The organism is Saccharothrix sp. HUAS TT1, assembly GCF_040744945.1.
Classification (GTDB): domain Bacteria; phylum Actinomycetota; class Actinomycetes; order Mycobacteriales; family Pseudonocardiaceae; genus Actinosynnema.
The window spans coordinates 8,384,294-8,441,048 of the sequence record NZ_CP160453.1 but is presented as its reverse complement, the minus strand read 5'-3'; the positions used below and the strand labels follow the sequence as shown (position 1 = coordinate 8,441,048).

Genomic DNA, 56,755 nt, shown 5'->3' with positions numbered 1-56,755 from the left:
GTGCAGCGCCACCGCCGTCTTGCCCGTGCCCGGACCGCCCTGCACGACGACGACGCCGTTCAGCTCGGTGCGGATGATCCTGTCCTGCTCGGCCTGGATGGTCGCGACGATGTCGCCCATCTGGCCGGTGCGGCTCGCGTTGACCGCGGCCAGCAGGGTGGCCTCACCGGTCAGGCCCTCGGACCGGCGGTCCGGGTCGACCGAGTTGATGTCCAGCACCTCGTCGTCGAACCCGACGACCTTGCGCTGCTTGGTGCGCAGGTGCCTGCGCCGCCGGACGCCTTCCGGGGCGGCCGCGGTGGCCAGGTAGAACGGGCGGGCGGCGGGCGCGCGCCAGTCCATCAGCAGCGGCTCGTACTCCTTGTCCTCGTCGAACAAGCCGATCCGGCCGATGTAGAACCGGTCGTCGGTGTCGAAGTCGAGCCGGCCGAAGCACAACCCGTTCTCCACCGCGCTGTACTGCGCCAACTGGTCGGAGTACATCGCGACCGAGGTGTCCCGCTCGGAGCGCATCTGGTGCGTCCCGCCGGTTTCCCGCAGCGCCCCGGCCAGGCGCTTCGAGCTCTGCTCGCGGAGGTCGTCCAGCCGGCCGTACAGCATCGACACGTATTCCTGCTCTGCCTCGGTTTCCGCGAGCCGGAGGTCATCGGAGGGGCTTGACAACGTGCCTCATTTCTGGATAGCGTGGTTTATCAGCCTGTGTCGCATTGCGGCTGACAGTTCCCTGCGCCCATCCTGCGCAGAACGTCTAATCTACTACACGTTCTTCGCGCTGGTAGCGGACAACTCCGCGCCCGCGGCCCGACCCCGTGACGTGCGAAGGCCGCCGACGAGCGGGGTGCTCGCCGACGGCCGGTCCAGCGGTCAGAGCCGATCGGCCACCCAGCGGCCGATGGCGTCCATGCCCCGGGCGTTCGGGTGCAGCGGCGCGGCGGGCCCGGTCGGCGAGAAGCCCTCGAACCACCTGGTCCGCGCGGGCGCGCACGCGTCGTGGCCGACGCTCGGGGGCGCGATGTCGACGAACGTCGCGCCGTGCGCGGCCGACTCGCGGGCCAGCACCTCGTTCAGCCGGTGGATGCTCGCCTGGAGGTAGTCCGAGTCGCGGCCCCAGATCGGCTGGTCGGGGTAGCAGCCGCCAGGTTGGATGTAGGTGCCGTAGCCGACGACGACGACCCGCGCCTCGGGCGACTTGGTCGCGATGAGGTCGAGCGCATCGGCGAACTCGGTCGCGTAGGCGTCGACCTCCTCCGCCAGCCGGTCCCGGCCGTTGGCGGTGAGCCGGTCGCGGCACGACGTGCCGAGCGGTTCGGGCAGCAGGTTGACGCAGTCGAGCGCCGTGCCGACCAGGTCGACGTCGTTGCCGCCGATCGTGATCGTGACCAGGTCCGCCTCCGGGGTCAGCGCGTCGGCCTGCGGCGCCTGCCTGCCGTCGAAGGTCTCCTGCGAGCCGGCCAGGTCGTCGGTGACGGCGCCGGAGCACGTCACGTCGGTGAGCTCGGCGCCGAGCTGCGCGGCCAGCACGGCTGGCCAGTTGCGGGTGGAGCGCAGGCAGCCGGGGGCGCTCGTGTCCTGCTGGGGGATGAGCGGGCCCGCCGCGGCCGAGTCGCCCAGGGCGACGTAGGTGAAGGTGTCGGCCTGGTCGACGTGGTCGGCGAGGACGACCTCGTCGACGTGGTCGACGGGGTCCGGCTCGGCGGTCGCCGCGGCGGTGGTCGAGATGATCGAGAACGTCGCCAACAGCGCCGGTAGCAGCCTGCGCACGAACGCCTCCTCTGCGTGATCGGGTGGTTTCGCCCGCCATGATGTGGGTTGGGCGACCCGAGCGGGCCGCGGAGCGCGGGTGGTTCACCCGGGAGAGTTGGTCCACCGGGTGAAGGTCGCGGCTCACGCGCGGTGACGGTCGGGCCACCCGATGAGCGGCTGTGCCGAGGCACGCGGGTGAAACCGGATTCCGGTCCACGACCACTCCGGCACGCTGGGAGGGGTGAGGGAGAAGCGCCAGGAGCTGGTCCGGCTGTGCCGCGTCGCGGTGGACCGGCCGCGGTGGCAGCTCGGCTTCGCGGTGGTCGTGTCGGTGTGGTCGCTGGCGTGGGTGGTCGGCCAGGCGTTCGGCGGGCCGAGCCCGCTGGAGGTGCTGCCGGTGCGCTGGGCGGGCCTGCCGACGGACTGGCTGGACGCGACCCGCGGCTGGTTCGACGGCCGCACGGGGTTCCTGGCCGTGGTCGGCGGGCTGCTGTGGGCGATGACGAGCGCGCGTCGGCAGGCGTCGGCGCTGGTGGGCTGGCTCGCGGTGATGGCGGCGGCCGAGGACGTCGGCTACGTCGCGGTCCGGTGGGCGCTGCTGTCGCTCGCGGTGTTCCTGGTCGTGATGGGCCTGGTGTCGATCACCGGGCGGCGGGCGTTCGTGGTGGACCGGATCGCGGTCATCCCGCGGGACGTGGCGCGGGCCGGCGCGACGGCGGTGGCGCTGTCGGCGGTGGTGCCGCTGGTCGCGCCGGGGCTGGCGCTGGCCCGGCTGGTCGGCCCCTACGTGACTCGGCCACCGCGCCGCCGGGCCGGGACGCCGATCGTCCGCGCGGCTTCCACCGAACGGCGGCCGGTCGCCGACACACCCGGTGAACTGGCAAAACCGGTTCCGGCGCAGCGCGGACCGCGCTGAGGCGGCCCCTGGTTTACCGATCTCGGAGTGATGTCCGGGGTGATGTCCGAGGCGCGGCCGGGCAAATAGTTTTGGCCCCCAACAATTCCTGCGCGGGCGAATCCGAGCCCACCTCACATCACATTCCGGAATCGTCTGTTTGGGCTTACCGGTCCGTATCCATCAAGATGTGCCCGTGCCAGAAAATCCCGCCGAAAACCGCTTAGCCAGGGTGATGCGTCGTCAGCCCGTTCAGCAGCGCGGGGCCGCCACGGTGGCCGCGATTGTCGATGCCTGCGCGTCGCTGCTCAACGACTACGACTACGACGACATCACCACCGCCCGGATCGTCGAGCTGGCCGGCGTGCCAATTGGATCGTTCTACCAATACTTCCCGGACAAGCGTTCTGTGGTGCACGCCTTGGCGTTGCGCGGTATGGAGGAGTACCTGGGCCGGGTCGAGGTGCTGTTCACCGAGGGTCGGCTCGCCGCCGACTGGCGGGACGCGGTGCAGCAGGTCGTCGGCGTCTACCTGCGGATGCTGGTCGAGGTGCCCGGCTTCGGGAGGGTGCGGTTCAGCGACCTGCTCGACGGCCACCGGCTCGACGCCTCCGTCGACCAGTACGAGCTGATGGCCGAACGGTTGCGCGACCTGTTCCTGGGTCGCTTCGCGGTGCGCGGCGCCGCGCCCGTCACGTTGACGTTCCGGATGGCCGCCCAGACCGCCGACGCGATGTACAAGCTGGCCGAACGGGTCGAGCCCGACGAGCGCCCGGTGGTCCTCCGCACCGCCGACGGCGTGATCTTGAAGATGCTCTCCGGGGTGTTCGACCCGGCGTGACTTGCCGCGCCGGTCCGGGTGGTGTGGGGTGGACCGGTGAGCGACGACTTCGACGTGATCGTGATCGGCGGCGGACCGGTGGGCGAGAACGCCGCCGCCCGGACCGCCGCCGGCGGGCTGCGCACCGCCCTGGTGGAGGCCGAACGCCTCGGCGGCGAGTGCTCGTACTGGGCCTGCATGCCGAGCAAGGCGCTGCTGCGCCCGGGCCACGCGCTCGCCGCCGCCCGCCGGGTGCCCGGCGTGCCGGTCGGCGACCGGCTCGACCCGGCGGAGGTGCTGAAGCGGCGCAACGGCTTCACCTCCGACTGGGACGACGCGGGCCAGGTCGAGTGGGCCGAGGGCGCCGGGCTGGTGGTGGTGCGCGGTCGGGGTCGACTGGCGGGTGAGCGCCGGGTCGACGTCGACGGGCGCGTGCTGACCGCGTCCAAGGCGGTCGTGGTGTGCACCGGCAGCGTGCCGCGCGTCCCGTCGCTGCCCGGCCTGTCCGACGTGCCGTACTGGACGTCCCGCGAGGCCACCTCGGCGCAGGAGGCGCCCTCGTCGTTGGTGGTGCTCGGCGGTGGCGTGGTCGGCGTCGAGATGGCCCAGGCGTGGGCCCGGCTCGGCTCCGACGTGACGCTGGTCGTGTCCGGCGACCGGCCGCTGCCGAAGTTCGAGGCGTTCGCCGGCGACCTGGTCGCCGACGGGCTGCGCGAGGACGGCGTGCGGATCGTCTCCGGCGTCAAGGCGACCGGTGTGTCCCAAGCGGACGGGCGCGTGTCGTTGCGGCTGTCCGACGGGACGTCGGTGTCGGGCGCGCACCTGCTGGTCGCGACCGGCCGGCAGCCGGCGACGTTCGACCTCGGGGTGGAGCGGTTCGGGTTCACCGCGGGCGAGGCGCTGGAGGTGGCCGACACCGGCCGGGTGTCCGGAGTGGACTGGCTGTACGCGGCGGGCGACGTCACCGGGCGCGCGCTGCTGACGCACCAGGGCAAGTACGCGGCGCGCGCGGTCGGCACGGCGATCGTGAGCGGCGCCGTCGACCCGGAGCCGTGGACGGTGGCCGTGGCCACCGCCGACCACACGGCGGTGCCGCAGGTCGTGTTCACCGACCCCGAGGTGGCGTCGGTGGGGTGGACCGAGGCGCAGGCGCGCGAGGCCGGGCTGGAGATTCGGGTCGTCGACCTGGACATCGCGGTGGCCGGGTCGTCGCTGCACGCCGACGGGTACCGGGGCAAGGCGCGGATGATCGTGGACGAGCGGAAGCGGACCCTCGTCGGCGTCACCTTCGCCGGGCCGGACGTCGCCGAGATGATCCACGCGGCGACGATCGCGATCGTGGGCGGGGTGACGGTCGACCGGCTGTGGCACGCGGTGCCGGCGTACCCGACGATCAGCGAGGTGTGGCTGCGCCTGCTGGAGGCGTACGGGCTCTGAGGTGCATGTGCGCCAACGGTTTTTGACGCTGCGTATACGTGGTGTCAGCGGACCGTGTGCCGGTTGCGCCGACTGAACCATCGGGCGCGGGGCCATAGGGCGTCTTAACCCAGAAGTGCGGCTTCAGCTGTTTACACTGCGGGATGTGACCAGGACAACGGTGGTACTGGCGAGTGGCGCGGTGCTCTGGTGCGCCTTCGTCATCGCCACCACGTTCGTGCCGACCGGACCGTCCTGGCCGCCTGCCGCGGTGCACCTGCCGGGGTTCCTGGTCCTCCCCGTGGTGCTGCACACCCTGTTCCGCGCGCGGTCGAGCGCGTTGCTGTGCCTGGCCCACGTGCCGAAGCCGGTGCTGTTCACCGGGTTCGGGATCGCGGTGGGCGGGTGGTTGTTCTCGTTCGGCGTGATCACCGGGAAACCGGGCACGGAGATGTTGTGCGCGGTGGCCGGGTTGGTGATCGTGCTGCACGTGGCGTTCGGGTTGATCGGGGTGGGGATGGTGCGGACCGGGCGTTGACCCGGGGCCCGATGGCCCAGGGGTTGGACGGCCCGGGGGTACGGTCACTGCTGGGAAGCGGGGAGCCTCGCGGCCTGCTCGGCGATCTTGGCGAGGATCGGGTCGGCCGGGTCGGACTCGCCGTCGGCCCACACGACCTGGGTGATCCGCAGTTGGGCCGCCTTCGGCGCGACGCGGATGACCGAGCGGTCGAACGACGCGGGGCCGCCCTCCCAGTTCCGGCCCTCCTTGACCAGCGTGGTGATGCCGCCCGCGCCCGCCTTCGACGCGATCGCGTGCAACTCGGCGGCGCGGGTGGCGTCGGGCAGGTTCAGCTCGGCGATCGCCACCCCGGCCCGGCGACCGTCCACTGTGGTCTCGTACTGCGCGCGGCGCAGCTGCATGCACACGTGCCCGGACAGCCACGCCTGGACGTCGCCGAACGCGTGCCCGTCGCAGTCGTCGGTCCGGTCCGCGCCGCGCGGCGAGAAGCTGCGGCCGTCCACGACGACGGTGGTCGGCTGCGGGGTCGGGGTGGTGGAGGTGGAGCTGTCGGCGGTGTCCCCGGAGGACAGCGAGGCGATCAGGGCGATGATCAGCAGCACGGCCACGACGACACCGGCGACGTAGGGCAGCAGCCTGCGGGCGGTCGAAGGCCGGGCGGTGGTGACCTTCGGCAGCAGCATGGTGCTGGCCGACGCCAGGTCGGCCGCCGCGTCGGAGAAGCCCTCGGCGATCAGGTGCTGGCGGGCGGGTGGCGCGCCGGTCGGCGCGAGCACGGCGACCAGCTTGGCGGCGTGGTCGGCCGAGCAGGGCCGGTCGCTGGTGGCCAGTTCCCGCGCGGCGGCCAGGAGGGTCGTCGGCTTGGGGTGCAGGACGCGGACGCCGCGGTTCAGGTCGACGGTCGGCTGCACGACCTGGCCGACGTACGGGCCGACGGCCACGACGGTGGTCACCGGCAGCGGCTCGCCGCGCATGTCCTGGATGCGGCGGGCGACGGCGGTGGTGGCTTCGAGCGCTTCGGCGGCCGGGCTCGTCGCGCCGTCGGCGCTGCTGAGCGGCCAGCCGTCGATCCGCCACTGGCCGTTGAGCGGGGCTTCCAGCCGCATCGCCGGGTCCGGCAGGTCGACGCCGACGACCACGAGCACGCCGCGGGGCAGGACGATCACGGCGTCGAGGTCGCGCGGGGAGTCCGGCGGTCGCACGCCGAGCAGCGCGACGCCGCCGAGCACGGAGTCGCCGATGCCCCACGTGCTCAGCGCGGCGCGCACGTCGGCGCCCACCGCCGAGGGTTCGGTCCCGAGTCGGATCAGCCGCACGATCGGACACGTTAGCGTTGCGGGGGTTCGGCCGGTCGGGCGCACCGGGGGAGGCGGCGGAGCGGTGACCACCGTCACCCGAGGGGGCGGTGCGGGGGATGACGATGTTATTGATCACGTGACCGTGTCCGGGTGATCTCGGAAAGTCACCTGGCGGCGCGGTAGCCGGTGGTCGGGTCGTCGTTTTGGGGTCGAAAGTCCTGTATCTGACCCGCCTGGGTGAGGAACGCGATGGTTCTTATGGCGGACCGGTGCGACAACGGGCAGAATGACCATGTCGGGAATTCACAAGATCACCGCATCCTCGAGAGGTCGTAGGGGAAGACGTCCCTCGTCGAGTAGCGGAGGTCAGCTGTGAGCACCCGTGGCAGCACCAGTGGCGTGGTCTACGTCCACTCGTCGCCGTCTGCGGTCTGTCCGCACGTCGAGTGGGCGATCTCGGGCACCCTCGGCGAGCGAGCGGACCTCAAGTGGGCGGCCCAGCCAGCGGCGCCGGGGCAGTTGCGCGCCGAGTGCAACTGGACCGGCGAAGCCGGCACCGGGGCCAGACTCGTGTCCGCGCTCAGGGCGTGGCCGATGCTCAGGTTCGAGGTGACGGAGGACCCGAGCCCTGGCGTGGACGGCACGCGGTACTGCTTCGCGCCCGTGCTGGGTTTGTGGCACGCGCGGACCAGCGCCAACGGCGACATCGTCGTGTCGGAGGACCAGCTGCGCGCGTTGGCAGCGCGCAGTCGGGGCGGTGAGTCGTTCGCGCACGGCGTGGACGAGATCCTGGGCGCGGCCTGGGACGACGCCCTGGAGCCGTTCCGACGAGCCGGTGACGGCGCCCCCGTCACCTGGCTCCACCGCGTCGGCTGACCGCGAGCCGCCCCCTCCCCTCCCGCGTGTCGAACCCTCACGTCCCGCGTGTCCTACGTTCGGGACGCGAGAGTCCTACGTTCAGGGTGCGAGAGTCCTACGTTCGGGAGTCCTGAGTTCTACGTTCAGGGCGGTGGTTGGGTCCGGTTCGATTTGACATGGGGCCCTTACGGGCACCCTATGCAGGCCAAAGCCGGCAGGCCCGGCGGGGAAGAGCGTCCCGCCAGGCCTGCCGGCTTCGTCCAGCCTATGGCACCCGAACCCATGTCAAATCGAACCTCGGTGGGTGGGCGGCGGGTCCGATGTGGTGAGGGTTGGTCAGGTGGTGGAGGTTGGTGCGGGTTGCCAGGCGGCCATGAGGTCTTTGTAGAGCGGTGAGGTGGCAAGTAGGTCGGTGTGGTTGCCCAGGAGGGGTGGGCCGCCGTCCATCAGCAGGACGAGGTCTGCTCGCAGGGCTGAGGAGAGGCGGTGGGCGATGACGATCAGGGTGCCGCCGCGGGCGGCGAAGGCTTGTTCGACAGTGGCTTCGGCGGCGGGGTCCAGGGCGGAGGCGGCTTCGTCGAGGATCACGACGGTGGCTTGCGAGGCGTAGACGCGGGCGGCGGCCAGTAGTTGGGATTCGCCGCCTGAGAGGCCGTTGCCGGAGTGGCCCACGGTGCCCGCGAGGCCGCCCAGTCTGGTGACGAGGTCGGAGGCACCGACCGCTTCGACGGCGCGCAGGAGGGTGGCGTCGGAGGCGGTGGGGGCGAAGAGGGCCAGGTTTTCCCTGACCGTGCCGGTGAAGAGGTAGGTCTCCTGGGGCACCAGGGCGATCTGGTCGTGGCGGATCTCCGGCTTGAGCGATCGCACGGGGACGCCGCCGAAGCGGACGGTTCCGGTCTGGGGTTCCACCATGCCGGTCACCAGGCCGGCCAGGGTGGACTTGCCGATGCCGCTGGGGCCGATGACGGCCAGGTGGGTGCCCGCCGGGAGGGTCAGGTCGAGCGATCGCACCACGGGTTCGGCGGTGGGGCTCCAGCCGAACGTCACGTCGCGCAGTTCCAGCTCGGCGCCCTCGGGGGTTCCGTCGCCGGTCGGCGGTTCGATCGGTGGCGCGGCTTCCGCGAGCCGGCGCAGGGCCACGACCAGGCGCAGGACGACGGTGCTGGTCGTGTCGGCGAGGCGGCGCAGGGCGGGTTGGACGCTGGTGCTCAGGTAGACGATGGCGCCGAGGACTTCGCCGACGGTCAACGTGCCCGCGCGCACCATCGCCGGCGCGAGCAAGAGCAGCAGGACGATGGGGGCGAACCCGCCCAGGGCGATGACGACGCCGCGCAGCGCGGTGGCGTAGGCCATCCGCACGGTGGCGGACGCCTGGCGCTCCACCTGTGCCATCACGTCGTGCAGCGCGTGGTCCGCACCGCCGGCGGCCGTTACGTCGCGCACGCCCAGGAAGACGGTGCCGGCCACGGCGGCGGCGTCCTCGTCGGCCATGACCAGGTGGCGTTGGCGGCGGGCCAGGGAGGGGAGGAGGAGGCCGAAGAGGACCAACGCGGCGATCACCGGCAGGACCACGAGCCAGGCCAGCGAGGAGACCGTGGTGGCGAGGCCGATGAGGGCGGCGGTGGTGGTGACCAGCAGGGCGCGGGCCTGCACCAGGACGCCGGCGGTGGCGTCGCGGACGACTTCGACGTGGCGGGTGATCCTGGCGACGGCGCTGGCGTCCGGTTGGCGGGTTTGGGAGCCGGCGTGCAGGACGCCGCGCACGACTTCGCGCACCAAGGAGTCGCGCAGCGGCTCCACTACGGCTCCCAGGCGCATGAAGACCTGGCGCAGGCCGAAGCCGCCGAGGACCGCTACAGCCGCGAAGACCAGCAGCCAGGTGATGCCGACGCCGGGCCTGCCGGCGGCGAAGCCCTGGTCGACGGCCATCCCCACCAGCCGTCCCGACAGCAGGGCCGGGATGCCCTCCAGGACCGACCAGCCGAGCAGGACCACGATGCCGCGTCGCTGCTCGCGCAAGGCGCGCAGGTAGGTCATCAGCCGAACACCGCCCGGTACTCGTCGTCGTCCCACAGCTCGGCGTGCGGCCCCACTTTCCGCACCCGCCCGTCGTCCAACCAGACGACGACGTCCGCACGTCGGGCGGTGGCGGCGCGGTGGGTCACCACGACCCTCGTCCGGCCCGGCAGGGCGGACTCCACCGCACGCTCCACAGTGGACTCGGTGACCATGTCGAGGCTCGCGGTGGCGTCGTCCAGCACCAGGACGGCCGGGTCGCGGACGAACGCGCGGGCCAGGCCGAGGCGTTGGGCCTCGCCGCCGGACATCGGGGCGGTCGCCATGGGCGTGTCGTAGCCCTGCGGCAACCGCACGACGACGTCGTGCACCTGGGCGGCCCGGCAGGCGGCTTCCACGTCGGCGCGGTCGAGGGTGGTGCCGTAGCGGACGGCGTCGGCGACGGTGGTGCCCACCAGCGCCGGGCGTTCGAACGCGTACCCGACGGAGCCGCCCCGGCGGACCTCGCCGGTGGTCGGTCGGACCAGGCCGCCGATCACGGAGGCCAGCGCGGACTTGCCCGAGCCGGACCGGCCGACGACGGCCACGAAGGTCCCGGTCGGCACGGTGAGGTCGACGTCGTGGAGGGCGCCGGGGACGTTCACGGCGGCCAGCACGACTTCGCCGGACTTCGCGTAGCCCGGCCGCTCCTGCGGCGGCACGGGGGTCGCGAGCACTTCCTCGAGGCGTCGGGCGGACGCGCGGGCGCGTTGGAGGGCGGTCAGCAGGGTCGTCTGCCCGACCACCGACATGCCCAGCGCCGCGTAACCGAGGGCGGCGAGGACGTCGCCGACGCTCAACCGGCCCGCCATCACGCCGAAACCGGCGGCGGTGAGCACGGCCAGTTCCACGGCGGGCAGCAGCAGGCCGGCCCGCCAGATCATCCTGGCCTGCGTGGTCCACATGCCGACGCCGGCGGCGGTGAGGCGGGACAGCGGGCGCAGGACCCGGTCCGCCTCCTGGTCCGCTCGGCCGGACGCGGCGATCGTGCGCAGCCCGCCGACCGCGTCCACCAGTCGCGCGGACAACTCGCCGGACACCTCCTGGTAGGTCGCCACGTCGGCGGCGGTGAGGCGCAGGTGCGAGCGCACCAGCAGCGCGGCCAGGGGGACGCTCACCAGGAACACCGCGGCGAGCCGCCAGTCCAGCAGGGCCAGCGCGGTGATCGCGCCGACGGCGGTGAGCGCGGAGATCCCGAGGTTCACCGCGAGGACGGTGATGCCGCCGGCGATCGCGCTGTCGCCGGTCAGCCTGCTCACCGCGTCACCGGGCTCGAACCTGGCCGGGTGGCCCAGCTCCAGCAGGTGCGAGGTCAGCTTGCGCCGCAGGAACACGGCGCCGCGGGCGGTGATCGCCGCGGCGAGGATGACGCCGATCGCGTCACCGAGGACTTCCACGCCCGCCAGGCCGACCAGCCACAGCACGGTGCCGCTGTCCAGCCGGCCGTTCAGCGCCATGTCGACCGCCGAGGCGAGCGCGGTGGGCAGCAGCAGCCCGGCCAGGGTGGCGGGCAGGGCGTTCAACGCCAGCAGCACCCACCTGAGGTCGTGCCGCACCACGGCCAGCAACATGGTCCCGGGCTCCTATGCGATTGCCGTGGTCGGGCGCATCATGTGTGCGGGGGTCCGACGGCGTGCCGTCGGACCCCCGCTTGGCCGGGTGAGCGGCGCACTTCGCCTGCGCCGCTCACCCGGACCGCGTGAAGACCTGTCAGCAGAGGACCAGGCTGACGGTCGAGTGGCTGCAGGGGAGCAGCAGGGAGGCGTTGGAGGCCGTGGTGCTGCCGCCGCCGCCGCTGCTGCCGCCGCTCGCCATGGCGTTGGACTGGGCCTCGGGGGTCTCGAGGTCCTGGAGGTCGAGGATGAAGTCCATGGTGACTCCTCATTCGGGGGATTGGAAAGGGTTACTGCTACCGGCCGGTGAGGGCCGGGGCTGTGAGGAACGGCAGCACGGGTGTGCCGTTCAGCGAGCCGAGCGCCAGCAGCACGCCCGCGCTGCCGGTGTCGACGTCCATCGAGAGCCGCCGCAACTGGATGCCGGGGAACGCCAGGCCCTCCTGGTAGGGCACGGCGTGCCAGGCCAGCGCGGCGAGGTGCCGGTCGATCGCCTCCGGTGACCCGCCCGCGTGGACGAGGGTCGCCAGCAGACCTGCCCGACCGAGCATGAGCGCCGGTTGGATCACGAACTCGCCGGTCGCGCTGCCGACCAGTTCCGGCAGCCGTTCGACGACCGGCAGGTCCGGCGCGGCGAGGCGGAACTCGTTGAGCACCAGGGCGATGCCCGCGCTGCCCACGCCGACGTACGGCAGGGTGCGGAAGTTGCCGTCCCGGACCTGGGTCGAGCCGTCCAGCGCGGTCATCGTCTCGGCCAGGTCCCGCTCCAGCGCCCGGGCGCCGAGGTCGAGCCAGCGGCGGTCGTCGGTGTGCTGGAACAGCCGCAGGAACAGCAGCGCCGGGCCGGACCAGCCGTGCTCGAAGCCGGCCCGCGCCTTCGGTCCGGGCGGCTCGGCCTCGGCGAGCGCGGTGTCCAGCCGCTCGCCCAGCGCCAGCGCCTGGTCGGCGTAGGTCTCGTCGTCGCGGGTGCCCGCGAAGTGCAGCAGGTTCAGGCCGATGCCGGCCAGGCCCGCCTTGAGGCTGTGGTCCTGCGTGTCGGGCACCATCTGCCCGTAGGAGCGGACCAGCTCCTCGGCCAGGTCGTGGTGGCCGAAGTTCTCCAGCACGTGGGCGATGCCGTGACCGCCGGTGTAGAAGCCGGGCTCCTTCGGTGGGTCGCGGCGCACCGCGTCCAGCAGCCACTGCTCGTGGTCGGGGAACCGGCCCATGCCGGTGACGTCCAACGCGTGCAGCACGCCCGCGGCGCCGTAGCCGAACCCCGCGCCGCCGATCTCGAACTGCTCCACGTCGCCGGGGAACAGCCGGTCCGCGCGCTGGGGCGTGGCGCTGGCCAGGATGCCCGCCGCGATCGACTTGCGCACCACGTCCCAGTCCGGCTCCGGCACGTCCAGCGCGGTCGTCGTCGGGCCGGTCGGCACGTCGACGCGCGAGGTCAGGACGTCGAGGATCCTGGCGCAGTACTCGTCGGACAGGCCGAACCGCCGCTGGATGAAGTCGACGTGGGCGCGCAGCTTCACCGGCGCCAGCTCGATCACCGCGTTGAGCGGCAGGAAGACGTAGAGGCGCAGCGCGGCCATCGCGTGCTCGTCGATCTCGAACCCGGAGCGGTCCGGCGGCGCCTGGAAACCGGGCGCGCCGAGCGTGGGCCTGCGGTTCTCCTCGATGCCGAACGCCAGCTCGAAGTCGATCAGCGACACCGCGTCGTCGTCGTCCACCAGGACGTTGAGCGGGTGCAGGTCGGTGAAGACGACACCGCGCTCGTGCACCGCGGCCATGATCCGCTCGACGTCGGCGATCAGCTTCAGCGCGCGCTCGGTGTAGGCGGTGATGTCGTCGTCGGTGACCACGTGGTGGGTCAGCGGGTAGTTGTGGCCGAGCCACTGGCCGAGCGGGCGGCCGGGCACCCGCTCCATGGCCATGAACTCGTGCTCCCACGCGGTGAAGTGCTCGTGCACCTCGGGCACGCCGGGCACCCCGGCCACCCTGGTCAGCATCTCGTGCTCGCGGCGCAGGCGGGCCACGGCGTCGACGTTCTCCCGGTCCAGGCCCGCGTGCGGCCTGGCCTCCTTGAGCACGACCTCGCGGCCGTCGGACTTGCGCACGGCCTCGTACACGCCGCCGCCGTTGGAGAAGTGCAGCGACTGGACCACGCGGTAGGGGAACTCGTCGGCGGAGCCGGCGCGGCGCGCGGCCAGGTGCTCGTCCAGGCACGCGGGCAGCTTCACCCAGTCCGGCACCCAGAACGTCGGCTTGCGCTGGTCGGGCACGAGCGCGCCGTCCGGGCCCTCGATGGCCAGCACGCGCTTGCCGTCCCGCTCCAGCCACTGCTCGACGAATCCGCCGTAGCGGACGAACAGGGGACCGGCGCCATAGCGGAGGTCGCTGAGGATGTACGCGCCCGATTGGCCTTTCAAGACCTCGGACAACTCGGTCAGCGTCGATTCGAGTTCGGCGTCGTCGGCCGGGTAGATCGTGATGAGCTTGCCGCTGCCCTCGCGTGGCGCGTACTTCGAGTTGCGGGCCAGCACGATCGACCGGGTGCGCAGGTACTTGAACGGGATGCGGCGCGCGATCAGGTACTCGTAGGACTTGAGCAGCACGTCGCCCGCGTTCAGCACGGTCGCCGAAACGTGCACCTTCCAGCCCTGGCGGGGCAGTTCCACCCCGTCGGGGTGGAGGTGCCGCCAGATGTTGCGGTCGCCTTGCCGCCAACCGTCCGGCAACGGGGGAAGCACCTGCGAGAAATCGTCTTCGGCGGTTTCCGCGTGGCTTTGCACGTCGTAGAACAGACGGTCCGCGAAGCAGTAGGCCTCATAGCGGAGGTCCACGGGTTTTCGCCTCCTCGCGATTTTTCCGACCGGAATATTTCCGCACGGCAACCTCTGAGAAGCCAATCCACCATTTCGGGGGCGCTCTGCGTCCGTTCGTGCGAGTAGCTGTTCGTCGGATCTGCACTGCACGTACCTATAGGACCAAGAGAGTCACCCGAACGCGAGGTTTGAGCGCGCCGGTGAGGGGAAACCGACCACTCGGTCAGCCTAAACGAAACGCGATCGTTCTTCGCATTCTAGCGGCTCGACCTGCGGTTATATCGGGAGACCGCTGTATTGCGGGTTACATCACTGACGGTGTCCCACCAGGTGGTCGGACGGACTGGTCGCAATTCGGGACGCGGTTGACCCGCAATATGGTGGGAATGGGGTGGTTGCTTCACAACGGAACTATTGGCAGTGGCTATGCCGCCCGGTCAAACCGCAAAGTGCGGGTGATCTGCTACACCGTCCGGGTGATTACCCGCGCGTAGTGGCGCTGTGGCACGCTCCAGGTGTGTCCGCACGTCTGCTGCTGCCCGTCGTGCTCGTGGTCGCCGCCGCCACGGCGGGTGTCGGCGTGCTGGCTCGCGAGGTCTACCAGCGACCGGCGCTGGCCCAGGGCGACCAGATCGCCGGACCCGATTCGGGGCCGTCCAGCTCCGTGCCGCGCAGCGCGCAGCCGGGTGGCGGGACGGTGCAGCTGAGCATCGACGCGTCGCAGCACCCCGACAACCAGCGCGTGCGGGACGTGTTCCAGCAGTTCTTCGACGCGATCAACAGCCACGACTACGAGGCGTGGGCCAGGACGGTGACCGCGCACCGGGTCGGCCAGACGCCGAGGTCGCGGTGGCTGTCGGACTACGAGAGCAGCCGCGACGGGTCGATCGTGGTGCACCGGATCGAGTCGGTCACGCCGACCAGGCTGCGGGTGCTGATGACGTTCACCAGCACGCAGGACGTGGCCAAGGCGCCCGCCGAGCTCCAGGCCGACTGCATCCACTGGCGCGTCGTCTACCCGTTGCAGGAGGAGCGCGGGGCGCTCCGGGTTGACCTGGGCACCGAGGGCTCGACCTCCCAGTTCACCGCCTGCTGAACGTAGGACACGCGTGGGCTGGAGGTACGACTCTCGCGAGAGTCCTACGTTCAGGACGCGAGAGTCCTGCGTTCAGGAGGGGTGAGTTGAACGTTCGGACATGGCGGTGGGGTCGCCCCCCGACAGAGCGACCCCACCGAAGACTCGGCCGCTACAGCGGGATGTTGCCGTGCGCGCCGCGGCCGGCGGGGGCCGCGGCGAGGGCCCGGGCCAGTGCCCGGCGGGTTCGGGTGGGGTCGACGACCTCGTCCACGACGCCGATCGCGATCGCCCGGTCCACGCCGCCGGCGATCCGCTCGTGCTCCCGCACCAACTCGGCGTGCAGCGCCTCGCGCTCCTCGTCGGGCACGGCCGCGAGCTTCCTGCGGTGCAGGATGCCCACCGCGGCCCCCGCACCCATCACGGCCACCTCCGCCTCCGGCCACGCGAACACCGCCGTGGCGCCCAGCGACCGCGAGTTCATCGCGATGTAGGCCCCGCCGTAGGACTTGCGCGTCACCAGCGTCACCCGCGGCACGACGGCCTCGCCGAAGGCGTGCAGCAGCTTCGCGCCCCGCCGCACCACCCCGTCCCACTCCTGCCCCACCCCGGGCAGATACCCCGGCACGTCCACCAGCACCAGCAACGGCACCCCGAACGCGTCGCACATCCGCACGAACCGCGCCGCCTTCTCCGCCGACAACGAGTCCAGGCAGCCGCCCTTGCGGATCGGGTTGTTCGCGATCACCCCCACCGCGCGCCCGCCCAACCGGCCCAGGCCGACCACGACGTTGGGCGCCCACCGCGCCTGCAACTCCTCCAACGAGTCCTCGTCCAGGATCGCCCGCACCAGCGGCTTGACGTCGTAGGCCCGCCGCGGCCGGTCCGGCAGCAACGCCCGCAGGTCCTCCCCGTCGGGCACCGACTGCAGGTCGAACACCCCCGGCCGGGCGAACAGCCCGGTGATCCGCCGCGCCCGCAGGTAGGCGTCGGGCTCGTCCTCGGCCACCACGTGCACCACACCGGACCTGCGCCCGTGCGCCTCCGCCCCGCCCAGACCGTCCATGTCGATCCGCTCGCCGGTCACCGACCGCACCACGTCCGGCCCGGTCACGAACACCTTCCCGGCCGGGGCCATCACGACCACGTCGGTCAACGCCGGCCCGTACGCGCCGCCGCCGGCGGCGGGGCCGACCACGACCGAGACCTGCGGCACCCGCCCCGAGGCCCGGATCATCGCCGCGAACATCCGGCCCATGCCGTCCAGCGACTCCACCCCCTCCGGCAGCCTCGCGCCGCCGGAGTGCCACACCCCGATCACCGGGACGCGCTCACGCACCGCGGTGTCGATCGCCTCCACGATGTGCCCACACCCCTGTGACCCCAACGCGCCACCCATCCGCGTGGCATCACTGCAGTAGGCCACGACCCTCGCGCCGTCGATGCGTCCCCGCACCGCGAACATGCCGCTGTCATCACGCGGACGCAGCGGCACGATCGAACCGGGGTCGAGCAGCTGCGCCAACCGGAACTCCGGATCGCGCGGATCGGTCTCGCCGTCCGCCTCCGGGCTCACCGGTGGGGACGCCAGGGCAGTCATCGCGAAGCTCCTCGTGTGGACGTTCGGGGGTGGTCAGGCTTGGGTGAAGACGAGCGAGACGTTGTGCCCGCCGAACCCGAACGAGTTGTTGACCGCCGCGATCAGGTCGATCTTGCGCGGCTCACCCGTGACGACCTCCAGCTGCACCCTCGGGTCCTGCTCCTGCAGGTTCAGCGTCGGCGGCACGATGCCGTCGCGGACCGACAGCAGCGTGGTGATCGCCTCCACCGCGCCCGAGGCGCCCAGCAGGTGCCCGTGGTTGCCCTTGGGCGCGGTCAGCACGGCGTGCTCACCGATCGCCCGGCGCACGGCCTGCGGCTCGATCACGTCGCCCACCGGGGTGGACGTCGCGTGGCAGTTGACGTGGCCGACGTCGGCCGGGTCGACGCCCGCGGTGCGGATCGCCTTCGTGATGGCCCGGGACTGGCCGATGCCCTCCGGGTCGGCCGCGGTGATGTGGTGGCCGTCGGAGGTGGTGCCGATGCCCGCGAGCTTGCCGTAGATCCGCGCGCCGCGGGCGCGGGCGAAGTCCTCGCGCTCCAGCACCAGGATGCCGGCGCCCTCGCCGAGCACGAACCCGTCCCGGTGGACGTCGAACGGCCGCGAGGCGGCTTCCGGGTCGTCGTTGCGGGTGCTCATGGTCCGGGCCTGGATGAAGCCGGCCATGGTGATGGTGGTGATGCACGCCTCCGCGCCACCGGCCACGACCACGTCCGCCTCGCCCGACTTCAGCATCCGGTACGCCCAGGCCAGCGCCTCGGCGCCGGACGCGCAGGCCGACACCGGCGCGTGCACGCCCGCGCGCGCCTTCAGGTCCAGGCCGACGTGCGCGGCCGGGCCGTTCGGCATGAGCATCGGCACGGTCAGCGGCGACACCTTGCGCAGGCCGGACGCCTCGATCAGGTCGTCCTGGTCCAGCAGCGTCATCGCGCCGCCGATGCCGGTGCCCACCACGACACCGAGCCGTTCGGGGTCGACGTCGTCCTCGCCGAACCCGGCGTCCGCCCACGCCTGGCGCGCGGCGACCACGGCGACCTGCTCGCAGCGGTCCAGCCGGCGGGCCTCGACGCGCGGCAGCACCTCGGTCGGCTCGACCGCGAGCGGCGCGCCGATCTTGACCGGCAGTTCGAAGCGCTCGACGAAGTCGGCCGTCAGGGTGCGCACACCGCTGCGGCCGGCCAGGAGCGCGTCCCAGGTGGAGGCGACATCGCCACCGAGCGGGGTGGTGGCACCCAGCCCGGTGACGACGACGTCGTTGCTACTGGTCATGCGTTGCTGGCGATGTAGTTGACCGCATCGCCCACGGTCTTGAGGTTGGCCAGCTCGTCGTCCGGGATCTTCACGCCGAACTTGTCCTCGGCCTGCACGGCGATCTCCACCATGGACAGCGAGTCGATGTCCAGGTCGTCCACAAAGGACTTGTCAACCGTCACGTCGGCCGCCTCGACACCGGCGACCTCCTCGACGATCTCGGCGAGCCCCTTCTGGATGTCCTCGTTGCTCACTGAAAATCCCTTCCTTCTTCTTGCTCAACCGGCTGGTTGGTCCCACCGGGGTCTGGGGTTGCGGTCACGGCAGCCGGACGACCTGTCCCGCGTAGGACAGGCCGGCGCCGAAGCCGACGAGCAGCGCCACGTCGCCGCTGCGCACCTCTCCCGCCGCGCGCATGTGGTCCAGCGCGAGCGGGATCGAAGCGGACGAGGTGTTGCCGGATTCCACGATGTCACGCGCGATCACCAGGTCTTCACGGGCGCCCTTGGCGCGCAACCGCTTCGCGATGGCCTCGATGATCCGCAGGTTCGCCTGGTGCGGCACGAAGACGTCCACGTCGGACACCTGCAGACCGGCCAGCTCGATCGCCTTGAGCGCGATCGGGGCGATCTGCGTGGTCGCCCAGCGGAAGACCGACTGGCCCTCCTGGAAGATGGACGAGTGCCGGTCGGCGACGTGGATCATGTCCACCAGGTCGCCCGCGCTGCCCCACGACACCGGGCCGATGCCCGGCTCGTCGGCCGGTCCGACGACCGCCGCGCCCGCGCCGTCGGCGAAGATGATCGCGGTGGACCGGTCGTCGGGGTCGACCCAGTCGGTCAGCTTCTCCGCGCCGATGACCAGCACGTGCTCCGCGGTGCCGCCGCGGACCAGGTCGGACGCGGTGCCCAGGGCGTAGCAGAAGCCCGCGCACGCGGCGTTGAGGTCGAACGCGGCCGCGGCCTTGATCCCGATCCGGTGGGCGACCTGCGCCGCCGCGTTGGGGATCTGGGACGGCATGGTGCAGGTGGCCACGATGACCGCGCCGATGTCCGACGGGGTGAGCCCGGCGTCGGCGACGGCCTTGGCGCCCGCCTCGATCGCCATGTCGACCAACCGCTCGTCCGGCTTGGCCACCCGGCGGTTGGCGATGCCGACCCGGTCGCGGATCCACTCGTCGGAGGTGTCCATCCGCAGGCTGAGGTCGTGGTTGCTGACGATGGTCTCGGGCTGGTAGCTGCCCAGGCCGAGGATGCGGGTGCCCGCCGCGCTCGCGGGGACCGAGAAGGTGCTCACTCGGCCACCCCCGCGGGTGTCGCGGCGATCTTCTCGACGGCCTGGTCGAGCTGGTCCGGGGTCTTGAGGCCCAAGGTGGGTGTGCCCTTCAGTTCGCGCTTGGCCAGGCCGGTCAGCGCGCCCGCGGGCGGCAGTTCCACCACCGCGGTCACGGCGTGGCCGGCCAGGGTTGCCTGGCAGGCGTCCCACCGCACGGGGCGGGTCACCTGGGAGATCAGTCGGCCCAGCACCTCGGCGCCGTCGGTCACCACCGCGCCGTCGGCGTTGGACAGCAGCGGCAGCGCGGGGTCCGAGACCGCGATCCCGGCGGCACGGGCGCGCAGCGCCTCTTCGGCGGGCGCCATGAACCTGGTGTGGAAGGCGCCCGCGACCTGCAGCTTGCGGATCTTGGCCCGGGACGGCGGGGCCTCGACCAGTTCGTCCAGCGCGTCCAGCGGGCCCGCGGCCACGATCTGGCCCGCGCCGTTGCGGTTCGCGCCGACCAGGCCGAGGTCGTCCAGCCGGGCCAGCACCTCGTCCTCCTCGCCGCCGAGCACCGCGGCCATGCCGGTCGGCGCCAGCGCGCAGGCGGCGGCCATCTCGGCGCCGCGCACGGCGGCGAGCGCCACGGCGTCGTCGCTGCTCAGCACGCCCGCGATGGCGGCGGCGGCCAGCTCGCCGACGGAGTGGCCGGCGATGATCGTGTCGGCGGGCAGCTCGACCCGGCGGCGCAGCTCCTCGAACGCGAGCAGCGCGAGGGCGACGACCAGCGGCTGGGTGACGGCGGTGTCCTTGATCTCGTCCGCGTCGGCCTCGGTGCCCAGCCGGACGAGGTCGAGCCCGGTCGCCTCGGACCACGCGCCGACGCGCTCGGCAGCACCGTCGAGGGCGAGCCACGGGGTGAGCATGCCGGGTGTCTGGGAGCCCTGTCCGGGGGCGAGGAGCGCGATCACGCGTTCACTGAACACGCTTCCGGCGGCTTGACGTGATGCCGCCACTGACGAAACGAGGGACCCAGCGTTGTAGGGTCTCTACAAATGTGACCCGTAGATGAACGTAGAACGACGTCACGCGTTGTCGATGCTGCCCCAAATCGGACATGCGTCTTCCGTCACACCCGGTCGTGATCGCCCGGTCGGGTCACCACAGACCGCGAGCGCGGGCCAGCCTGCCCACGGAGAGTGCGACGCGCAGCACCAGAGCGTCACGGGGGTCGTTGGCGTTGCGCCCGGTCAGCTCGGTGGCCCGCTTGAGCCGGTAGCGGACCGTGTTCGGGTGCACGAACAGCTTCCGCGCGCACGCCTCCAGCACGCCGCCCACCTCCAGGAACCCGTCCACCGTCTCCAGCAGCGCGCCGCCCGCCTCCTCCAGCGGCCGGGCCACCCGGTCCACCAGCTGCCACTCCGCCTCCGGGTCGCCCGCCAGCGCCCGCTCCGGCAGCAGGTCCAGCGACCGCACCGGCCGCGGCGCGGCGGGCCACCCCACCACCGCGCGCAGCCCGGACAGCGCGTCGCCCGCGCTGCGGTGCGCGTCGCCCAGGCTGGTCACGGTCGGCCCGGCCACCACCGGACCCGGCCCGAACGCGTCGGAGATCCGGACCAGCGCCTCGCCGCGCTGGGTCTCACCGCCCAGCACCACGACCAGCCGCGAGCCCTGCACGCTCAGCAGCACCGGCCGGCCGATCCGGGCCGCCCGGCTGCGCACCTCGAACACCACCGCGGGCGGGTCGTCCGACGGCGGGTTGCCCACCAGCACGGTCGCCTCCGCCGCCGGGTCCCAGCCCAGCGCGGTCGCCCGCGACAGCAGCGACTCCTCCCCGTCGCCACGAACGATGCCGTCGACCACCAACGCCTCCAGCCGGGCGTCCCACGCGCCGCGCGCCTCGGCCGCCGCCGCGTACGAGGTGGCCGCCGAGAACGCGATCTCCCGGCCGTACCGCAGCACGCCCTCGTTCAGCAGCGCGCGCTCGGCCTCGTTCTCGGCCAGCCTCGGCAGCAACTGCTCGAACAGCTCCAGCGCGATCCGCACCAGCTCCACGGTCTGCCGCAGGCTCACCCAGCGGGAGATGTCCTTGGGCGCGGAGCGGAACGCCTCGGCGGTCAGCCGGATCGCCTGCTGCGGGTCGTGCAGCCAGGACACGAACCCGGAGACGCCGTTCTGGATCAGCAGCTGCACCCCGGCCCGCTGGTCGGCGGGCATCCGCCGGAACCAGGGCAGGCGCTCCTCCATCTCGGCCACGCTCGCCGCGGCCAGGTCGCCCGACGCCCGTCGCAGCGCTCGCAAGGTGGCCCGCGACAACGCGGTTGAGCTGGTCATACCCACCACGATCGCACGGGCTCGGAAGGTCGACACCAACGAGTGACACATCAGGACGCTCCGCGCCGATCGTCCTACGGTCGGTGGCGTTCGTGACCGGCTCGTTCGGGGAGGGTGCTCGTGCGCAGGTACATGTCAGTCGGCCTGGTGGTGGCCGCCGTGCTCGCGACGGCGGCGGTGCCGTCGTTCGGGTCGGCGCGCAGCGATCCGCTCGCGGAGTTCCACGCGCAGCCCATCACCTGGACGCCGTGCAAGCAGCTCCTGGAGTGCGCCGAGCTGGTGCTGCCGCTGGACTACGCGCGACCGGAGGCCGAGCGGATCTCGCTGGTGATCAGCCGCAAGAAGGCGACCGACCCGGCGCGCAGGCGCGGCGTCCTGCTGCTCAACCCCGGCGGTCCGGGCGGTTCGGGCCTGGGCATGCCGCTGTTCCTGGCGGGCAGCGAGCCCGCCAAGGTCTACGACCTGATCGGGTTCGACCCGCGCGGGGTCGGCAGCTCGACCGCGCTCACCTGCCGCACGGTCCCGGAACTGGCCACCCTCGACACCCGACCGGCTGATTCCGAGTTCCCGAAGTGGGCCGCCGAGGCGCACGCCGCCGAGGACGCCTGCCAGCGCGCGGCGGGCGGCATCCGGCAGTTCGTCAACACCGCGAACACCGCGCGGGACATGGACGTGGTGCGGGCGGTGCTGGGCGAGGACAAGCTCAACTACCTGGGCTACTCCTACGGCACCTACCTGGGCGCGGTGTACGGCAGCCTGTTCCCGTCGAGGCTGGACCGCAGCGTGCTCGACTCGTCCGTGCACCCGGAGTGGATCTGGCGCGAGCAGTTCCGGCAGCAGGCGGTGGCGCTGCGGCGCAACGTCGACCTGTGGGCGGCCTGGGTCGCGCAGCACCACGACCGGTTCACCCTCGGCGCGACCCCCGACGCGGTGCTGGCCACCGTCGAGGGCGTCGCGACGGCCCTCGCGGCGAAGCCGGTCGGCACCCAGAGCCGCACCCGGTTCGACGCGGCGGTCGGCGTCGGCGCGCGCTACCGTCCACTGTGGGCGGACCTGGCCACCACGGTGGCCGACCTGCAGACGGGCGTGACGTCCGAGGCGAGCGCGCTGATGGCCGGCGAGGCGCACGACGACCTGGTGTCCGGCGTGTTCAACACGGTCCGGTGCGAGGCCGACTGGCCGACCGACATGGAGACGTACTACGAGGACATGAGGGTCTTCCGGGACCGCTACCCGTACGGCTTCGGCCTGCTCCGGGTGGCGCCGACGACCTGCGCGTTCCGCACGTTCACCCCGCCCGAGCCACCGGTGGAGCTGAAGCGGGACGGCTACCCGATCGGCGTGGTCGTGCAGGCCGAGGGCGACACGCAGACCCAGTACGAGGGCGGCCCGGCCATGGCCGAACGGCTCAGGCACAACCTGGTCACCGTGCTGGACGAGGGCAAGCACGGCATCTACGGCAGCGGCAACGCGTGCGTCGACCGGGCCGTCAACCGCTACCTGGTGCACGGCGTGCTGCCGCCCAGCAGCTCCACCTGCCCCGGCGACGCGCGGCCCGAGGTCGGCCAGGGCACGGCGCTGCAGCAGTCGCAGACCACGGCCCAGCACGTGCAGACCTACCTGGACGGCCGGGGGTTGTCCGCGCTGCCGTGAACCGTGGCACGGCACGCGAAAACGCCCGGCGCGAGAACATCGCGCCGGGCGTTTCCCTCTCCCCGGTCCCCACCGGTGATTCCACTCTGGACCGCCGGCGCGAGAACCGCCACGTCAGTCACCCTTTCGTGCCACCACTTCAGGTTGCCGGGTGATGCGCCCTGAGAAACGATCCCGATCAGAAGCGAAAACGGAGGAGGGGTGTCGTGGGCTCCCAGATCACCGACGGACTCGGGCAGGCGTGGGCGATGGTGGCCACGTTCGTCCCGAAGCTCCTGGGCTTCCTGCTCGTCCTGCTCATCGGCTGGCTGATCGCCAAGGCCCTGGCGAAGGCGGTGGGCTTCCTGCTCAAGCGGGTCGGCTTCGACCGCCTGGTGGAGCGCTCCGGCCTGGGCGGTGCGATGGCGAAGTCGCCGATCGACGCCTCCGGCCTGATCGTCAAGCTGGTGTACTACTTCGTGCTGCTGATCGCGCTGCAGCTCGCGTTCGGCGTGTTCGGCACCGGCAACGCGGTCAGCGCCCTGCTCAACGACGTGATCGCGTACCTGCCCCGGATCGTCGTGGCCATCGTGCTGGTCCTGGTCGCCGCGGCCATCGGCAAGGCGGTGCGCGGACTGGTCACCGGCGCGCTGGGCCAGCGGCCCTACACCAGGATGCTGGGCACCATCACCTACGGCTTCATCGTCGCGCTCGGCGTGATCGCCGCGCTGAACCAGCTGGGCATCGCGGTCGCGGTCACCATGCCGGTCCTGATCACGGTGTTGGCCACGCTCGCCGGCGTGATCGTGATCGGCGTCGGCGGCGGTCTGGTGCGGCCGATGCAGCAGCGCTGGGAGGGCTGGCTCAACCGCATCCAGCAGGAGTCGGCCGACCTCGCGCCCGCGCCGCGCCGCTCGCAGGAACCGGTGACGGCGGCGGCCCGCGCGGCCAGGCAGGGACCGGTGGACCCCCCGACGCCGCCGGCCGGCACGCGGATGCCACCCGCCGGCGGGCGCTGACCCACCGGGACCCCCGAGACGGCCCATCCCCCGAGCCGAGGTGCGTTCGCCTGTGACGCGTGTGGCGAGCGCACCGCGGAGGCCGAGGTGCGTCCGCCTGTGACGCGCGTGGCAGGCGCACCGCGGAAACCGACAGGCCCCCGCCCGGCACCACGGGCAGGGGCCTGTCACCTCTTCAAGGGGTCAGTCCAGCCCGGCCAGCACGTCCGCCCAGCTCACGTAGGCGAACCCGGTGGCGGGCAGGCCGCCGGGGGCCGGCGTCCGCTCGCCGTCGTGCACGACCAGCAGCCCGCGCCGGTAGCCCGGCCCGAGGTCGGCGGTCACCAGGTGCGCGCCGTCGGAGTGCTCGACCGAGTCGTTGCCCCGGCCGCGGCCCACCGCGAACCCGCCGACGTGCCGGTTGCGGCCGGTGCGCTCGTAGACCACGAACCGCGAGTCGCCCTGGCTGGACGCGACCAGGTACCCGTCGCCGACGGTCAGCCCCTCGGCGTCGGCGGTCAGGTGCTCGCCGCCGAAGCCGGGGTCGGCGCCGGAGACCGCGCACTCGTCGGCGACGGGGTCGTAGGTCTGCGGCACGCCGAACGACCGCACCTCGTCGATCAGCACGGGCTCGCCGAACCCGCCCGCCCGCAGCGGCACCCGCCAGATGCCGACGTCCTCCTGCGCCGCGTACAGCACGCCGTGCGCCGAGTCGACCACCATGCCCTCCAGCTGGGGCCGCTCGCCCGGCTCGCCGCACGGCGTCCACGAGGTCCCGTCCGGCAGCCGGAACGTCGACGGCAGGTCCAGGGTCGCCACCACCGACGTGCCGACCGAGCCCGCCGGACCGGCCGTCACGCGCAGCAGCGCCAACCGGGTCTCGCCGCGCCGGTTGGTCACGACCACCGGCGTCCGCCCGACGAACCCGGTCGCCAACCCGTACGCCGTGCGCTGGTCGTCCACCTCCTCCTCCGACGCGGAGAACACCGGTCGCGCGCCGGGGTCGGTCACGTCGCGCACGACCGCCGCGCCCGCCGCCGCGCCGCGGTGGTCGAGCTCGTAGACCCGGATCCGGTCCCGACCGCGGTCGCTGACGAACGCCAGGTCGCGCGCCCGCCCGCCGACCGGGACCCGGCTCAGCACGTCGACGTTGTTGAACCGGCCGGGCTTGGCGTCCGGCGTCGGCGGCACGGGCGCCGGGTAGGCGCCCAAGGTCCGGCCGGCCAGGTCGAACGCGGCCAGCCCGCCCTCCTTCAGCGTGCCGAGCACGACGCTCTGCCGGGCCGAGCGCGGGTGCGCCCAGATCGCCGGGTCGTCGGCGTCGGCGTTGGCGGGCGACGCGGACGCGTCGTCCACGAACGCGCGGGTCTGGGCGACGGGCGCCACCACGGCGGGCGCCACCGCGGCGGGACCGGGCGAGGGGTGCCCGGGAGAGGAACCGAGGAGCAGCGGCGCCACCGCGACCGCGAGCAGGATTCGCATTCGGCGGAAGCTACCGAGCCCCGGTGTACCCGGGCTGAAGTCGCGGTGACGTCCCGCCCGCGGGTTCTCGGTTCTTGCGGATGTGTGCCATCGCTCACCCCAGGAACAGGTCGGCGGTCCATGATGTTCGGACGCGATGAAAGACATGCGCTCCGGGGCTCGGTGGAAATCCGAACCGGCGGTGACAGCCCGCGACCCGCCCACCAGGGCGGTTGACCCGGTGGAACTCCGGGGCCGACGGTGAAAGTCCGGATGGGAGGCGCGCGTCGCGTCTGCTCGCCGTGCCCCGGAACGCCTGTCGGGGATGGAGGACGCGGTGCACGTCTTGTTGGAGCAGGGCTTCACGGTCTTCGGGCAGAAGGTGTCCTGGGCGGAGTTCACCGGCCAGGTCTTCGCGCTGGTGGTGGTCTACCTGGCGCAGAAGCGCACGATCTGGACCTGGCCCGTGCAACTGGTCTCGGTTGCCCTGCTGTTCGTGGTCTACGTGTCCGCGCAGCTCGGCGGCACGGCCGCGCGCCAGGTGGTGATCGCGGCGATCACGTTCTACGGCTGGTGGGCCTGGAGCCGGCGGCGCGACCCGGTGTTCGGCGTGGTCGTCCGCAAGGGCACCGCGAAGGAGCGCGTCGCGGTGGTGGTCGCGTTCGTCCTGGGCACGGTCGGGTTCGCGCTGCTGCTGGACGCGCTGGACGCCTCGTGGGCGCCGTGGCCGGACGCGGCGCTGTTCGTCGGCACCGTCCTCGCCTTCACCCTCCAGGGCTTCGGCCTGGTCGAGTTCTGGCTGGTCTGGCTGGTGGTGGACGCGATCGGCGTGCCGCTGCAGATCGGCTCCGGGCTGTACTTCAGCGCGTTCGTCTACTCGATCTTCGCCGTCCTGGTGGTCCGGGGCTGGATCGACTGGAACCGCGCCGCCAAGCAGACGACGGCCCGCGCCGAGGCGGCCGCCAACTAGCGGCCGCCCTTGGCCCGCGCCAGGTCCTCCGCCAGCGCCCGCAACGACTCGTCGACGGACTTGGGGTTGTCCAGCGCGTGGTGCAGGTTCTCCTGCATCACGCTGGTCAGCTCGTCGTAGTGCGCGGACAGCGGCCGGACGCGGGCGTTCAGCACGGTCTCGCCCAGGTCGGCCGTCGCCGGCTCCCGGTACAGGTCGGTGGACACCGGCGCGAACCCGGCGTGCTCGAACATCTCCCACTGGTTCGCGTCACCGGTGACGAACTTGATGAACTCGCGGGCGGTCTTCTGGTTCGCCGAGCACCGCGACACGGCCAGGTTCCAGCCGCCCAGCGTGCTGGGGCCGGGCAGGGCGGTCACCGCCCACCGCCCGGCCACCCGCGAGTCCGCGCCGTCCAGCAGCGGCCGGGCGTACGGCCAGTTGCGCATGAACAGCGCCCGCCCGGCCCGGAACTCGTCCAGGGACGCGTTCTCGTCGTAGTCGAGCGCCGCGCGCGGCACCCAGCCCTGCTCGACGCCGTCCGCCACCGCCTGCACGCCCGCCGCGGTCCTCGGGTCGTCCGGGCGCTCCAGGTCGCCGCCGTGCGCCCAGATCACCTCGGCCATGTTCACGATCAGGCCCTCGTACCGCTTGAACTGGCCCACGTAACCCTGGAGCTCGTGCCGCGGCGCGATCTCGACCGCCTGCCGCCTCAGCTCGGCCCACGTCGTCGGCGGGCGCTCGCCCTCGCCGTCGAGCACGTCCTTGCGGTAGTAGAGCAGCCCGGCGTCGCTGCGCCACGGGACCGCCCACAGCCGCTCGTCGCCCGGCGACCCGGCCGCCGCCACCGCCTGCGGCAGCATCCGGTCGACGCCGAACTCCGCCGGGTCCAGCGGCACCAGGTGCCCGGCGGCGGCGAACTCGGCCGTCCACACGTTGTCGACGGCGATCACGTCGTAGCACTCCGCGCTGTCGCGCACGCCCGCCAGGTCCTGGGCGCGGGCGGTCAGGTGGGCGCGGTGCGCGTCGGTGGAACCCGGCATCTCCACGAACGACACCTGCTCGCGCGGGCTGGCGCGCTCGTTCCAGCGGTCGACCATCTTCGCCACCTGGCCGCCCGCAGTGATGTCGTGGCTCTCCACGAACGTGATCGGCCCGGTCCCGTCCTTCGCCCCGTCCTCGACCGGGGGAGCGCAGCCGGCCAGGAGCACCAGCAGCGGCACGAGCACTCGGATCACGTCAGCCTCCCCACGCGGCGCGCGCGATGTCGTCCAGGGCGCGTTCCCGGCCCTCAGCGCCGCCGGAACCGTTCGATCCACCGATCTGGTGGCAGAGACCGCCGTGGGCCGTCGCGGCGGCGTAGAGAGCCGTTGAGGGCGCGCACGCCCCGTCACCGAACCCGATCGCCACCACCCGTACGGGGCCGCTGACGCCCTTCGAGAGTGGGGCGATCGGCGTCGCCGACAGCAGCACCACGACGTTCGCGCCCCGGCCGAAGCCCTCCTCGGCCACGCCCTCCGACAGCGGCAGGTCGACCACCTCGTCCCGCGGGCCGGCCAGCCGCCGCACCTCGTCGGCGAACCGGTCCGCGTCGGCCGAGCCGTCCCCGGCGATCCCGATCCGCCGCTGCCTGCTCGCCGCCTGCCACGCGTCGCGCACGGCCCGCACGTCCGGCTGGACGGGCAGCGTGCGCGGCCGGTCGGGGCGGACGCCCGGTCCGGTCCGGGGACCGACGTTCCAGGCCACGTCGCGGAAGTCGGCCCGCTTGAACTGCTCCTGGGCGGGAGCCGAGACCAGGTGCTCCAGGAACCGGTCCACGATCCGCAGCCGCCGCTGGTTGGGCGGCCGGTTCGGCCGCTCCACCTCGACGAACGGGTGGTCCAGCACCAGCGCGCCGTCCTTCGGGTAGAGCACCCGGCAGCCCTCGGCGCCCGCCACCGCCTTCTCCGACCCGACCAGCGCCACGTCGCCGACGCACGGCGCCGCGGTGGTCGTGCGCCGGGTGATGTCGTGCAGCGCGCGCGGCACGCCCGGACCGGACAGGTCCAGCCCGCCCAACCCGGCCCGCGCCAGCGCGGCGGCCGCGATCACGCCCGAACCGGACGACGCGTCCACCGCGGCCGGCCGCCGCACGTGCTGCCAGTCGAACTCGCCGTCCGGCGCGATCTGCGCGGCCAGCTCCGCCGACGCGCCGAGCACCACCGGCGACACCGCCACCTGCCGGCGCAGGTGCAGCCGCACGTCGGTGCGCTCCAGCAGCGCCGCCCGCACCGCCTCGACCTCGGCGGTGGTGTCCGGCAGCCACACGTGCGGCTCGGCGCCGACGTCCACCAGGTCGCTCGGCTGCCAGCCCCGGCCCAGCGCGCCGGCCGTCGCCTCGGCGGACCCGCCGGTGTACACCAGCGAGTTGAACTCCTTGCAGCCCAGCTCGTTGTGCCGGCCGGAGTCGTCCTCCAGCTCCAGCAGGAGCGAGCGGACGACCTCCTCCTTCTCCGCCGACACCACCACGTTCAGCTGCACCGGGGGAGGGCAGGGCGGCACGCCCGGCGGCGCGGCCCCGGCGCCGTTCGTGACGCCGACGAACAGCAGCGGCGCCACCAGCAGCACGGGCGCCCAGCGCGGCTCGCGGCGCTCCTCGCGGCGCTTCCTGCGGTGCCGGGGCGGGCGGCGATCGGCCGCCGGCGGCGGCGCGCCGGTGCTCGGCACGTGCAGCCAGGCGTGCCCGCGGACCTCCTTGACGTGCACGTCGACCCGGCGGAACGAGTCCGGCTCCATCGCCGGGTCGGGCCGGACCACCTCGTCGTGGATCCGGTCGGAGACGATCAGCGCGATCAGCGCGGTCGACCGCTGCAGCGCGGTCCGCACCGGGTCCGAGTCGAGCAGCCGGAACGCCAGCGTCACCTCGTCGCCGACCACGCCGTGCTCGTCGTGCTGCACCTCGCCCGCGGTGACCGCCATCCGCAGCCGCAGCCGGGCGTCCTCGTTGCGGCTGGCGTTGTACCGGCGCAGCTCGCCGAGCAGGGCGTGCGGCAGGCCGCCGACCACCCGGCTCTTGGGCGCGTCGGCGGGCACCAGCACGAACACGCCGTCGCCGCGGTCCTCGTGGTGGACGGCCGACCAGTCCAGCCCGCTGTCGTCGAAGGCGGACGCCAGCGCCGCGTAGAGCCCGCGTCGGATCTCCTCCTGCGGCAACCGAGGCCGCCCGCTGAACGCGACCACGTCCACGACCACCACGGTGCGGTGCACCGCGTGCTGCGGCTGCGTCCCCAAGCCGACCCCTCGTTGGAACGCCGGGTTTGTCCGCCAAGTCTATGCGCTGGATCACGCGCCGCACCGGGGAGGTGGGCATTTCCGCTGGCAGCCGCATTACTGCGGACACACCTCGGGGGCGGTTCCGGCGCCGGAACCGCCCCCGAGGAGGTGTCGTGCGATCAGGCCAGGCCGGCGTCCGAGGTGGACGGGCCCGCCGCGCCGACGTCGTCGATCTTGTACTTCCGGGCCGCCTGCACCACCAGCGACTGCTGGATCTCACCGCGCTTGGCCAGCGCGGCCAGGGTGGCGACCACGACCGACTCGGCGTCGACCAGGAAGTGCCGCCGCGCCGCCGGCCGGGTGTCGGAGAACCCGAACCCGTCGGTGCCCAGCGTGGTCATGTCGGTCGGCACGTACGGCCGGATCAGGTCCGGCACGGCGCTCATCCAGTCCGACACCGCCACCACCGGGCCGGCCGCGCCCGCCAGCGCCTGCGTGACGTACGGCACGCGCGGTTCCTGGTCGGGGTGCAGCAGGTTGTGCCGGTCGACCTCGACCGCCTCGCGCCGCAGCTCCGAGTACGACGTCGCGGACCACACGTCCGCCTGCACGCCCCACTCCTCGGCGAGCATGCGCTGCGCGTTGATCGCCCACGGCATCGCCACGCCGGACGCGAGCAGCTGCACCCGCGGACCGCTCTGCGAGGACGCCGCCTGGTACCGGTAAAGACCCTTGAGCAGGCCCTCGACGTCCAAGCCCTCCGGCTCGGCCGGCTGCTGGTACGGCTCGTTGTAGACGGTCATGTAGTAGAAGATGTTCTCGGCGTTCTCGCCGTACATCCGCCGCAGGCCGTCCCGGACGATGTGCGCCACCTCGAACGACCACGCCGGGTCGTACGCCACCACCGCGGGGTTGGTGTGCGCGAGCAGCAGCGAGTGCCCGTCCGCGTGCTGCAGGCCCTCACCGGTCAGCGTGGTGCGGCCGGCCGTCGCGCCGAGCACGAAACCGCGCGCCATCTGGTCCGCCGCCGCCCACAGGCCGTCGCCGGTCCGCTGGAAGCCGAACATCGAGTAGAAGATGTAGATCGGGATCATCGGCTCGCCGTGCGTGGCGTACGACGTGCCCGCCGCGGTGAACGACGCCGTCGAACCGGCCTCGTTGATGCCCTCGTGCAGGATCTGGCCCTGCTCGCTCTCCTTGTACGCCAGCATCAGCTGGGCGTCCACGGAGGTGTACATCTGCCCGTTCGGGTTGTAGATCTTCTGCGCCGGGAACATCGAGTCCATGCCGAACGTGCGCGCCTCGTCCGGGATGATCGGCACGATCCGGCTGCCGATCTCCGGGTCCTTGGCCAGGTCGCGGACCAGCCGGACGAACGCCATCGTGGTGGCGACCTCCTGCTTGCCCGAGCCGCGCTTGATCACGTCGTAGACCTTGTCGCCGGGCAGCACCAGCGCCTTGGACTTGGTCCGCCGCTCCGGCACGTACCCGCCGAGCTGCTTGCGCCGCTCCTGCAGGTACTGGATCTCCGGGGAGTCCTCGCCGGGGTGGTAGTACGGCGGCAGGTACGGGTCCAGGTCCTTGTCCTCGATCGGGATGCGCAGGCTGTCCCGGAAGAGCTTCAGGTCCTCGTGGGTCATCTTCTTCATCTGGTGCGTGGCGTTGCGCGCCGCGAAGTGCGGGCCCAGGCCGTAGCCCTTGATGGTCTTGGCGAGGATGACCGTCGGCTGGCCGTGGTGCTCCACCGCCGCCTTGTAGGCCGCGTAGACCTTGCGGTAGTCGTGGCCGCCGCGCTTGAGGTTCCACACCTCGTCGTCGGTCATCGGCAGGACCAGGTCCTTCGTCCGCGGGTCGCGGCCGAAGAAGTGCTCCCGGACGTACGCGCCGTCGTTGGCCTTGTACGTCTGGTAGTCGCCGTCCGGCGTGGTGTTCATCAGGTTGACCAGCGCGCCGTCGCGGTCGGCGTGCAGCAGGGTGTCCCACTCACGGCCCCAGATGACCTTGATGACGTTCCAGCCCGCGCCGCGGAAGAACGACTCCAGCTCCTGGATGATCTTGCCGTTGCCGCGGACCGGGCCGTCGAGGCGCTGCAGGTTGCAGTTGACCACGAAGTTCAGGTTGTCCAGCTGCTCGTTCGCCGCGACCTGGAGCAGGCCGCGCGACTCCGGCTCGTCCATCTCGCCGTCGCCGAGGAACGCCCAGACCTGCTGGTCGGAGGTGTCCTTGATGCCGCGGTCGTGCAGGTAGCGGTTGAACCGCGCCTGGTAGATCGCGTTCATCGGGCCGAGGCCCATGGACACGGTGGGGAACTCCCAGAAGTCCGGCATCAGCCGCGGGTGCGGGTACGACGGCAGGCCGCCACCCGGTCCGGCGTGCGAGAACTCCTGGCGGAAGCCGTCGAGCTGGTCGGCGCTCAGCCGGCCCTCGAGGAAGGCGCGGGCGTAGACGCCGGGGGAGGCGTGGCCCTGGATGAACACGTGGTCGCCGCCGCCGGGGTGGTCCTTGCCCCGGAAGAAGTGGTTGAAGCCGACCTCGTAGAGGCTCGCCGACGACGCGTAGGTCGAGATGTGCCCGCCGACGCCGACGCCGGGCCGCTGCGCGCGGTGCACCGTCATCGCCGCGTTCCACCGGATCCAGGCCCGGTAGCGGCGCTCCACCTCCTCGTCGCCGGGGAACCACGGCTCGCGCTCGGTGGGGATGGTGTTCACGTAGTCCGTGCTGGTCAGCGAGGGGACGCCGACGTGGCTCTCCCTGGCCCGCTCGAGCAGCCGCAGCATCAGGTAGCGGGCGCGCTGCTGCCCGCCGCCCTTGAGCGCGGCGTCGAACGACTCCAGCCACTCCGCGGTCTCCTCCGGGTCGATGTCCGGGAGGTGGGCGGCCAGACCGTCACGGATGACGCGTACCCGCTCGGGGGTGTTCTGCGGGGCCAAGGGATCTCCTCGTTCCGGTGTCTGCTGACTCCATGGTCGCCGCACGAACGCGTTCCCGTCACCGCTACCGGTGAGTAGTTCTGGATCGTGTCTCTCGCGCGCGCGGATAGGAGGTGTGTAGAGCGTGCCTCATCCGTTCGGAGGACTGCATCCGGGGGTACCCGATGCGGCGTGTCTTGGCTCTTACGGTTGCGCGTGGCGGGGCTGACAGTGTTCGCTAGCCGCGACTGGTAGTGACATCGCGCGGCAGTCGTACCCCGGCTGCCGCTCTTGTGTACTTGGAGGAGTGGAAGCCGTGGTCGCCGCGGAAGACGCCGGCAAGATCGGTGTCGCCGACAGGCTCGGGATCGAACCGGGCAACGTGGTCCAGGAGATCGGCTGGGACGAGGACGTCGACGACGACCTGCGCGCCGCGATCGAGGAGCGGGTGGGCGGTGATCTGCTCGATGAGGACTCCGACGAGGTCATGGACGTGGTCCTGCTGTGGTGGCGCGAGGAGGACGGCGACCTCGCCGACGCCTTGATCAACGCCACCACAGGCCTGGCCGACGACGGCGTGATCTGGGTGCTGACGCCGAAGACCGGTCGGGCCGGTCACGTCGAGCCGAGTGACATCGCCGAGGCCGTGAGCACCGCGGGGCTCGCCCAGACCTCCAACATCAACGTGAGCGGTGACTGGTCGGCGACCAGGCTCGTGTCCCCGAAGTCGGCCAAGACGAAGCGCTGACCACCGGCCGCCGGCCGCTGCGGTGGTCGCCGGCCGCCGGTCGCGGCGCGCACGTCGACCGCCATGCCCTAGGCTCGACGGCGGGCTCCCCGACGGGTGAGCCCGTTCTTCGGGTTGCGCTGATCCGGTCCGGTCCGTCCGGGTGTCGGTGGGGGGTTCGTCATGGTCGAGGTCGGCGCGCAGGCACCGGACTTCACGCTCAGCGACTACAACAAGCAGCCCGTGACGCTCTCCTCGTTCCGCGGCGAGCGCAACGTCCTGCTGGTCTTCTACCCGTTCGCGTTCAGCGGCATCTGCACCGGTGAGCTGTGCCAGGTGCGCGACGAGCTGGCGGCGTACGAGGACGGGAACGTGCAGGTCGTCGGTGTGTCCGTGGACACACCGTTCAGCCTGAAGGCGTGGGCCGCCCAGGAGGGCTACCAGTTCCCGCTGCTGTCCGACTTCTGGCCGCACGGGCAGGTCGCGCGGGCGTACGGCGTGTTCAACGAGAAGGCCGGCCTGGCCAACCGCGGCACGTTCCTGATCGACACCACCGGCGTGGTCCGCTACGCCGAGGTGAACGCCCCTGGCGAACCCCGTGACCAGGAGGCGTGGAAGAAGGCCGTGGCCGCCCTGGCCTGATACCTTCTGTCGCCGGCCGGGTCCCGCCGGCACTTCGGGGGCGCGTAGCTCAGCGGAAGAGCACTCGGTTTACACCCGAGCGGTCGCAGGTTCGAACCCTGCCGCGCCCACTGCGCCCGGTGCGGGGGTGCAGCCCCGCACCCGGTGCTCGTGGCTGCCCGGCAAGACCCGCCCCTGTGGCGTGGCCTTCGCCTACGACGTGGTCTGCGCCGTCGGCGCCCAGCCCGTCGAGCTCCAGATCACCCTGCGGCCCGGCTTCGGGTCCGGCGAGGTGGCGTTCGTCGGCCGGGCGTAGCCGCTCCGGGACGGCCCGGTCTCGTGCCAGCGGCCCTCGTGGAGGTGGTAGGACCGGCCCGCGACGGTGGTCTCGAAGGTCAGCCAGTGGTCCATCGGGATCGGGGCGGTCAGCAGTTCCTCGCGCTCCTGGTCGGCGCAGGGGATCAGGCGGGACTGCTTGAGCTCGTCGGTGCGGGCGAACTCCGGGATCTTGGCGAACCGGGTGGTGATGACGGTGACGTCCAAGCTCCGGTCGAGGGGCACCGGGCCGTAGCCGCCCACGTCGTTGGTGCGGAACGCGACCGTGTCGGCGGCCCGGCGCCGGGCGGCGGTCGGCCAGCGCAGGGCCAGGCGGCCGAAGCGGGTGCTGCCGCCGAGAGCGGCGGCCAGGCGGCGTTCCAGGGCGGTCAGCAGTGTGTCGTCCTCGATGGCGTTCACGGTGGGCTGGAACTCCTTCTCATGCGCGGCGGAACGGTGGGAAGAGTTCGTTCGGTGCATCGACCATGACCCACGAACGGGTGGAACAGCCGACTCGGTCGGCGAGCGGCGAGTGGCTTGAGCCCAGCGGCGGAGACGGTTTTAGGCGGGCGTTGAAGTGCGAAGACCGCTGTTCGTGCCCGGCGGGGTGGGGTATTGGGCGGATCGGGTGGAGGCGCGAGGGAACAAGTCACTCGATAGAGTGATTATCCTCTTTCTCAGTGATCGAGACCTGAAGAGTTCCTGAAATTGCCGGCGCCGTGAATGGCCCGGCCGGTCGGATTCGGCAGCCGCGGGACCGTTCGGCGCGCGACGACATCCGCTCGCCCCGAGTGGGCCGGGTGGTCCATCAAGTGCGAACACCTCCCGGCCGCGTCGCCGCGCGGATCGGCGGCCGGGAGGTGCTTCCGCGTGCTCGGTCAGTCCTCGTCGAGCCGAGGTGGTCGGCGTGCCCGCCTGACCGCCGACGCCACGCCCAGTGCCGCGACCGCTGCTTGCAGCGTTGCCGTGGCGAGTTCCAGCCACAACGTCACAGGTGCCCCTTCAGGTCGTTGCCCGCGTGCCGCTAGGCGGCGAAGCGCACGGGCGGCAGGAGGTAGGTCGTCGCGGCGGCCGCGGCGCAGACGGCCAGGGGCACGACCGCTTGCGCGCCCAGCGCGAGCAGCACCACCAGCGCGCCGAGCACGGCCAGGCCGAGCAGGACCCGGACCCGGTGGTGGAGGGCGGCGACGGTCGGCAGGCGGTGGGCGCCGGTCGGCGGCTGCGGTGCGGCCGGTCCGGTCCCGGTAACCCCTCGCGGCGCGGTCGGCGACCGGTGCGCGGACGGCAGTCGGTGCACGGGGAGGCTGCGCCGAACGGGTGTAGCCGCACCATCACTCGGATGTGCCTGCTCGACCCCTGGTCGGGACCAAGGGGACAACTCTAGACTCAACAGTTGTTCCTCCGAACGTTCTTCTGGTTTCTGAGGCCACGGAGACGGGTGGGACGCACGCGGTCTCCTGTTCGCGCAGGAGGCCGCGTTCACATGCCCGGTTTCGTTCGCGTCGTTGTTCGGTGACGCTGTAATCAGTGTGGCGCACCGCAACGACTGATCGGGTCACTCGAAACGCCCGGTCGGCGAACGGTTCCTTCTTCGGGGCCAGCGGTGATCTTCGACAACCCGGCGGGAAGTCCGTGGTCAGCGCCCCGGCGGGGCGATTATTCACTCGATCGTGTGACGCAAGCGTTTGTGGAAAGACGGCAATTCCCGGTGACTCGGAAAATCACTACCGTTGGTGACGAACCACTGGTCGTGTGATCTGTTTGGCTGATCTGCGGAGTGATAAAGGCTGCCGTTCGGCGCTCTGGGTGTGCCGTTCATCCCCCGGTTTTGCCCTTGTGGACCTGCGGTCCCCGATGGGCCGGATGGTCGGGCGGGGGTTGCCAACTGGGACGTGCCCCTATGCCGGAGCCCGCCGAAGACGTAACTTCCTCACATGTCGCCCAGGGTCGTCACCGCGGTGGTCGGTGTCGCGTTCTTCCTGGCCGGTCTGCTGATCGTGCTGCTGCCCCTGACCACCGACTCCCCGTCGGGCCTCCCGATCTCCTGCGGCAACGGCGCGGGGATGGGGTTCGACCGGGTCGGGGTCGAGGCGGAGGGCGCGGCGTTCGTCGAGATCTGCGGACGGCTGCGGTTGGAGCGGTTGGCGTGGGCCGCCCCGGTCGCCGTGGTGGGGTTGTTGCTCGTGGTCGGGAGCCTCGTGGTGCGGCGGAGGTCGTCCGGGTAGCTACCTGCGAGTAGCTTCTACCCCATGACGTGGATGATCTACGGCGCCAACGGGTTCACCGGCACGCTCGTCGCCGAGCTGGCGGTGCGACGGGGACTGCGACCGGTGCTGGCCGGGCGCGACGAGGCGAAGGTGCGCCCCCTGGCCGAGCGACTGGGCCTGGAGCACCGCGTCTTCGCCCTTGAGGACGCTGCGAAGGCGCTCCGGGACGTGGACGCGGTCGCGCACTGCGCCGGCCCGTTCTCGGCCACCTCCGGCCCGATGGTGGACGCGTGCCTCACCAGCGGGACCCACTACCTCGACATCACCGGCGAGATCGACGTCTTCGAGGCGGTGGGCCGGCGCGACGCCGACGCGAAGGCCGCCGGCGTGGTGCTGCTGCCCGGCGCCGGGTTCGACGTCGTCCCCACCGACTGCCTGGCCGCCATGCTGCACGCCGCCCTGCCCACGGCCACCCACCTCGACCTCGCGTTCCTGGTCCAGGGCGGCGCCAGCACGGGCACGGCGCGGACGGCCGTCGAGGGCTCGGGCGGGGGCGGTCGGGCCAGGGTCGACGGCGTGATCCGCGGCGTCCCGCTCGGTCACCGGCGGCGGACGGCGCACTTCCGCGACCGGCCCCGCGACGTCGGCGCGATCCCGTGGGGCGACGTCAGCACGGCCTACCGGTCCACCGGCATCCCGAACATCACCACGTTCACCGCGTTCCCCGCCCTGCTGGGCAAGCTCCAGCCGGTCACCGCGCCGCTGCTGCGCACGGGCCTGGCCCAGAAGCTGGGCCGGGCGGTGGTCAAGCGCATCGGCGGGCCGAGCGAGGCCACCAGGGCGAAGACGCGCTGCGAGGTGTTCGGCGAGGTGTGGGACGCCGACGGCAACCGGGTCCGGGCCGCGCTCACCGGTCCGAACGCCTACGACCTCACCGCCGACTCGGTGATCAGGGCCGTCCAACGCCTCCAGGAGGCGACCCCGGGCGCGCACACGCCGTCCAGCGCGTTCGGAGCGGACTACGTCCGGGCGCTGGACGGCGTGGTGGTCGACGAACCCTCAGCGGGACGACAGCAGTGAGGTGATCTCCTGCGCCGCGCCACCGGCTTCGAGCAGGTGGCGCAGGTTCTCCGGCAGCACGTCGCCGCGCTTCTGCACGGCCTGCGCGTACAGCCGCCCGGCGCGGTAGGACGAGCGGACCAGGGGACCGGCCATGACGCCGGAGAACCCGATGCCCTCGGCGGTCTCCTTGTGCGCCACGAACTCCTCCGGCTTCACCCAGCGCTCCACCGGGTGGTGCCGGGGCGAGGGCCGCAGGTACTGCGTGATCGTGATGATCTCGCAGCCGGCGTCGTGCAGGTCGCTCAGCGCCTCGGTGACCTCGTCCGGCGTCTCGCCCATGCCCAGGATCAGGTTGGACTTGGTCACCAGGCCGGCCTCGCGGGCGGCGGTGATGACCTCCAGGGACCGCTCGTAGCGGAACCCCGGCCGGATGCGCTTGAAGATGCGCGGCACGGTCTCCAGGTTGTGCGCCAGCACCTCGGGCCGCGACGAGAACACCTCGGCCAGCTGCTCGGGCACCGCGTTGAAGTCCGGGATCAGCAGCTCGACGCCGGTGCCCGGGTTGATCTCGTGGATGCGGCGGACGGTCTCGGCGTACAGCCAGGCCCCGCCGTCCTCCAGGTCGTCCCGGGCCACGCCGGTCACGGTCGAGTAGCGCAGGCCCATGGCCTGCACGGACTCCGCCACCCGCCGCGGTTCATCGCGGTCGAGGTCGGCGGGCTTGCCGGTGTCGATCTGGCAGAAGTCGCAGCGTCGGGTGCACTGCTCGCCACCGATGAGGAAGGTGGCCTCGCGGTCTTCCCAGCACTCGTAGATGTTGGGACAACCGGCTTCTTCGCACACCGTGTGCAAGCCCTCGCGTTTGACCAGGCCCTTGAGCTCCCGGTACTCGGGGCCCATCTTCGCCTTGGTCTTGATCCACGAGGGCTTCTTCTCGATGGGCGTTTGGCTGTTGCGGACTTCCAGCCGCAGCAGCTTCCGACCTTCAGGTACGACGGTCACGGCCTCAACCCTACGTCACGAGGGGTCCGGTGCGACGGCCGTGAGCTTGGCCGTCAAGTCCCACAACCGGCTGGCCGCGAGGTCGTCGCGGGCGGCCGTGGTGGACCCGACCCGCGTCGGGTGGCCGCGCGTGCCGCGGAAGCCGTCCGGCCCGTAGTAACCGCCCGGTTCGACGTCCGGCGACGTCGCCGCGTAGAGCTGCGGCAACGCCCCGACCTGGACCGACTGCGAGAAGAAGTCGCTGATCTTCGTGCCGAGGCCGAGCAGCGGGTTGCCGCGGGCCCGCGCCATGTTGGCGCTCAGCTCGGTGGCGGTGATGCCGGGGTGCGCGGCGACGGACGTCACGTCCAGGCCCGCGGCCCTGGTGCGCCGGTCCAGCTCCCTGGCGAACAGCAGGTTGGCCAGCTTGGACTGGCCGTAGGCGCCCCACGCGGTGTACTTGCGCGCCTCGTAGTTCGGGTCGGCCAGGTCGAGCCGACCGGCCTGGTGGGCCAGGCTGGACACGGTGACCACGCGCGCGCCCGGCCTCGTGCGCAGCGCGGGCATGAGCAGCCACGTCAGCGCGGCGTGGCCGAGGTGGTTGGTGCCGAACTGGCGCTCGAAGCCGTCGGCGGTGCGCCCCAGCGGCACCGCCATCACGCCCGCGTTGTTGACCAGCACGTCCAGCGCGTCACCGGTGCGCTCGCGGACCAGCGCGGCGGCCGCGCGGACCGACGACAGGTCGGCCAGGTCCAGCGGCACCAGTTCGGCCTTGGCGCCGGTCGCGAGGACGCGGTCCAGCGCGCGCTGGCCGCGTTCGGGGGAGCGGCAGGCGAGCAGGACGTGCGCGCCCTTCTCGGCCAGCACCTCGGCGGTGCGCAGGCCGAGGCCGGAGTTGGCCCCGGTGACCAGCGCGGTGCGCCCGTGCTGGTCGGGGATGTCGGCGGTGTCCCACTTCCGGGCAATCCACTTCGGCATGCTCAACACCTACAGGTGGTCAGGCGCTCTTGGCGAGTCCGCGGCGCCTGCCGGGCACGACGGCGGCCGGACGGGTGCGGATCAGGTTCACGAACGCCGCGCCGACGCGGGCGACCTCCGCGGCGGGCTCGGACAGCTCGGCCAGGCCCGCGGTGAGCGCCAGCAGGCGCTGCTCGCCCTCGACGGCCTCGGTCGACGTCAGGTGCGCGTCCAGCACCGCGCGCAGCACCGGCTGCTCGGCGGCCAGCGCGCGCCACGTGCGCGCGACGATCTCCACCCGGTCGTCGTCGCCGTCCTCCAGCGCCGCGCCGAGCCGCCCGGTGAGCTGGTGCGACCAGCGGTGGTGCAGGGCCAGGAGCAGTTCGTCGGCGGTGAACAGGTCGCGGTCGAACGCCAGGGGGGCCGCGGGGTCCGCCGCCGCGGCCCGGAGCACGGCGTCCAGAGCGTCGCGCCGCCGGTAGAAGTCGGACCAGCCCATGATCACGCCCTCCGTCTCGTGGTGACCGGCGTCATACCTCAGGTCTTTCGCATACCGCCGGTATGGCCGATGAGCCGAACATACCACGGGTACGTACCGCCGGTATGTCGTACGGTTGTGAACGTGGTGACAGTGCGGTCGAGGCGGTTGGAGTACTCGGAGTCCACGAGGCGCGCCCTCGTGGACAGCGCCGTGGAGCTGTTCACCAAACGGGGGTACGCGGGCACGTCGCTGGACGAGGTGGCCAAGCGGGCCCGGCTCACCAAGGGCGCGCTCTACCACCACTTCAGCGGCAAGCAGGCGTTGTTCGAGGCCGCCTTCGACGCGGTCGAGACCGAGTTCGTGCACAAGCTCGGCGAGATCGTCAGCGCGCCCGGCGACCCGTGGGAGACCGCCATCGCGGGCCTGCGCGCGTACGTCCGCACCTGCCTGGAGCCCGCCTACCAGCGGATCGTCATCCACGAGGCGCCGGTGGTAATGGGCTGGGAGCGGTGGCGCGAGGCCGAGGAGCACTTCAGCTACGGCCTGCTGCGCTCCACCATCGAGGTGCTGGTGACCTCCGGCGAGCTGGAGCAGCTGCCGGTGGAGACGATGAGCAGGCTGCTGTTCGGCGCGCTGTCGGCGGGCGCAAGCACGATCGCCGCCGCGTCCGAGCCGCGCAAGGCCAGCGTCGAGGTCGAGCGCACGATCGTGCGGGTGGTCGAGGGCCTGCGGGTCGCGCCCGGGGCGCCAGGCCCGGTCGCACCGCCCCCGGAGGCGAAGCGGTCGAGGTCACGCCGCCGCTAGCCGTCGTCACGCCGCTCGGATCGCGGCCCGGCCGCCCTGCCGACTAGCGTTGGCGCGGTGGAACTCCGGATCTTCACCGAGCCTCAGCAGGGGGCCTCCTACGACGAGCTGCTGGCCGTGGCGCGCACCGCCGAGGCCGCCGGCTACGGCGCGTTCTTCCGCTCCGACCACTACCTCAAGATGGGTGACGGCGACGGCCTGCCCGGCCCGACCGACGCCTGGATCACCCTCGCCGGGCTGGCCAGGGACACCGAGACCATCCGGCTCGGCACGCTGATGACCGCCGCGACGTTCCGCCACCCCGGCCCGCTGGCCATCTCGGTGGCGCAGGTCGACCGGATGTCCGGTGGCCGGGTCGAGTTCGGCCTGGGCGCGGGCTGGTACGAGGCCGAGCACACCGCGTACGGCCTGCCGTTCCCGTCCACGGTCGAGCGCTTCGAGCGGTACGAGGAGCAGCTGGAGATCGTCACCGGCCTGTGGGGCACCCCGGCCGGGCAGACCTACGACTTCGCCGGCAAGCACTACCGGCTGGCCGACTCGCCCGCGCTGCCCAAGCCGGCCGGGAAGATCCCGGTGCTGGTCGGCGGCAAGGGCCGCAAGCGGACGCCCGCGCTCGCGGCGAGGTTCGCCGACGAGTTCAACCTGCCGTTCGTCGGCGTGGACACCGCGGTCGACGTGCTCGCCCGGGTCGACGCGGCGTGCGCCGAGATCGGCCGCGACCCGGCCGGGATCACCCGTTCGGCGGCGCTCGTGGTGTGCGTCGGGCGGGACGACGCCGAGATCGCCCGCCGGGCCGCCGCCATCGGCCGCGAGGTCGGGGAGCTGCGGCGGGACGGCCTGGCCGGCACGCCCGACGAGGTGGTGGACGTGCTCGGCTCGTGGCGGGAGAGGACCGGCATCAGCCGCGCCTACCTCCAGGTCCTCGACCTGGCCGACCTCGACCACGTGGAGCTGATCGCCGCCTCGGTCGCGCCCCAGCTGCGCGGCTGAGGGCGGGCTTCAGCCGCGCAGCTGACCGGCGACGTCCGACGCGGCGGTGAGCAGGACGAGCACGGGGACGGTGGCCTCCGGCCGCAGCCGGTAGCTCCCGCGCTTGTCCTGCTCCACCACGCCGGACGCGGTCAGCGCCTTGAGGTGGTGGTACAGCTGGCCGGTCGACCCGAGCCGGGCCGCCTCCTGCAACGCCGTCGCGGGCTGCGCGCCCTGCGCCAGCAGCGTGCGGACCAGGTCGACCCGCACCGGGTGGGCCAGCGCGGACAGCACCTCGATCCGCGGCCGGTCCGGCAACGACAGCGCGCGCTCCGGCGTCACGTCGATCCGCCACGAGACCCGGCCGTCCGCGAGGGCGACCTGACCGCCGTAGCCGAACGCGCCGCCGTCGTCCTCGGTCCCGGGCAGCGGGACCTCCCGCACGTCGCCCTCCAACGCGGCCACGCGCTGTTCCAGCTCGGCAAGTCGCTGCACCAGGTCCACCGCGGTCATCCTACGAGAGCGTCGTGTGGAATCTCCGCAGCGCAGCGGGCTCCAGCAGGGCGTCCAGGACCAGCCGCACCAGCTCGCCGGCGCGGCCGGACCACGGCTCGTCGACCTCCTCGGTCAGCACCGCGGCGCTGCCGACGCGGCCGTCCTCCCAGCGCACGCTGAACCCCAGGGTGACGATCCCCGGCAGCGAACCGCCCTTGAACCCGATGCCCGCCACACCCGCCACATCCGGTGGTGTCCGGTAGCCGTGTTCGAGGTGGTCGCGGGCGAGCGGGACCTCGGTCAGCGCCCGGTGCGCCCGGTTCAGCGCCGCCGCCGTGCCCGCCCACGTGCCGCGCGCCCACGGCCGCTGGCCCTCGTAGGTCTTCGGGATGTCGGGGAACCGCCCGATCACCTCCAGCTGCAGCTGCGGGTCGCTCAGGTACCGCCGCACGCTCACCCGGCGGCCGAGCACGAAGTGCAGGACCTCCGCCAGGATCTCCGGCGCCTCCAGGGTCGGCCACCTCGCCGCGGTGGCCCGGACCAACCCCTCGCCCAGCCGGTGCCGCAGGAAGTCGGTGGCCGCGTTGTCGCTCTGCCGGATCATCGCGGCGGCCAGGTCGTCCAGGGTGACCCGGTGGTTCGGGTCGTCGGCCGTGACGCCGTTGGCGAACGGGATGCCCAGCGCGGTCAGGGCCGCCTGGTGCGCGCCGCCGTCCAGGCCCAGGTAGTACTGCTCCCAGTCGCCGACCCGCACCTGCTCGTCCGGCCGGACCAGGCCGAGGTCGACGGCCTTCGCGTACGCGGCCAGGTGCACGACCTTCACCGCCGACGCCAGCGGCTGCCGCTCGTGCGCCCGGTGCGCGAACCGGCCGCCCCGGCCGTCGTCCAGCACCACGGCGACGTGCTGCCGGTGGGCGCGGAACCAGGCGAGCCAGTCCTCCGGTTCGGTGGTGCTCGGTTCGGCGGTGGCGGTCGCGGCAGGTAGCAGCGCGACCGCGCCCGCCACCCCGCACGCGTGGAAAAGGCGCCGTCGGGTCAGGAGCACGACGGATCTCCCCTCTGGTGGTCCGGAATTACGGAATACTAGAGGGGAGGGGTCGTGCTTGTCAGCCGGTGCGCACCGCGAAGGTCACGCCCGCCGCCACCGGCTGCTCGCGCACCAGCGTCCGGTCGGTCAGCGGCAGGTCGCCGTTCAACGCGTCGACGACCGCGTCGCGGGCCAGCGGCAGCACCTCGGCCACGGTCACGTCCCGACCCAGCTCGTGCGACAGCGACGCCACCCCGGCGTCCCTGATCCCGCACGGGATGATGTCGCCGAACGCGGCCAGGTCGGCGTTGCAGTTGATCTCGAACCCGTGCATCGTGACGCCGCGCTGCACCCGGATGCCGATCGCCGCGACCTTGCGCTCGCCGCCCTTGTCGTCGGCCGCGATCCACACGCCGCTGCGGCCCTCCACCCGTCCCGTGCGCACGCCGAGCTGGTCGCACACGTGGATCAGGGCCTGCTCCAGCCTGCGGACGTACTGCACGACGTCCAGCGGCTCGGCCAGCCCCACGATCGGGTAACCCACCAGCTGGCCCGGCCCGTGCCAGGTGATCTTCCCGCCCCGGTCGACGTCGATGACCGGGGTGTCGCCGCCCCTCGGCCGCTCCTCGGGCTCGGTGCGCCGACCGCAGGTGTAGACCGGAGGGTGCTCCAGCAGCAGCATCGTGTCGCCGACCGCGCCGTCCGCGCGGGACTCGGCGAGCTCCCGCTGCAGGTCCCACGCGGCCAAGTAGTCGATGGTGCCCAGCTCGCGCACCTCGATCGGTTCCGTCGAGGTGCGGCAGGAAAGGTCAAGACTGCTCACGTCTCGACATTACGCCCACCGGCAGCAACCGCAGGGCGCGGGCGACGACCAGACCCACCCCCACCACGGCCAGCACGGCGCCGACCGTGTCGGTGAACCAGTGCATCTCCAGCACGACCCGGCTGGCCGCGGTCACCACCACCGCCGCGCAGGCCAGCGCGACCGCGAGCCTGAGGTGCCGGCGCGCCAGCCACGCGCACAGCACCACGCCGGTGAACGCGATCGACGTCACCGCCGTGACGTGCCCGCTCGGGTACGCCCACTTCGGGAACTCGATCGGCCGGACCCGCTGGTAGGCGTACCGCGCCAGCACCGTCGCCCAGCAGGCGGCGAGCAGCACGGCGGACCGCGCCACCAGAGCGTCCCGCGCCAGCAGCGCGCGCAGCCCCAGCGACAGCAGCGCGATCGTGGCCAGGCCGGGGCTGAGCACGAAGCTCACCACCGCCGCCGAGTGCACGAAGTTCGGGCCCAGGTCGACCGCGGCCAGGTGCAGACCCCGGTCGACGCCCGGCGGCTCGTGCCGGACGGTGAAGCCCAGGACCACCGAGGCCAGCGCCAGCACGACGCCGACCAGCACGCTCATCACCCGTCGACGGCCGCCGCGACGGCGGCCCCCAGCGCCGGGTGCAGGAACTGGAAGCCGCGCTGCTCCAGCACCCTGGGCACCGCGCGCTGCCCGGCCAGCAGGCCCTCCTCGGCGACCTCGCCCAGCACCGCCTTCAACGCGAACGCGGGCGCGATCCACGGCGCGGGGCGGTGCAGCGCGTGCCCGACCGTCCGGGTGAACTCGGCGTTGGTGACCGGGCTGGGCGCGGTCAGGTTCACCGGGCCGGAGACGTCGTGCTCGATCACGAACCGGATGGCCGCGACGGCGTCGTCCAGCGAGATCCACGGCATGTACTGGCGGCCGTCGCCGAGGCGTCCGCCGAGGAAGAACGAGAACAGCGGCTTGATCTTGCCGAACAGGCCGCCGGACGGGCTGATGACCAGGCCGGTGCGCAGCCGGACGACCCTGGCGCGCTGGTCGGCGACCGCGGTGGCGGCCTCCCACTGCCGGCACAGCCCGGCCAGGAACCCGGCGCCCGACGGGCTCGACTCGTCCACCACCTCGTCGCCGGTGTCGCCGTAGTAGCCGATCGCGCTGGAGTTCACCAGCACCGGGACGCCGTGCTCGACGACGGCCGCGGCCAGCACCTCGGTCGGCACCGTGCGGCTGTCCAGCAGCACCTGCTTGCGCGCGTCGCTCCACCGCCGGTCCGCGACGCCGGCGCCGCACAGGTTGACCACCGCGTCGACGCCGTCCAGCGCCCCCGCGTCGATCCGGCCGGCGGGCGGGTCCCAGCCGCGCTCGTCCGGGGCCGAGGGCCGCCGCCGGACCAACCGCAGCACCTCGTGCTCGGCGCCGCGCAACGCGGCGACCAGACTGGTGCCGATCAAGCCGGACGACCCCGCGATGACAACCCGCATGCGTTGATCGTCTCGCAGCGGGGTGCCGGTTGCACAGCGGCGGGCGTGTCACCCGCACCACGTGGGTTCGGTGGCCGGCGGGGGTAGCCCCGTGAACGGCGAAAGCCGCCCCCGGCGGACCGGGAGCGGCTTTCAGCGCGTCACTCTTCAGAGACCGAGGTCGGCCTCGAACGAGCCCTCTTCCAGGCGGTTCTTCACCGTGGAGAGGAAGCGGCCCGCGTCGGCGCCGTCCACCAGGCGGTGGTCGTAGGTCAGCGCCAGGTAGGCCATGGACCGGATGGCGATCGTGTCGTCGCCGTTCTCGTCCGTGATCACCACCGGGCGCTTCTTGACCACGCCGACGCCCAGGATGCCGACCTGCGGCTGCTGGATGATCGGCGTGTCGAACAGCGCGCCGTTGCTGCCCAGGTTGGTCAGCGAGAACGTGCCGCCGGTCAGCTCGTCCGGGGTGAGCTTGTTGGCCCGCGCCCGCGCCGCCAGGTCGCCGATCTTGTGCGACAGGCCGGCCAGGTTCAGGTCGCCCGCGTTCGCGATGACCGCGTTGAGCAGGCCGCGCTCGGTGTCGATCGCGATGCCCAGGTGCTCGGCGCCGTGGTAGACGACCTCCTTCTTCTCCTCGTCGATCGAGGCGTTCAGCACCGGGTGCTGCTTCAGCGCCTCGACCGCCGCCTTGGCGAAGAACGGCAGGAACGTCAGCTTCGTGCCCTCGCGCTGCTCGAACGCCGCCTTGGCCCGGTTGCGCAGTCGGGCGATCTTGGTGACGTCCACCTCGAACACCTGGGTGAGCTGGGCCGAGACCTGCAGCGACTCGCGCGTGCGCTGGGCGACGATCTGCCGCAGCCGCGGCAGCTTCTGCACCGTGCCGCGCTTGCCGCTGGTGTCCGCGGCGGGCGCGGAGGCGACCCGCTGGGCGGGGGCGGACGCGGTGGCGGCGGCGGGCTTGGGGGCCTCCGGCTCCGGGGCCTTGGCGGCCTCGACCGCGGCCAGCACGTCCTGCTTGCGGATCCGGCCGCCGACGCCGGTGCCCTTCAGGGTGTTCAGGTCGATGCCGTTCTCCGACGCGAGCTTGCGCACCAGCGGCGTCACGTACGGCGCGCCGTTGGCCGAGTCGTCGGAGTCCTGCTTCGGCGCTTCCTGCTTGGGGGCTTCCTGCTTCGGAGCCTCCTGCTTGGGCGCTTCTTGCTTGGGCGCCTCCTGCTTCGGGGCTTCCTGCTTGGGCGCCTCCTGCTGGGGCGCTTCCTGCTTCGGGGCCTCGGGCTCGGGGGCGGGGGCTTCCTGCGCGGCGGGCGCGGGCGAGCCCGAGCCGATCACCGCGAGCTTGCCGCCGACCTCGACGGTCTCGTCCTCGCCCGCGGCGATCTCCAGCAGGGTGCCCGCCACCGGCGACGGGATCTCGGTGTCGACCTTGTCGGTGGACACCTCCAGCAGCGGCTCGTCCACCTCGACCGAGTCGCCGACGGCCTTGAGCCACCGGGTCACGGTGCCCTCGGTGACGCTCTCGCCCAGCGCGGGCATGGTCACCGGGGTGCCCTCGGCCGAACCGCCGCCGGACTGCGCGGGCGCCTCCGGCTGGGCGGGAGCGGCCTCGGCCTGGGGCGCGGACTGGGGCTCGGGCGCGGACTGCGGCTCGGGCTGAGCCTCCTCGGCGGGCGGCGTGGCGTCGCCGGCCGACGAGTCGGACGAGGTCTCGTCGCCGGAGCCGGAGCCGGAGCCGGAGCCGTCGCCGATGACGGCGAGCTCGGCGCCGACCTCGACGGTCTCGTCCTCCTGGGCGACGATCTTCTGGAGCACGCCCGCCGCGGGGGACGGGATCTCGGTGTCGACCTTGTCGGTGGACACCTCCAGCAAGGGCTCGTCGACCTCGACGCGGTCACCCTCCTGCTTCAACCAGCGGGTGACCGTGCCCTCGGTGACGCTCTCGCCGAGTGCGGGCATTTGGACGGAGAAGGCCATCGTTCGCTGACTCCTCGTGCGTGGGTCGGTGATCGGCTGACTGGGGTGCGACGGTCAGCCGTGCACGTGCAGCGGCTTGCCGGCCAAGGCGAGGAAAGCCTCGCCGAGGGCTTCTGTCTGGGTCGGGTGGGCGTGGATCAGCGGAGCCACGTCCTCGGGGTAAGCCTCCCAGCTGTAGATGAGCTGGGCCTCTCCGATCAGCTCGCCGACCCGCTCGCCGACCATGGTGACACCGACCACCGGGCCGTCAGGCGCCTTCACCAGCTTGACACCGCCGGCGGTCTTCAGGATCTGGCTCTTGCCGTTGCCCGCGAGGTCGTAGACGAACGTCTCCACCGAGCCGTACTTCTCCTTGGCCGCGGCCTCGGACAGGCCGACCGAGGCGACCTCGGGCTTGCAGTAGGTGACGCGCGGGATGCCCGCCTCGTCGATGACCTTCGGGTCCTGCCCGGCGATGTCCTCGGCGACGAAGATGCCCTGCTGGAAGCCGCGGTGCGCGAGCTGCAGGCCGGGCACGATGTCGCCGACCGCGTAGACGCCGGGCACGCTGGTGCGCAGCCGCTCGTCGGTGACCACGAAGCCGCGCTCGATCCGCACGCCGGCCTCCTCGTAGCCGTGGCCCGCGGTGTTGGGGCCGCGACCGACGGCGACCAGCAGCAGGTCGGCCTCCAGCACGTCGCCGGACTCCAGGGTGACCGACACGCCGGACTCGCCCTGGGTGGCGCCGGTGAACTTCACGCCGGTCTTGAACTTGATGCCGCGCCGGCGGAACGCGCGCTCCAGCTGCTTGGACGCGTACTCGTCCTCGGCCGGGACCAGGCGGGGCAGCGCCTCCACGATGGTCACGTCGGCGCCGAAGGAGGCCCACACGCTGGCGAACTCGACGCCGATGACGCCGCCGCCGAGCACCACGACCTTCTCCGGGACGAAGTCCAGGTTGAGCGCCTGGTCGCTGGTGATGACCCGGCCGCCGATCTCCAGGCCGGGCAGGCTGCGGGCGTAGGAACCGGTCGCCAGCACCACGTTCCGGCCGGTGTAGCGCTGGCCGTCGACCTCGACGGTGTTCGGGCCGATGAACGTGCCCGCGCCCTCGACCAGGGTCACCTTGTTGGCCTTGACCAGGCCCTGCAGGCCCTTGTAGAGCCGGCTGACCACGCCGTCCTTGTAGGAGTTGACGCCCGCGATGTCGATGCCCTCCAGCGAGGACTTCACGCCGAACTGGTCACCCTCGCGCGCGTTGTCCGCGACCTCCGCCGCGTGCAGCAGCGCCTTGGTGGGGATGCAGCCGCGGTGCAGGCACGTGCCACCCAGCTTGTCCTTCTCGACCAGGATGACGGACAGGCCGAGCTCGGCCGCGCGGAACGCGCAGGCGTAGCCGCCCGAGCCGCCACCGAGGATCACAAGGTCGGCGGAGGTGTCGGTCACGGGTTCTCCCTGGAGAGCTTGATGCCTTACTCCGCGCGGGTGCGCGCGTGTGGTTGCCATCTTGTCACTACCGCGCGGGCGGCGGCGACGCGGTGTCCTGTTCGGAGGATTTGGCCCCGCCTTCACACCCGCGCCGGCACCATGGTCCCGAGAATTCCCGGCAGGAGGTGGCCCGGTGGGCCTGTTCGACCGTTTCCGCAGGAAGCAGCGCCCCGGCGTGCTGCGCGCGTCCACGTCCACGGACACCGGTCACCTGGAGCAGTGGGCCGCCGCACGGCGCGGCGTGGAGGCGTACGTCGAACCGAAGACGACCGTGACGGAGACCACGGTCGTGCTCGTCGCGCACGACGGCGAGTGGACGCGACGCCGGATCGACGGCACGGAGGGCGCCAAGCGCCTGGCGAAGAAGCTCGGCATCCCGATCTACGACGCGGGCATCGTCGGCTACCCGAAGCGGATGCGCGACTACTCGCGGCGCAAGGGCCAAGCCTGAGCGGTCGCGGCTGAGCGCGGCCGTGTTCGGCGGAGCGCGCGCGGCTGCGTTCGGCTGGGCGGCGCGGCCGTGTTGGGCGGAGCGCGCGTGGCTGGGTTCGGCTGGGCGGCGCGGCTCAGCGCGGTCCGGAGTGGACGGTCGTTCCGGGGTGTGGTGGCGTGGCGGCGCGCCGGGGCGGGGTGGCGGCGTTCGTGCCGCCACCCCGCCCCGGGGAACCGCTGGTCAGCCCTTCGCCGCGATGTCGGCGAGGACGGCCGCCATGGTGCGCACCGGGACGCCGGTGCCGCCCTTGGTGGTGTAGCCGTACGGGCCGCCGCTGTGGAACGCCGGGCCGGCCACGTCGATGTGCGCCCAGGTCACGCCCTCGGCGACGAACTCGCGCAGGAACACGCCCGCGGTGAGCATGCCGCCGAACCGGTGGCCGGCCACGTTCGCGAGGTCGGCCACCCGCGAGTCCAGGTCGCCGCGCAGCTCCTCCGGCAGCGGCATGGCCCACGCCTGCTCGCCGACCGCGCGGCCCAGCGCGGCCACCCGGTCGCGGAAGTCCTCGGTGCCCATCACGCCGGAGGTCCGCTTGCCGAGCGACACGACCTGCGCGCCGGTCAGCGTGGACGTCTCGATCAGGTAGTCCGGGGCGTCCTCGCAGGCGCGCACGATCGCGTCGGACAGGATCAGCCTGCCCTCGGCGTCGGTGTTCAGCACCTCGACGGTCTTGCCGCCGTACATGGTCAGCACGTCACCCGGCCGGTAGGCGGTGCCGGACGGCATGTTCTCCGCCATCGGCGCCCACGCGGTCACCTCCAGCGGCATCTTCAGCTTCGCGGCCAGCACGACGGTGGCGATCACGGCCGCCGCGCCGCCCATGTCCGAGGTCATCTCGTCCATGCCCGCGGCGGGCTTGATCGAGATGCCGCCGGTGTCGAAGGTGATGCCCTTGCCGACCAGCGCGACCTTCTTGCCCGCCTTCGGGCCGCGGTAGGTGATGCGGACCAGGCGCGGGGGACGGCTGGAGCCGCCGCCGACGCCCAGGATGCCGCCGAAGCCCTGCTTGCGCAGCGCCTTCTCGTCCAGCACCTCGACCTCCAGCCCCTCGGCCCTGGCCAGGGCGGCGGCCCGGTCCGCGAACGACGCCGGGAACAGGTCGTTCGGCGGGGTGTTGACGAGGTCGCGGGTCGTGGTGACGGCCTCGGCGATCGCCGTGGACGCCTTGAGCGTGGCGCGGTGCGCCCGGGTGTTGCCCTCGGCGGGCGCGACGAAGTCGACGCGCGCGACCGGGCCGTCGCCCTTGTTCGACTTGTAGGCGGTGAACGAGTACGAGCCCATCACCGTGCCCTCGACCGCGGGGCCGAGGTGCAGCGCGGACAACGTGGTGATGGCGCGCTTCCGGCCGCCCAGCGAGCGGGCGGCGGCGCCGGACGCGCGGCGCACCTGGTCCTCGCCGACCGAGCCGTCGTCGGCGGGCTTGCCCAGGCCGACGGCGAGCACGACGCGGGCGGCGAGCTTGCCGGGCGCGGGCACGGTCACGACCTCGTCGGCCTTGCCGCTCGCGCCGACGGCGTCGAGCACGTCCAGCAGCCCGCCGTCGAACGCGGCGTCGACCGCTTCCGACCCGGCGGCGAGGGCGAGGCCGTCCGGGCCCTGCACCGTGCCCACCACAACGGCGTCGGCGGTGGTGCTGCTCAGGTCACTGTCGGTGATGGCCAGCTTGGGCGCGGTCACTGCGGCTCCTTGACGGGGTCCTCCCGGCGCTTTCTGGTAGTGCGGCGGGATCGAGGTGGATCGTGACGAATGCTAAAGGTCTCGTTCACACACATGGCGATCGCACCTTCGATAGCAATGAGTAACAATTAACACGATTGGGGGTCAACCGACCGGGCGTTCGCAGTCACCTGGTTGATCTGGGACTGTGTACCGGTGACAATCACGCCCCGTGCGGGGGCCGTGGTGCTCGCTCTCGGCGCGACCCTGGGGGCCGGTGTCTTCACCGGTTTCGCCCCCGCCGCGGCGATCGCCGGCCCCTGGTTCCTCCCCGGTCTCGCGCTGGCCGCGGTGACGGCGCTGTGCTGCGCGTTCTCGACCGCCGACCAGCACCGCGCCTACCCGGAAGCCGCCGGGGGCTACGCCTACATCCGCAACCAGCTCGGGCCGTGGCCCGCCCGGCTCGGCGCCAGCGCCCACCTCGTGGGCAGAGCCGGGATGGCGGCGGCGATCGCCGGGATGTTCGGCGCGTACGCAGTCCCGGAGCACCGGGTGGCGGCGGCGCTGGGCCTGATCGCGGTGACCGCGGCCCTGGGCGCGGCGGGGATCAGGTGGGGCGCCGGGCTGAGCGTGGCGGCCGCGGTCGTGGTGCTCGGCGTGCTCGTGCTGGTCGTGCTGGTGTGCCTCTCGGTGGCGCCGCCGGAGAACCCGGTGGTGGGCGGGCAGGTGGCCGACGAGCCCGGGTTCGACGGGCTGATGGGCGCGGCGCTGCTGCTGTTCGCGCTGTTCGTCGGGTTCGAGAGGGTCACCGCGCCGGGAGCCGGCGACCGGGTGTTCTCGGCCAGGGTGCTGCACTTCGCGGTGCCGGTGGTGATCGGTGTCGTGCTGCTGGTCGGCATCGGCGTCGGCGTGGCGGTGCTGCGGCAGCTCGGGTCGGCGCGGCTGGCGCTGTCACCGGCGCCGCTGCGGGACGCGCTGGTCGCGGCGGACGGCGCGTGGCTGCTGCCGGTGCTCGCGGTCGGCGCGGCGGTGGCGGCGGTGTCGACGCTGTTCTTCGTGCTCGCGTCGGCTCGGCGCACGCTGGTCGGGATGACCGAGACGGGCGACCTGCCGGCGGTGCGCGCGGGGTGGCCGCTGGAAGTGGTCAGCGCGGGGTTGGCGGTGCCGGCCGTGGTGGCGCTGCCGCCGTCGACCGCGCTGGCGGTCGGCGCGTGCGGCACGGCGTTCTACTACGGCTTCACGAACGCTTCGGCGCGGGTGCTGCTCCAGGAGGACCGCACGTGGCCCATGCGCACGGCCTGCCTGGGGCTGGGTTTGTCGGTCCTGCTGGCGATGAGCGCCCCGGCGGACGCCCTCGTGGTGACGGGGATCGGCATCGCGCTGGGCACCGGGCTGCTCGCGCTGGGTCGGGTGCGGCAGGCCGTCGGCTGACCCGACCGGGTGATCGACCGGCTGACCCGACCGGATGGTCGGATGTCCGAGCGTCGGGACGGCGATTTTCCGACGTCCCAGTGGCGGCTATCGTGCTGCCATGACGACCGCGTTGCCTTTCACCCGGACCCCCAACCCGCAGCCGGCGACCCCGGAGCGCGTTGCGGAGGTACTCGCGCAGCCGGGCTTCGGGCAGCACTTCACCGACCACATGGTGACGATCCGCTGGAACCAGGAGCAGGGCTGGCACGACGCCGTCGTGGGGCCCTACCGCTCGTTGGAGCTGGACCCGGCGGCCATGGTGCTGCACTACGGCCAGGCGATCTTCGAAGGGCTCAAGGCCTACCGCCAGCCCGACGGGACGATCGCGTCCTTCCGCCCGTCGGCCAACGCCGAGCGCTTCCGCGCGTCGGCCCGCCGGATGGCGATGCCCGAACTGCCCGACGAGCTGTTCCTGGCCTCGATCCGGGAGCTGCTGGCGGTGGACGACCGGTGGGTGTCGTCCGTCCCCGAGGAGTCGCTGTACCTGCGGCCGTTCCTCTTCTCGACGGAGGCGGGGCTGGGCGTGCGGCCGGCGAAGGAGTACCTGTACGTGCTCATCGCGTCACCCGCGGGGTCGTACTTCACCGGCGGGTTGAAGCCGGTGACGGTGTGGTTGTCGACGGAGTACGTGCGGGCGGCGCCGGGTGGCACGGGTGCGGCGAAGTTCGCGGGCAACTACGCGGCGTCGCTGGCGGCGCAGGCGCAGGCCGCCGAGCAGGGGTGCGACCAGGTCGTGTGGCTGGACGCGGTGGAGCGCCGGTGGGTCGAGGAGATGGGCGGGATGAACCTGTTCTTCGTCCTCGGGTCGGGCGACGACGCGCGGGTGGTGACGCCGGAGCTGTCCGGTGCGCTGCTGCCCGGGATCACGCGGAACTCGCTGCTGCGGTTGGCGGCCGACTTCGGGCTCGTGGTGGAGGAGCGGCGGATCTCCACGGAGGAGTGGGAGAAGAAGGCGGAGTCCGGTGAGCTGACGGAGGTGTTCGCGTGCGGCACGGCGGCGGTGATCACGCCGGTGGGGCACGTGAAGCACGCGGGTGGCGAGTTCAGCGTGTCGGGTGGGCGGACGGGTGACGTGACCATGCGGTTGCGCAACCACCTGACGAGCATCCAGCAGGGCCTGACCGCCGACCCCCACTCCTGGATGTCCAAAATCAACTAACCCGCGAGAGTCCTACGTTCAGGGCGCGAGAGTCCTACGTTCAGGGCGCGAGAGTTCAACGTTCAGGGCGCGAGTCGAACGTTGGAGTGCCGCGAGTCGAACGCTCAGGGACGGTGAGTTCTACGTTCAGGGCGGTGGTGCTGTCCGGCTCGATTTGACATGGCACCCGTAAGGGCCCCATGTCAAATCGAGCCTCGGTGGCTTGGTGCGGTTGTGTTGTGGGGGTTAGAGGGCGGTGACGATCAGGGTGGTCAGGGTGGCGGTTTCGCAGGCGGCGCCCAGGACGTCGCCGGTGATGCCGCCGAAGCGCTTCTTGGTGTGGTTGATCAGGAGCAGGACGAGGGCTGCTGAGGTGGCGACGGCGGTTGGGCCTTGCCAGGGGTGGACGAAGTAGCCGGCGGTGGCGAGGGCTGTCCACCAGGTGATGGCGATCCACGGTGGTTGGGTGCCGGCTACCAGTGCGCCCAGGCCGTTCGGGCGGGCGGCGGGGATGGGGCGCAGGCAGCAGAGGATGAAGGCGGCCCGGCCGGTGGTCAGGGCCAGGAGGACGGCGCCCCAGTGGACGGTGGGGAGGGTGGCGGCTTCCGCGCCCAGCACGATGATCAGCGCGACGACCGCGAACGGGCCCGCTCCGCCGTCCTTCATCACGGCCAGGGCGCGTTCGGGTGGTCCGTAGCAGCCCAGGCCGTCGGCGGTGTCGGCCAGGCCGTCCAGGTGCATGCCGCGCGTCGCCAGCGCCAGGAAGCCGACGGTGAGGAAGCCGGCTGCCAGGTCGGGCAGCGGCAGCCGGAGGAGCGCGACGGCCGCCGCACCGAGGAGCAGGCCGACCAGCGGGGCGAACGTGATCGCACGTCCCGCCGCACGGGCGGTCACCTGGTCGGTGTGGACGCGGATCGGCAGGACGGTCAGCCAGGACAGGGCCAGGCGCATCAGGCCGGTCCGGAGACGCCCGCGCTGTCGAAGGTCGCCATCTCGGCCAGGATGCGGGTCGCCATCACGACCAGCGGCAGGGCGGCGGCGGCGCCGGAGCCCTCGCCCAGGCGCATGTCGAACTCCAGCAGCGGGTCCAGGCTCAGGTGGCCCAGTGCCAACGCGTGCGCGGGCTCGGCGGAGCGGTGGCCGGCGACCCACCAGTCGCGGGCGCCCGGGGCCAGTTCCTCGGCGACGACGGCGGCGGCGCCGACCACGACGCCGTCGAGGATGACGGGGGTCTTGCGGATCGCCGCCTGGGCCAGGAAGCCCGCCATGGCGGCGATGTCGGCGCCGGACGCGGTGGCGAGGAGGGCGACCGGGTCGTTGATGACGGGACGCGCCCGGCGCAGGGCGTCGCGGATGGCGGCGGTCTTGCGCATCCAGCCCTGGTCGTCGATGCCCGTGCCGCGGCCGACGACGGCGACCGGTTCGGAGCCCGTGAGGGCGGCGATGAGCACCGCGGCGGGGGTGGTGTTGCCGATGCCCATGTCGCCGGCGATGAGCAGGTCCGCGCCGCCGTCGACCTCGTCGTCCACGAGCTTGCGGCCGATCTCGATCGCCTGCTCGGCCTCTTCGCCGGTCAGGGCGTCCTCGCGGTCGATGGAACCGGAGCCGCGGCGCACCTTGAAGTCCCCGAGGGCGGTCTCTGAATCCACCGCCAGGTCGACCACGCGGACCGTCGCGCCCGCCACGTTCGCCAGCACGTTCACCGCCGCGCCGCCCGCGAGGATGTTCGCCACCATCTGACCGGTGACCTCGCTCGGGTACGCCGACACGCCGTGCTGGGCCACGCCGTGGTCACCCGCGAACACCACGACGCGGGGCCTGGTGAACGGCCTCGGCGGGCACTCGCCCTGGCACGCCGCCACCCAGGCGCCCAGCTCCTCCAGCTTGCCGAGCGAGCCGACGGGCTTGGTGAGCACGGCCTGTCGGGCGGTCGCCTCGGCGCGCGCGTGCTCGCTGGGCGGCTCGACGGGCGGGAACTCGATGGTCACCGACTACCTCCGGGTTCGCGCAGTCGCAGTGGGATTCCGGCGACGACCAGCAGCACCTCGTCGCAGACCTCGGCCAGCCGCGCGTTGAGCGAGCCGAGGTGATCGCGGAAGAGCCTGCCAGAGCGGGTGCTCGGCACGACGCCCAGGCCGACCTCCGCCGACACCAGGACCAGGCGGGCGCGGGCCTGGCCGACGGCGTGGACCAGCGCGGCGCACTCGTCCTCCACCTGGCCGAGGCCGTGGCCCTCCCAGGCGCCGGCGTCGTCCAGCACTCCGCTGAGCCAGGTGGCGACGTCGTCCACCAGGATCGGCGGGTCGGTCTCGCTGGTGGCGGTGAGCAGGGCGATCAGGTCGCGGGGGGCGGGTGCTTCGACCGTCGTCCACGTGGTGGGACGGCGGGCCACGTGCTGGGCGATCCGCAGCTCCCAGTCCGCGTCGTCCGGGTACCGGCGCGCGGTGGCGACGTAGGTCACGACGTCGTCGGTGAGCAGGCCCTCGGCGTGCGCCGACTTGCCCGAGCGGGCGCCGCCCAGCACCAGTGTCCGACGCGTCACACCGCACTCCAACTGTTCCGGGAGGACATAGCCTGACCGGGAACGTTACACAGCGGGAGGAGGCCGTCATGGAGTACCGGTGGCGGTACCAGGACGAGCAGGGGCACGAGGTCGACGGCCCGGGTATCGCGTTCCCGGACCAGACCGCGGCCGAGGACTGGTTCGGCTCGGCGTGGGTCGAGCTGCGGGAGGCGGGCGTCGCGCAGGTGACGCTGCTGCGCAGCGAGTCCGAGGTCTACGGCCCGATGTCCCTCGCCCCGGCCGACTAGACCGGGGCGAGGGCGCGTCGTCACGGCGTGATGGTGTACCGCGGGTCGCTCTCCACGGTGTCCCCGAGCACGTCGTCGATCT

Annotated in this window: 53 protein-coding genes, 1 tRNA gene and 1 riboswitch (2 of these 55 cut by a window edge); of the genes, 20 read left to right on the top strand and 34 right to left on the bottom strand. The window is 72.5% G+C overall.

Features of this window, described 5'->3' with window-relative positions; all coding sequences use genetic code 11:
- Both AB0F89_RS37025 and AB0F89_RS37020 read right to left on the bottom strand, forming a co-directional pair.
- Positions 1-663: the beginning of a helicase gene (locus AB0F89_RS37025; protein ID WP_367131108.1), read on the bottom strand. The gene continues 1,587 nt to the left of window position 1, outside the view; the window shows 663 of its 2,250 coding nt (coding positions 1-663); it begins with the start codon at positions 661-663; the stop codon falls past the left edge of the window.
- 201 nt (positions 664-864) lie between these two features.
- Positions 865-1,761 carry an SGNH/GDSL hydrolase family protein gene (locus tag AB0F89_RS37020; RefSeq protein ID WP_367131106.1) on the bottom strand — a complete coding sequence of 299 codons (897 nt, stop codon included), beginning with the start codon at positions 1,759-1,761 and terminating at the stop codon, positions 865-867.
- Between the two features lie 223 nt (positions 1,762-1,984).
- On the opposite strand from AB0F89_RS37020, the gene AB0F89_RS37015 reads away from it, so the two are divergent.
- The 4 genes from AB0F89_RS37015 (at position 1,985) to AB0F89_RS37000 (ending at position 5,412) form a co-directional block, all read left to right on the top strand.
- Complete coding sequence (locus AB0F89_RS37015; protein ID WP_367131105.1) at positions 1,985-2,659, top strand: hypothetical protein; 675 nt, start codon at positions 1,985-1,987, stop codon at positions 2,657-2,659.
- A gap of 253 nt (positions 2,660-2,912) precedes the next feature.
- Positions 2,913-3,479, top strand: a complete 567-nt coding sequence (locus AB0F89_RS37010; RefSeq protein ID WP_367131103.1) for a TetR/AcrR family transcriptional regulator — start codon at positions 2,913-2,915, stop codon at positions 3,477-3,479.
- A gap of 54 nt (positions 3,480-3,533) precedes the next feature.
- On the top strand, positions 3,534-4,895 hold the full coding sequence (locus AB0F89_RS37005; protein ID WP_367139164.1) for an NAD(P)/FAD-dependent oxidoreductase: 1,362 nt from the start codon (positions 3,534-3,536) through the stop codon (positions 4,893-4,895).
- Between the two features lie 145 nt (positions 4,896-5,040).
- Positions 5,041-5,412 (top strand): hypothetical protein, encoded by a 372-nt coding sequence (locus tag AB0F89_RS37000; RefSeq protein WP_367131102.1) that lies wholly within the window; start codon positions 5,041-5,043, stop codon positions 5,410-5,412.
- 44 nt (positions 5,413-5,456) lie between these two features.
- On the opposite strand, the gene AB0F89_RS36995 is transcribed toward AB0F89_RS37000, so the two are convergent.
- Positions 5,457-6,710, bottom strand: coding sequence for a hypothetical protein (locus AB0F89_RS36995; RefSeq protein WP_367131100.1), 1,254 nt, complete (start codon positions 6,708-6,710; stop codon positions 5,457-5,459).
- Positions 6,711-7,064: 354 nt separating this feature from the next.
- Between AB0F89_RS36995 and AB0F89_RS36990 the strand changes: the two genes are divergently transcribed.
- Positions 7,065-7,568, top strand: a complete 504-nt coding sequence (locus tag AB0F89_RS36990; protein WP_367131098.1) for a DUF3145 domain-containing protein — start codon at positions 7,065-7,067, stop codon at positions 7,566-7,568.
- 318 nt (positions 7,569-7,886) lie between these two features.
- Here the strand turns inward: AB0F89_RS36990 and AB0F89_RS36985 are convergent, their stop codons facing one another.
- From AB0F89_RS36985 to lanKC, 4 genes are all read right to left on the bottom strand, one after another.
- Entirely contained in the window at positions 7,887-9,587 is a 1,701-nt protein-coding gene (locus AB0F89_RS36985) for an ABC transporter ATP-binding protein (protein ID WP_367131096.1), read from the bottom strand.
- A complete protein-coding gene (locus AB0F89_RS36980; protein WP_367131095.1) occupies positions 9,587-11,176 on the bottom strand; it encodes an ABC transporter ATP-binding protein in 1,590 nt (529 codons plus the stop codon). Before AB0F89_RS36980 ends, AB0F89_RS36985 begins: the two co-directional genes overlap by 1 nt.
- A gap of 139 nt (positions 11,177-11,315) precedes the next feature.
- Positions 11,316-11,477, bottom strand: coding sequence for a SapB/AmfS family lanthipeptide (locus tag AB0F89_RS36975; protein WP_233820216.1), 162 nt, complete (start codon positions 11,475-11,477; stop codon positions 11,316-11,318).
- A 37-nt stretch (positions 11,478-11,514) separates the two neighbouring features.
- Complete coding sequence (gene lanKC / locus AB0F89_RS36970; RefSeq protein ID WP_367131093.1) at positions 11,515-14,046, bottom strand: class III lanthionine synthetase LanKC; 2,532 nt, start codon at positions 14,044-14,046, stop codon at positions 11,515-11,517.
- Between the two features lie 499 nt (positions 14,047-14,545).
- Between lanKC and AB0F89_RS36965 the strand changes: the two genes are divergently transcribed.
- A complete protein-coding gene (locus tag AB0F89_RS36965) occupies positions 14,546-15,124 on the top strand; it encodes a hypothetical protein (protein WP_367131091.1) in 579 nt (192 codons plus the stop codon).
- A gap of 151 nt (positions 15,125-15,275) precedes the next feature.
- On the opposite strand, the gene AB0F89_RS36960 is transcribed toward AB0F89_RS36965, so the two are convergent.
- From AB0F89_RS36960 to AB0F89_RS36935, 6 genes are all read right to left on the bottom strand, one after another.
- Positions 15,276-16,703, bottom strand: coding sequence for an acyl-CoA carboxylase subunit beta (locus tag AB0F89_RS36960; protein WP_367131089.1), 1,428 nt, complete (start codon positions 16,701-16,703; stop codon positions 15,276-15,278).
- 33 nt (positions 16,704-16,736) lie between these two features.
- Positions 16,737-17,972, bottom strand: coding sequence for a beta-ketoacyl synthase (locus AB0F89_RS36955; protein ID WP_367131087.1), 1,236 nt, complete (start codon positions 17,970-17,972; stop codon positions 16,737-16,739).
- Positions 17,969-18,208: an acyl carrier protein gene (locus tag AB0F89_RS36950; protein WP_033437259.1), complete on the bottom strand. Its 240-nt coding sequence runs from the start codon at positions 18,206-18,208 to the stop codon at positions 17,969-17,971. Before AB0F89_RS36950 ends, AB0F89_RS36955 begins: the two co-directional genes overlap by 4 nt.
- Positions 18,209-18,272: 64 nt before the next feature.
- Positions 18,273-19,250: a beta-ketoacyl-ACP synthase III gene (locus AB0F89_RS36945; protein ID WP_367131085.1), complete on the bottom strand. Its 978-nt coding sequence runs from the start codon at positions 19,248-19,250 to the stop codon at positions 18,273-18,275.
- Positions 19,247-20,182, bottom strand: a complete 936-nt coding sequence (locus AB0F89_RS36940; protein WP_367131083.1) for an ACP S-malonyltransferase — start codon at positions 20,180-20,182, stop codon at positions 19,247-19,249. The genes AB0F89_RS36945 and AB0F89_RS36940 overlap by 4 nt, the downstream gene beginning before the upstream one ends.
- Positions 20,183-20,369: 187 nt before the next feature.
- A complete protein-coding gene (locus tag AB0F89_RS36935) occupies positions 20,370-21,545 on the bottom strand; it encodes a PucR family transcriptional regulator (RefSeq protein WP_367131081.1) in 1,176 nt (391 codons plus the stop codon).
- A 120-nt stretch (positions 21,546-21,665) separates the two neighbouring features.
- Here AB0F89_RS36935 and AB0F89_RS36930 point away from each other — a divergent pair, with 120 nt between their 5' ends.
- Together AB0F89_RS36930 and AB0F89_RS36925 are read left to right on the top strand one after the other, a co-directional pair.
- Complete coding sequence (locus AB0F89_RS36930) at positions 21,666-23,198, top strand: alpha/beta hydrolase (RefSeq protein ID WP_367131079.1); 1,533 nt, start codon at positions 21,666-21,668, stop codon at positions 23,196-23,198.
- A gap of 206 nt (positions 23,199-23,404) precedes the next feature.
- Positions 23,405-24,196, top strand: a complete 792-nt coding sequence (locus tag AB0F89_RS36925) for a hypothetical protein (RefSeq protein ID WP_367131077.1) — start codon at positions 23,405-23,407, stop codon at positions 24,194-24,196.
- Positions 24,197-24,379: 183 nt separating this feature from the next.
- Here AB0F89_RS36925 and AB0F89_RS36920 read toward each other — a convergent pair whose 3' ends face one another.
- Positions 24,380-25,657 (bottom strand): phytase, encoded by a 1,278-nt coding sequence (locus AB0F89_RS36920; protein ID WP_367131076.1) that lies wholly within the window; start codon positions 25,655-25,657, stop codon positions 24,380-24,382.
- A gap of 144 nt (positions 25,658-25,801) precedes the next feature.
- Positions 25,802-25,925: riboswitch (FMN riboswitch) on the top strand.
- A gap of 48 nt (positions 25,926-25,973) precedes the next feature.
- Here AB0F89_RS36920 and pnuC point away from each other — a divergent pair.
- Positions 25,974-26,606: a nicotinamide riboside transporter PnuC gene (pnuC, locus tag AB0F89_RS36915; protein WP_367131074.1), complete on the top strand. Its 633-nt coding sequence runs from the start codon at positions 25,974-25,976 to the stop codon at positions 26,604-26,606.
- On the opposite strand, the gene AB0F89_RS36910 is transcribed toward pnuC, so the two are convergent.
- The 3 genes from AB0F89_RS36910 to aceE form a co-directional block, all read right to left on the bottom strand.
- Complete coding sequence (locus tag AB0F89_RS36910; RefSeq protein WP_367131072.1) at positions 26,603-27,823, bottom strand: extracellular solute-binding protein; 1,221 nt, start codon at positions 27,821-27,823, stop codon at positions 26,603-26,605. The two genes, pnuC and AB0F89_RS36910, sit on opposite strands and share 4 nt — an antisense overlap.
- Position 27,824: 1 nt before the next feature.
- Positions 27,825-29,855: a hypothetical protein gene (locus tag AB0F89_RS36905; protein ID WP_367131070.1), complete on the bottom strand. Its 2,031-nt coding sequence runs from the start codon at positions 29,853-29,855 to the stop codon at positions 27,825-27,827.
- 161 nt (positions 29,856-30,016) lie between these two features.
- Positions 30,017-32,767 (bottom strand): pyruvate dehydrogenase (acetyl-transferring), homodimeric type, encoded by a 2,751-nt coding sequence (gene aceE / locus AB0F89_RS36900; protein WP_367131068.1) that lies wholly within the window; start codon positions 32,765-32,767, stop codon positions 30,017-30,019.
- Between the two features lie 295 nt (positions 32,768-33,062).
- Here aceE and AB0F89_RS36895 point away from each other — a divergent pair, with 295 nt between their 5' ends.
- The 3 genes from AB0F89_RS36895 (at position 33,063) to AB0F89_RS36885 (ending at position 34,225) form a co-directional block, all read left to right on the top strand.
- Positions 33,063-33,494, top strand: coding sequence for a DUF3052 domain-containing protein (locus tag AB0F89_RS36895; RefSeq protein ID WP_367131066.1), 432 nt, complete (start codon positions 33,063-33,065; stop codon positions 33,492-33,494).
- 162 nt (positions 33,495-33,656) lie between these two features.
- Positions 33,657-34,115 carry a peroxiredoxin gene (locus tag AB0F89_RS36890; protein ID WP_367131065.1) on the top strand — a complete coding sequence of 153 codons (459 nt, stop codon included), beginning with the start codon at positions 33,657-33,659 and terminating at the stop codon, positions 34,113-34,115.
- Positions 34,116-34,153: 38 nt separating this feature from the next.
- Positions 34,154-34,225, top strand: a tRNA-Val gene (locus tag AB0F89_RS36885).
- Between the two features lie 82 nt (positions 34,226-34,307).
- On the opposite strand, the gene AB0F89_RS36880 is transcribed toward AB0F89_RS36885, so the two are convergent.
- Positions 34,308-34,889: a TIGR04141 family sporadically distributed protein gene (locus AB0F89_RS36880; protein ID WP_367131063.1), complete on the bottom strand. Its 582-nt coding sequence runs from the start codon at positions 34,887-34,889 to the stop codon at positions 34,308-34,310.
- A gap of 544 nt (positions 34,890-35,433) precedes the next feature.
- The gene (locus AB0F89_RS36875) at positions 35,434-35,706 is read right to left on the bottom strand and encodes a hypothetical protein (protein WP_367131061.1); all 273 of its coding nucleotides are present in this window, start codon (positions 35,704-35,706) and stop codon (positions 35,434-35,436) included.
- A gap of 637 nt (positions 35,707-36,343) precedes the next feature.
- On the opposite strand from AB0F89_RS36875, the gene AB0F89_RS36870 reads away from it, so the two are divergent.
- Together AB0F89_RS36870 and AB0F89_RS36865 are read left to right on the top strand one after the other, a co-directional pair.
- On the top strand, positions 36,344-36,634 hold the full coding sequence (locus AB0F89_RS36870; RefSeq protein ID WP_367131059.1) for a hypothetical protein: 291 nt from the start codon (positions 36,344-36,346) through the stop codon (positions 36,632-36,634).
- A gap of 24 nt (positions 36,635-36,658) precedes the next feature.
- Positions 36,659-37,696 (top strand): trans-acting enoyl reductase family protein, encoded by a 1,038-nt coding sequence (locus tag AB0F89_RS36865; RefSeq protein ID WP_367131057.1) that lies wholly within the window; start codon positions 36,659-36,661, stop codon positions 37,694-37,696.
- Here AB0F89_RS36865 and lipA read toward each other — a convergent pair.
- The 3 genes from lipA to AB0F89_RS36850 are packed head-to-tail and all read right to left on the bottom strand — an operon-like array spanning position 37,676 to position 40,115.
- The gene (gene lipA / locus AB0F89_RS36860) at positions 37,676-38,680 is read right to left on the bottom strand and encodes a lipoyl synthase (RefSeq protein ID WP_367131055.1); all 1,005 of its coding nucleotides are present in this window, start codon (positions 38,678-38,680) and stop codon (positions 37,676-37,678) included. The two genes, AB0F89_RS36865 and lipA, sit on opposite strands and share 21 nt — an antisense overlap.
- 15 nt (positions 38,681-38,695) lie before the next feature.
- Positions 38,696-39,637: an oxidoreductase gene (locus AB0F89_RS36855; protein ID WP_367131053.1), complete on the bottom strand. Its 942-nt coding sequence runs from the start codon at positions 39,635-39,637 to the stop codon at positions 38,696-38,698.
- A gap of 19 nt (positions 39,638-39,656) precedes the next feature.
- Entirely contained in the window at positions 39,657-40,115 is a 459-nt protein-coding gene (locus AB0F89_RS36850) for a hypothetical protein (RefSeq protein ID WP_367131052.1), read from the bottom strand.
- 132 nt (positions 40,116-40,247) lie between these two features.
- On the opposite strand from AB0F89_RS36850, the gene AB0F89_RS36845 reads away from it, so the two are divergent.
- Positions 40,248-40,901 carry a TetR/AcrR family transcriptional regulator gene (locus tag AB0F89_RS36845; protein ID WP_367139162.1) on the top strand — a complete coding sequence of 218 codons (654 nt, stop codon included), beginning with the start codon at positions 40,248-40,250 and terminating at the stop codon, positions 40,899-40,901.
- 57 nt (positions 40,902-40,958) lie between these two features.
- Positions 40,959-41,891 (top strand): LLM class F420-dependent oxidoreductase, encoded by a 933-nt coding sequence (locus AB0F89_RS36840; protein ID WP_367131050.1) that lies wholly within the window; start codon positions 40,959-40,961, stop codon positions 41,889-41,891.
- Positions 41,892-41,900: 9 nt separating this feature from the next.
- Here AB0F89_RS36840 and AB0F89_RS36835 read toward each other — a convergent pair whose 3' ends face one another.
- From AB0F89_RS36835 to lpdA, 7 genes are all read right to left on the bottom strand, one after another.
- The gene (locus AB0F89_RS36835) at positions 41,901-42,383 is read right to left on the bottom strand and encodes an ArsR/SmtB family transcription factor (RefSeq protein WP_367131048.1); all 483 of its coding nucleotides are present in this window, start codon (positions 42,381-42,383) and stop codon (positions 41,901-41,903) included.
- A gap of 1 nt (position 42,384) precedes the next feature.
- The gene (locus AB0F89_RS36830; RefSeq protein WP_367131046.1) at positions 42,385-43,410 is read right to left on the bottom strand and encodes a serine hydrolase; all 1,026 of its coding nucleotides are present in this window, start codon (positions 43,408-43,410) and stop codon (positions 42,385-42,387) included.
- A gap of 61 nt (positions 43,411-43,471) precedes the next feature.
- Positions 43,472-44,215: a lipoyl(octanoyl) transferase LipB gene (gene lipB / locus AB0F89_RS36825; RefSeq protein ID WP_367131044.1), complete on the bottom strand. Its 744-nt coding sequence runs from the start codon at positions 44,213-44,215 to the stop codon at positions 43,472-43,474.
- Complete coding sequence (locus AB0F89_RS36820; RefSeq protein ID WP_367131042.1) at positions 44,202-44,798, bottom strand: phosphatase PAP2 family protein; 597 nt, start codon at positions 44,796-44,798, stop codon at positions 44,202-44,204. Before AB0F89_RS36820 ends, lipB begins: the two co-directional genes overlap by 14 nt.
- The gene (locus tag AB0F89_RS36815) at positions 44,798-45,682 is read right to left on the bottom strand and encodes a TIGR01777 family oxidoreductase (RefSeq protein ID WP_367131040.1); all 885 of its coding nucleotides are present in this window, start codon (positions 45,680-45,682) and stop codon (positions 44,798-44,800) included. The genes AB0F89_RS36820 and AB0F89_RS36815 overlap by 1 nt, the downstream gene beginning before the upstream one ends.
- A 147-nt stretch (positions 45,683-45,829) precedes the next feature.
- Positions 45,830-47,635, bottom strand: coding sequence for a 2-oxoglutarate dehydrogenase, E2 component, dihydrolipoamide succinyltransferase (sucB, locus tag AB0F89_RS36810; protein ID WP_367131038.1), 1,806 nt, complete (start codon positions 47,633-47,635; stop codon positions 45,830-45,832).
- Between the two features lie 54 nt (positions 47,636-47,689).
- On the bottom strand, positions 47,690-49,060 hold the full coding sequence (gene lpdA, locus AB0F89_RS36805) for a dihydrolipoyl dehydrogenase (protein WP_367131036.1): 1,371 nt from the start codon (positions 49,058-49,060) through the stop codon (positions 47,690-47,692).
- Positions 49,061-49,235: 175 nt separating this feature from the next.
- On the opposite strand from lpdA, the gene AB0F89_RS36800 reads away from it, so the two are divergent.
- Positions 49,236-49,553, top strand: coding sequence for an oxidoreductase (locus AB0F89_RS36800; RefSeq protein WP_367131034.1), 318 nt, complete (start codon positions 49,236-49,238; stop codon positions 49,551-49,553).
- 222 nt (positions 49,554-49,775) lie between these two features.
- Here the strand turns inward: AB0F89_RS36800 and AB0F89_RS36795 are convergent, their stop codons facing one another.
- Positions 49,776-51,272 carry a leucyl aminopeptidase gene (locus AB0F89_RS36795; protein WP_367131032.1) on the bottom strand — a complete coding sequence of 499 codons (1,497 nt, stop codon included), beginning with the start codon at positions 51,270-51,272 and terminating at the stop codon, positions 49,776-49,778.
- Positions 51,273-51,467: 195 nt separating this feature from the next.
- Here AB0F89_RS36795 and AB0F89_RS36790 point away from each other — a divergent pair, with 195 nt between their 5' ends.
- Together AB0F89_RS36790 and AB0F89_RS36785 are read left to right on the top strand one after the other, a co-directional pair.
- Positions 51,468-52,682, top strand: a complete 1,215-nt coding sequence (locus tag AB0F89_RS36790) for an amino acid permease (protein ID WP_367131030.1) — start codon at positions 51,468-51,470, stop codon at positions 52,680-52,682.
- Positions 52,683-52,782: 100 nt separating this feature from the next.
- Complete coding sequence (locus tag AB0F89_RS36785) at positions 52,783-53,883, top strand: branched-chain amino acid aminotransferase (protein WP_367131028.1); 1,101 nt, start codon at positions 52,783-52,785, stop codon at positions 53,881-53,883.
- Positions 53,884-54,108: 225 nt separating this feature from the next.
- Here the strand turns inward: AB0F89_RS36785 and AB0F89_RS36780 are convergent, their stop codons facing one another.
- Genes AB0F89_RS36780 through cobU form a run of 3 tightly spaced genes read right to left on the bottom strand, consistent with a single transcriptional unit; the run spans position 54,109 to position 56,404 of the window.
- The gene (locus tag AB0F89_RS36780; protein ID WP_367131026.1) at positions 54,109-54,813 is read right to left on the bottom strand and encodes an adenosylcobinamide-GDP ribazoletransferase; all 705 of its coding nucleotides are present in this window, start codon (positions 54,811-54,813) and stop codon (positions 54,109-54,111) included.
- Positions 54,813-55,850 carry a nicotinate-nucleotide--dimethylbenzimidazole phosphoribosyltransferase gene (gene cobT, locus AB0F89_RS36775; protein WP_367131024.1) on the bottom strand — a complete coding sequence of 346 codons (1,038 nt, stop codon included), beginning with the start codon at positions 55,848-55,850 and terminating at the stop codon, positions 54,813-54,815. Before cobT ends, AB0F89_RS36780 begins: the two co-directional genes overlap by 1 nt.
- The gene (gene cobU / locus AB0F89_RS36770; protein WP_367131022.1) at positions 55,847-56,404 is read right to left on the bottom strand and encodes a bifunctional adenosylcobinamide kinase/adenosylcobinamide-phosphate guanylyltransferase; all 558 of its coding nucleotides are present in this window, start codon (positions 56,402-56,404) and stop codon (positions 55,847-55,849) included. Before cobU ends, cobT begins: the two co-directional genes overlap by 4 nt.
- Positions 56,405-56,472: 68 nt before the next feature.
- Between cobU and AB0F89_RS36765 the strand changes: the two genes are divergently transcribed.
- Positions 56,473-56,673, top strand: a complete 201-nt coding sequence (locus AB0F89_RS36765) for a hypothetical protein (RefSeq protein WP_367131020.1) — start codon at positions 56,473-56,475, stop codon at positions 56,671-56,673.
- A 20-nt stretch (positions 56,674-56,693) separates the two neighbouring features.
- On the opposite strand, the gene AB0F89_RS36760 is transcribed toward AB0F89_RS36765, so the two are convergent.
- Positions 56,694-56,755, bottom strand: the end of a protein-coding gene (locus AB0F89_RS36760) for an aldo/keto reductase family protein (RefSeq protein ID WP_367131018.1). The gene runs 925 nt beyond the window's last position; the window shows 62 of its 987 coding nt (coding positions 926-987); its start codon lies off the right edge, out of view; its stop codon occupies positions 56,694-56,696.

Excerpts from the sequence above, each read along its gene's own strand:
- AB0F89_RS36985 (WP_367131096.1), bottom strand. The coding sequence starts at position 9,587 with ATGACCTACCTGCGCGCCTTGCGCGAGCAGCGACGCGGCATCGTGGTC.
- AB0F89_RS36865 (WP_367131057.1), top strand. The coding sequence starts at position 36,659 with ATGACGTGGATGATCTACGGCGCCAACGGGTTCACCGGCACGCTCGTC.
- AB0F89_RS36935 (WP_367131081.1), bottom strand. The coding sequence starts at position 21,545 with ATGACCAGCTCAACCGCGTTGTCGCGGGCCACCTTGCGAGCGCTGCGA.
- AB0F89_RS36785 (WP_367131028.1), top strand. The coding sequence starts at position 52,783 with ATGACGACCGCGTTGCCTTTCACCCGGACCCCCAACCCGCAGCCGGCG.
- AB0F89_RS36955 (WP_367131087.1), bottom strand. The coding sequence starts at position 17,972 with ATGACCAGTAGCAACGACGTCGTCGTCACCGGGCTGGGTGCCACCACC.
- AB0F89_RS36855 (WP_367131053.1), bottom strand. The coding sequence starts at position 39,637 with ATGCCGAAGTGGATTGCCCGGAAGTGGGACACCGCCGACATCCCCGAC.
- AB0F89_RS36960 (WP_367131089.1), bottom strand. The coding sequence starts at position 16,703 with ATGACTGCCCTGGCGTCCCCACCGGTGAGCCCGGAGGCGGACGGCGAG.
- sucB (WP_367131038.1), bottom strand. The coding sequence starts at position 47,635 with ATGGCCTTCTCCGTCCAAATGCCCGCACTCGGCGAGAGCGTCACCGAG.
- AB0F89_RS36975 (WP_233820216.1), bottom strand. The coding sequence starts at position 11,477 with ATGGACTTCATCCTCGACCTCCAGGACCTCGAGACCCCCGAGGCCCAG.
- AB0F89_RS36835 (WP_367131048.1), bottom strand. The coding sequence starts at position 42,383 with ATGACCGCGGTGGACCTGGTGCAGCGACTTGCCGAGCTGGAACAGCGC.
- AB0F89_RS36870 (WP_367131059.1), top strand. The coding sequence starts at position 36,344 with ATGTCGCCCAGGGTCGTCACCGCGGTGGTCGGTGTCGCGTTCTTCCTG.
- AB0F89_RS36890 (WP_367131065.1), top strand. The coding sequence starts at position 33,657 with ATGGTCGAGGTCGGCGCGCAGGCACCGGACTTCACGCTCAGCGACTAC.
- AB0F89_RS36820 (WP_367131042.1), bottom strand. The coding sequence starts at position 44,798 with ATGAGCGTGCTGGTCGGCGTCGTGCTGGCGCTGGCCTCGGTGGTCCTG.
- AB0F89_RS36880 (WP_367131063.1), bottom strand. The coding sequence starts at position 34,889 with ATGCACCGAACGAACTCTTCCCACCGTTCCGCCGCGCATGAGAAGGAG.
- AB0F89_RS36780 (WP_367131026.1), bottom strand. The coding sequence starts at position 54,813 with ATGCGCCTGGCCCTGTCCTGGCTGACCGTCCTGCCGATCCGCGTCCAC.
- AB0F89_RS36815 (WP_367131040.1), bottom strand. The coding sequence starts at position 45,682 with ATGCGGGTTGTCATCGCGGGGTCGTCCGGCTTGATCGGCACCAGTCTG.
- AB0F89_RS36980 (WP_367131095.1), bottom strand. The coding sequence starts at position 11,176 with ATGTTGCTGGCCGTGGTGCGGCACGACCTCAGGTGGGTGCTGCTGGCG.
- AB0F89_RS36765 (WP_367131020.1), top strand. The coding sequence starts at position 56,473 with ATGGAGTACCGGTGGCGGTACCAGGACGAGCAGGGGCACGAGGTCGAC.
- AB0F89_RS36850 (WP_367131052.1), bottom strand. The coding sequence starts at position 40,115 with ATGGGCTGGTCCGACTTCTACCGGCGGCGCGACGCTCTGGACGCCGTG.
- AB0F89_RS36920 (WP_367131076.1), bottom strand. The coding sequence starts at position 25,657 with ATGCGAATCCTGCTCGCGGTCGCGGTGGCGCCGCTGCTCCTCGGTTCC.